Origin of the sequence: Chishuiella changwenlii (assembly GCF_900142565.1) — a bacterium.
Lineage (GTDB): Bacteria > Bacteroidota > Bacteroidia > Flavobacteriales > Weeksellaceae > Empedobacter > Empedobacter changwenlii.
Window position 1 is genome coordinate 57672 of the sequence record NZ_FRBH01000008.1, and the last position, 57671, is coordinate 115342.

54 protein-coding genes, 1 tRNA gene and 1 pseudogene (2 of these 56 cut by a window edge) are annotated in these 57671 nt (G+C 28.2%); 30 read left to right on the plus strand and 26 right to left on the minus strand.

The window, feature by feature from the left end; all coding sequences use genetic code 11:
- A protein-coding gene (locus BUA86_RS10895) for a porin family protein (RefSeq protein WP_072932626.1) crosses the window boundary here: on the plus strand, positions 1-966 show its 3' portion. Its footprint begins 465 nt before the window's first position; the window shows 966 of its 1431 coding nt (coding positions 466-1431); the start codon falls outside the window, past its left edge; it ends in the stop codon at positions 964-966.
- Here BUA86_RS10895 and BUA86_RS10900 read toward each other — a convergent pair.
- A complete protein-coding gene (locus tag BUA86_RS10900; protein WP_229731775.1) occupies positions 963-1403 on the minus strand; it encodes a DUF2141 domain-containing protein in 441 nt (146 codons plus the stop codon). The genes BUA86_RS10895 and BUA86_RS10900 overlap by 4 nt on opposite strands.
- 74 nt (positions 1404-1477) lie before the next feature.
- On the opposite strand from BUA86_RS10900, the gene BUA86_RS10905 reads away from it, so the two are divergent.
- A complete protein-coding gene (locus tag BUA86_RS10905) occupies positions 1478-3442 on the plus strand; it encodes a ComEC/Rec2 family competence protein (RefSeq protein ID WP_072932627.1) in 1965 nt (654 codons plus the stop codon).
- Here the strand turns inward: BUA86_RS10905 and BUA86_RS10910 are convergent.
- The 4 genes from BUA86_RS10910 to BUA86_RS10925 form a co-directional block, all read right to left on the minus strand.
- Positions 3432-3875, minus strand: coding sequence for a thioredoxin family protein (locus tag BUA86_RS10910; RefSeq protein ID WP_072932628.1), 444 nt, complete (start codon positions 3873-3875; stop codon positions 3432-3434). The genes BUA86_RS10905 and BUA86_RS10910 overlap by 11 nt on opposite strands.
- Before the next feature lie 21 nt (positions 3876-3896).
- A complete protein-coding gene (locus BUA86_RS10915) occupies positions 3897-5981 on the minus strand; it encodes a peptide MFS transporter (RefSeq protein WP_072932629.1) in 2085 nt (694 codons plus the stop codon).
- A gap of 25 nt (positions 5982-6006) precedes the next feature.
- A complete protein-coding gene (locus tag BUA86_RS10920; RefSeq protein ID WP_072932631.1) occupies positions 6007-7500 on the minus strand; it encodes a peptide MFS transporter in 1494 nt (497 codons plus the stop codon).
- A 262-nt stretch (positions 7501-7762) separates the two neighbouring features.
- On the minus strand, positions 7763-9922 hold the full coding sequence (locus BUA86_RS10925) for a S9 family peptidase (protein ID WP_072932632.1): 2160 nt from the start codon (positions 9920-9922) through the stop codon (positions 7763-7765).
- A gap of 182 nt (positions 9923-10104) precedes the next feature.
- Between BUA86_RS10925 and BUA86_RS10930 the strand changes: the two genes are divergently transcribed.
- Positions 10105-11457, plus strand: coding sequence for a hydroxymethylglutaryl-CoA reductase (locus BUA86_RS10930; RefSeq protein WP_072932633.1), 1353 nt, complete (start codon positions 10105-10107; stop codon positions 11455-11457).
- Between the two features lie 3 nt (positions 11458-11460).
- Entirely contained in the window at positions 11461-11952 is a 492-nt protein-coding gene (locus tag BUA86_RS10935; protein ID WP_072932634.1) for a YkgJ family cysteine cluster protein, read from the plus strand.
- Positions 11953-11977: 25 nt separating this feature from the next.
- On the opposite strand, the gene BUA86_RS10940 is transcribed toward BUA86_RS10935, so the two are convergent.
- Positions 11978-13639, minus strand: coding sequence for a DUF6377 domain-containing protein (locus BUA86_RS10940; protein ID WP_072932636.1), 1662 nt, complete (start codon positions 13637-13639; stop codon positions 11978-11980).
- A gap of 226 nt (positions 13640-13865) precedes the next feature.
- Here BUA86_RS10940 and BUA86_RS10945 point away from each other — a divergent pair, with 226 nt between their 5' ends.
- From BUA86_RS10945 to BUA86_RS10960, 4 genes are all read left to right on the plus strand, one after another.
- Entirely contained in the window at positions 13866-16685 is a 2820-nt protein-coding gene (locus BUA86_RS10945) for a SusC/RagA family TonB-linked outer membrane protein (RefSeq protein ID WP_143147306.1), read from the plus strand.
- A gap of 16 nt (positions 16686-16701) precedes the next feature.
- On the plus strand, positions 16702-18156 hold the full coding sequence (locus tag BUA86_RS10950) for a RagB/SusD family nutrient uptake outer membrane protein (RefSeq protein WP_072932637.1): 1455 nt from the start codon (positions 16702-16704) through the stop codon (positions 18154-18156).
- Between the two features lie 112 nt (positions 18157-18268).
- Entirely contained in the window at positions 18269-19696 is a 1428-nt protein-coding gene (locus BUA86_RS10955; protein WP_072932638.1) for a glycoside hydrolase family 30 protein, read from the plus strand.
- 57 nt (positions 19697-19753) lie between these two features.
- Positions 19754-20044 carry a hypothetical protein gene (locus BUA86_RS10960; protein WP_072932639.1) on the plus strand — a complete coding sequence of 97 codons (291 nt, stop codon included), beginning with the start codon at positions 19754-19756 and terminating at the stop codon, positions 20042-20044.
- Here the strand turns inward: BUA86_RS10960 and BUA86_RS10965 are convergent.
- The 4 genes from BUA86_RS10965 to BUA86_RS10980 all read right to left on the minus strand — a co-directional run bounded on the left by BUA86_RS10965 (position 20041) and on the right by BUA86_RS10980 (position 22942).
- Positions 20041-20490: a hypothetical protein gene (locus BUA86_RS10965; protein WP_072932641.1), complete on the minus strand. Its 450-nt coding sequence runs from the start codon at positions 20488-20490 to the stop codon at positions 20041-20043. The genes BUA86_RS10960 and BUA86_RS10965 overlap by 4 nt on opposite strands.
- Positions 20491-20639: 149 nt before the next feature.
- Entirely contained in the window at positions 20640-21683 is a 1044-nt protein-coding gene (locus BUA86_RS10970; protein WP_072932642.1) for a porin family protein, read from the minus strand.
- A gap of 28 nt (positions 21684-21711) precedes the next feature.
- Positions 21712-22383, minus strand: a complete 672-nt coding sequence (locus BUA86_RS10975; RefSeq protein ID WP_072932643.1) for a hypothetical protein — start codon at positions 22381-22383, stop codon at positions 21712-21714.
- Positions 22367-22942 (minus strand): RNA polymerase sigma factor, encoded by a 576-nt coding sequence (locus BUA86_RS10980; protein ID WP_072932645.1) that lies wholly within the window; start codon positions 22940-22942, stop codon positions 22367-22369. Before BUA86_RS10980 ends, BUA86_RS10975 begins: the two co-directional genes overlap by 17 nt.
- 126 nt (positions 22943-23068) lie before the next feature.
- Between BUA86_RS10980 and BUA86_RS10985 the strand changes: the two genes are divergently transcribed.
- The gene (locus tag BUA86_RS10985) at positions 23069-24451 is read left to right on the plus strand and encodes a hypothetical protein (protein WP_072932646.1); all 1383 of its coding nucleotides are present in this window, start codon (positions 23069-23071) and stop codon (positions 24449-24451) included.
- Positions 24452-24489: 38 nt separating this feature from the next.
- Here BUA86_RS10985 and BUA86_RS10990 read toward each other — a convergent pair whose 3' ends face one another.
- From BUA86_RS10990 to BUA86_RS11005, 4 genes are all read right to left on the minus strand, one after another.
- Complete coding sequence (locus BUA86_RS10990; protein ID WP_072932648.1) at positions 24490-26019, minus strand: SLC5/6 family protein; 1530 nt, start codon at positions 26017-26019, stop codon at positions 24490-24492.
- Positions 26019-26792 carry a type III pantothenate kinase gene (locus BUA86_RS10995; protein ID WP_072932649.1) on the minus strand — a complete coding sequence of 258 codons (774 nt, stop codon included), beginning with the start codon at positions 26790-26792 and terminating at the stop codon, positions 26019-26021. The genes BUA86_RS10990 and BUA86_RS10995 overlap by 1 nt, the downstream gene beginning before the upstream one ends.
- A complete protein-coding gene (locus BUA86_RS11000) occupies positions 26792-28645 on the minus strand; it encodes a M1 family metallopeptidase (RefSeq protein WP_072932650.1) in 1854 nt (617 codons plus the stop codon). Before BUA86_RS11000 ends, BUA86_RS10995 begins: the two co-directional genes overlap by 1 nt.
- A 334-nt stretch (positions 28646-28979) precedes the next feature.
- Positions 28980-29615 (minus strand): hypothetical protein, encoded by a 636-nt coding sequence (locus BUA86_RS11005; protein WP_143147308.1) that lies wholly within the window; start codon positions 29613-29615, stop codon positions 28980-28982.
- A 113-nt stretch (positions 29616-29728) separates the two neighbouring features.
- Between BUA86_RS11005 and BUA86_RS11010 the strand changes: the two genes are divergently transcribed.
- The 8 genes from BUA86_RS11010 to BUA86_RS11050 all read left to right on the plus strand — a co-directional run bounded on the left by BUA86_RS11010 (position 29729) and on the right by BUA86_RS11050 (position 37221).
- Positions 29729-30772, plus strand: coding sequence for a sensor histidine kinase (locus BUA86_RS11010; RefSeq protein ID WP_072932653.1), 1044 nt, complete (start codon positions 29729-29731; stop codon positions 30770-30772).
- Positions 30765-31463 (plus strand): LytR/AlgR family response regulator transcription factor, encoded by a 699-nt coding sequence (locus tag BUA86_RS11015; protein WP_072932654.1) that lies wholly within the window; start codon positions 30765-30767, stop codon positions 31461-31463. The genes BUA86_RS11010 and BUA86_RS11015 overlap by 8 nt, the downstream gene beginning before the upstream one ends.
- A gap of 832 nt (positions 31464-32295) precedes the next feature.
- Positions 32296-33600, plus strand: coding sequence for a tyrosine-type recombinase/integrase (locus BUA86_RS11025; RefSeq protein ID WP_072932656.1), 1305 nt, complete (start codon positions 32296-32298; stop codon positions 33598-33600).
- 442 nt (positions 33601-34042) lie between these two features.
- Positions 34043-34345: a helix-turn-helix transcriptional regulator gene (locus BUA86_RS11030; protein WP_072932658.1), complete on the plus strand. Its 303-nt coding sequence runs from the start codon at positions 34043-34045 to the stop codon at positions 34343-34345.
- 1 nt (position 34346) lies between these two features.
- Positions 34347-34622, plus strand: a complete 276-nt coding sequence (locus tag BUA86_RS11035; RefSeq protein ID WP_072932660.1) for a helix-turn-helix domain-containing protein — start codon at positions 34347-34349, stop codon at positions 34620-34622.
- A gap of 95 nt (positions 34623-34717) precedes the next feature.
- A complete protein-coding gene (locus tag BUA86_RS11040; RefSeq protein WP_143147309.1) occupies positions 34718-35656 on the plus strand; it encodes a hypothetical protein in 939 nt (312 codons plus the stop codon).
- 206 nt (positions 35657-35862) lie between these two features.
- The gene (locus tag BUA86_RS11045) at positions 35863-36474 is read left to right on the plus strand and encodes an antA/AntB antirepressor family protein (protein WP_143147310.1); all 612 of its coding nucleotides are present in this window, start codon (positions 35863-35865) and stop codon (positions 36472-36474) included.
- A gap of 9 nt (positions 36475-36483) precedes the next feature.
- A complete protein-coding gene (locus tag BUA86_RS11050; RefSeq protein WP_072932663.1) occupies positions 36484-37221 on the plus strand; it encodes a hypothetical protein in 738 nt (245 codons plus the stop codon).
- Between the two features lie 51 nt (positions 37222-37272).
- On the opposite strand, the gene BUA86_RS11055 is transcribed toward BUA86_RS11050, so the two are convergent.
- Positions 37273-37527: a helix-turn-helix domain-containing protein gene (locus BUA86_RS11055; RefSeq protein ID WP_229731771.1), complete on the minus strand. Its 255-nt coding sequence runs from the start codon at positions 37525-37527 to the stop codon at positions 37273-37275.
- Between the two features lie 160 nt (positions 37528-37687).
- On the opposite strand from BUA86_RS11055, the gene BUA86_RS11060 reads away from it, so the two are divergent.
- Positions 37688-38026 (plus strand): hypothetical protein, encoded by a 339-nt coding sequence (locus tag BUA86_RS11060; RefSeq protein WP_072932665.1) that lies wholly within the window; start codon positions 37688-37690, stop codon positions 38024-38026.
- Positions 38027-38031: 5 nt separating this feature from the next.
- Positions 38032-38316: a hypothetical protein gene (locus BUA86_RS11065; protein ID WP_072932666.1), complete on the plus strand. Its 285-nt coding sequence runs from the start codon at positions 38032-38034 to the stop codon at positions 38314-38316.
- A 33-nt stretch (positions 38317-38349) separates the two neighbouring features.
- Here BUA86_RS11065 and BUA86_RS11070 read toward each other — a convergent pair whose 3' ends face one another.
- On the minus strand, positions 38350-39021 hold the full coding sequence (locus BUA86_RS11070; RefSeq protein ID WP_072932667.1) for a hypothetical protein: 672 nt from the start codon (positions 39019-39021) through the stop codon (positions 38350-38352).
- Positions 39022-39031: 10 nt separating this feature from the next.
- Complete coding sequence (locus tag BUA86_RS11075; RefSeq protein WP_072932668.1) at positions 39032-40201, minus strand: AbiH family protein; 1170 nt, start codon at positions 40199-40201, stop codon at positions 39032-39034.
- Between the two features lie 797 nt (positions 40202-40998).
- Here BUA86_RS11075 and BUA86_RS16275 point away from each other — a divergent pair.
- The 7 genes and pseudogenes from BUA86_RS16275 to arsB form a co-directional block, all read left to right on the plus strand.
- Positions 40999-41256 (plus strand): annotated as a pseudogene (locus BUA86_RS16275) (DNA translocase FtsK); the annotation flags it as partial.
- 75 nt (positions 41257-41331) lie between these two features.
- Complete coding sequence (locus BUA86_RS16280; RefSeq protein WP_229731781.1) at positions 41332-41673, plus strand: HNH endonuclease; 342 nt, start codon at positions 41332-41334, stop codon at positions 41671-41673.
- A gap of 130 nt (positions 41674-41803) precedes the next feature.
- Entirely contained in the window at positions 41804-42418 is a 615-nt protein-coding gene (locus tag BUA86_RS11090) for a Type 1 glutamine amidotransferase-like domain-containing protein (protein WP_072932669.1), read from the plus strand.
- Between the two features lie 883 nt (positions 42419-43301).
- Entirely contained in the window at positions 43302-43631 is a 330-nt protein-coding gene (locus BUA86_RS11095; RefSeq protein WP_072932670.1) for an ArsR/SmtB family transcription factor, read from the plus strand.
- 68 nt (positions 43632-43699) lie between these two features.
- The gene (locus tag BUA86_RS11100; RefSeq protein WP_072932671.1) at positions 43700-44161 is read left to right on the plus strand and encodes a DUF6428 family protein; all 462 of its coding nucleotides are present in this window, start codon (positions 43700-43702) and stop codon (positions 44159-44161) included.
- A 19-nt stretch (positions 44162-44180) separates the two neighbouring features.
- Positions 44181-44795, plus strand: coding sequence for an arsenate-mycothiol transferase ArsC (locus tag BUA86_RS11105; RefSeq protein ID WP_072932673.1), 615 nt, complete (start codon positions 44181-44183; stop codon positions 44793-44795).
- A 3-nt stretch (positions 44796-44798) separates the two neighbouring features.
- Positions 44799-45827, plus strand: coding sequence for an ACR3 family arsenite efflux transporter (gene arsB / locus BUA86_RS11110; RefSeq protein ID WP_072932674.1), 1029 nt, complete (start codon positions 44799-44801; stop codon positions 45825-45827).
- Positions 45828-46047: 220 nt separating this feature from the next.
- On the opposite strand, the gene BUA86_RS11115 is transcribed toward arsB, so the two are convergent.
- Together BUA86_RS11115 and BUA86_RS11120 are read right to left on the minus strand one after the other, a co-directional pair.
- Positions 46048-46128 (minus strand) — tRNA-Leu (locus BUA86_RS11115).
- A gap of 63 nt (positions 46129-46191) precedes the next feature.
- Positions 46192-46974 carry an MBL fold metallo-hydrolase gene (locus tag BUA86_RS11120; RefSeq protein WP_083580354.1) on the minus strand — a complete coding sequence of 261 codons (783 nt, stop codon included), beginning with the start codon at positions 46972-46974 and terminating at the stop codon, positions 46192-46194.
- Positions 46975-47016: 42 nt separating this feature from the next.
- Between BUA86_RS11120 and BUA86_RS11125 the strand changes: the two genes are divergently transcribed.
- Positions 47017-48459 (plus strand): nicotinate-nucleotide adenylyltransferase, encoded by a 1443-nt coding sequence (locus BUA86_RS11125; RefSeq protein WP_072932676.1) that lies wholly within the window; start codon positions 47017-47019, stop codon positions 48457-48459.
- A gap of 65 nt (positions 48460-48524) precedes the next feature.
- On the opposite strand, the gene BUA86_RS11130 is transcribed toward BUA86_RS11125, so the two are convergent.
- Together BUA86_RS11130 and BUA86_RS11135 are read right to left on the minus strand one after the other, a co-directional pair.
- The gene (locus tag BUA86_RS11130) at positions 48525-48911 is read right to left on the minus strand and encodes a DUF4296 domain-containing protein (RefSeq protein WP_072932677.1); all 387 of its coding nucleotides are present in this window, start codon (positions 48909-48911) and stop codon (positions 48525-48527) included.
- Positions 48908-49630, minus strand: coding sequence for a polyprenol monophosphomannose synthase (locus tag BUA86_RS11135; RefSeq protein WP_072932678.1), 723 nt, complete (start codon positions 49628-49630; stop codon positions 48908-48910). Before BUA86_RS11135 ends, BUA86_RS11130 begins: the two co-directional genes overlap by 4 nt.
- 66 nt (positions 49631-49696) lie before the next feature.
- Between BUA86_RS11135 and BUA86_RS11140 the strand changes: the two genes are divergently transcribed.
- Genes BUA86_RS11140 through recJ form a run of 3 tightly spaced genes read left to right on the plus strand, consistent with a single transcriptional unit; the run spans position 49697 to position 52879 of the window.
- The gene (locus BUA86_RS11140) at positions 49697-50371 is read left to right on the plus strand and encodes a DUF4271 domain-containing protein (RefSeq protein WP_072932679.1); all 675 of its coding nucleotides are present in this window, start codon (positions 49697-49699) and stop codon (positions 50369-50371) included.
- 7 nt (positions 50372-50378) lie between these two features.
- Positions 50379-51128 (plus strand): uroporphyrinogen-III synthase, encoded by a 750-nt coding sequence (locus BUA86_RS11145; protein ID WP_072932680.1) that lies wholly within the window; start codon positions 50379-50381, stop codon positions 51126-51128.
- Positions 51129-51178: 50 nt separating this feature from the next.
- Positions 51179-52879 (plus strand): single-stranded-DNA-specific exonuclease RecJ, encoded by a 1701-nt coding sequence (recJ, locus tag BUA86_RS11150; RefSeq protein ID WP_072932681.1) that lies wholly within the window; start codon positions 51179-51181, stop codon positions 52877-52879.
- On the opposite strand, the gene rsmI is transcribed toward recJ, so the two are convergent.
- From rsmI to BUA86_RS11175, 5 genes are all read right to left on the minus strand, one after another.
- Positions 52876-53547 carry a 16S rRNA (cytidine(1402)-2'-O)-methyltransferase gene (gene rsmI, locus BUA86_RS11155; protein ID WP_072932682.1) on the minus strand — a complete coding sequence of 224 codons (672 nt, stop codon included), beginning with the start codon at positions 53545-53547 and terminating at the stop codon, positions 52876-52878. The two genes, recJ and rsmI, sit on opposite strands and share 4 nt — an antisense overlap.
- 860 nt (positions 53548-54407) lie before the next feature.
- On the minus strand, positions 54408-54848 hold the full coding sequence (locus BUA86_RS11160) for a hypothetical protein (RefSeq protein WP_143147311.1): 441 nt from the start codon (positions 54846-54848) through the stop codon (positions 54408-54410).
- Positions 54848-55393, minus strand: a complete 546-nt coding sequence (locus BUA86_RS11165) for a hypothetical protein (RefSeq protein WP_072932684.1) — start codon at positions 55391-55393, stop codon at positions 54848-54850. The genes BUA86_RS11160 and BUA86_RS11165 overlap by 1 nt, the downstream gene beginning before the upstream one ends.
- Before the next feature lie 255 nt (positions 55394-55648).
- Entirely contained in the window at positions 55649-57037 is a 1389-nt protein-coding gene (locus tag BUA86_RS11170; protein WP_072932685.1) for an NADH-quinone oxidoreductase subunit N, read from the minus strand.
- Between the two features lie 21 nt (positions 57038-57058).
- A protein-coding gene (locus tag BUA86_RS11175; protein WP_072932687.1) for a complex I subunit 4 family protein crosses the window boundary here: on the minus strand, positions 57059-57671 show its 3' portion. Its footprint extends 806 nt past the window's final position; the window shows 613 of its 1419 coding nt (coding positions 807-1419); its start codon lies off the right edge, out of view; its stop codon occupies positions 57059-57061.

A 57671-nucleotide genomic window follows, 5' to 3' on the forward strand; every position in this document is an offset into this window, starting at 1 on the left:
GTAGTAGAAAAACCTCAAAAATCTTTATTTTTTGATGGTAAAGGTGACGCCTTTGTTATTTTCCCAGAAAAACTATCAGCAGAAAATACAATTATTTCTCAACCTAAATTTGAGCAAAATAATATTGCAAAATCTAAAAAAGATTCAATTACTAAAAAAGAAATTCTAGATCAAATTCTAAATGAGAAACCATTAGAATTAGTGCTTGAAGAAGAGCAAAAAGAGGTTGAAAAAAAGAAAGAAAAAATTAATATTAGCTCACCGAAATTTGTAGTATCATCTTACGTTAATCCTACAAAAATGTTAGACTCTAAGTCTATTTTATCTGATGAATTTAATCAAAACAACATCAATAATAGTTTAACTATTGCATACGGAGCAAAAGTTGCTATTCGTTTAAATGATAAAATGAATATTCGTTCGGGTATTTCTAAGATAGAATTAGAACAACATACTAATAGTGTTGGAACAATGAGTAATAATGCTATGGCTTATTTGGCTAATTCTAATATTAATTTAAATGCTCAGAATAATATAAAATACGACCAAAATTACACAAGAGTTTTGGCAAATAACAATGTTGGGACTATGCTTTCTTCTTCTATGGGAGAAATGGAACAACAAATACATTATGTAGAAATTCCATTAGAACTAGAATACAAGTTAGCTAATTTTAAAAAATTCAATTTATTAGCAACAGCTGGAGGAAGTTATTATTTAGTCACTAAAAATCAAATTTCTTTAAAAGACACTAATTCTAGAAGTGTAAGAATTGGTGAAGCTTCTAATTTAAATGATATGAATTATAGTGCAAATGCTGGATTAAAACTAGAGTACTTACTTTCAGAAAAAACAAGTATTAATCTTGAGCCAAATTACCGCTACATGATTAATACATTGCATAACGTTGAAACAAGAAATCCATCATTATTAGGTCTTAATTTGGGATTCTCGATTAAATTTTAATCTTCTCCTTTATTATTATTTAAACTGATAGAAATTATACTGTTTCCTTCTGTCATTTCTACTTTTGCTTCTTCAAAAGTAGGTTCTCTTAATGTTGGATTTAAGTTTTTAGAGAAACCATAAGGCTCCTTTCTTATCCCTAAAAAACTTTTATCTAATTTTTTATTATTGTTTGTGTCTAAAAAAACTTTAACTGCATAAAAAGTAGGCTCTACATTTTTAAATACTGTTTCGTATTTATCTAAATCTTCAACAGGAATATATAATTTTTTAAATGCATTTTGCCCTTTTGTGTAGTTCTCCATATTTCGATAAAATTCTATTGATAAATTTCCTTTCATCTTTTTTAGATTGTTAATTGACAGTTTTACATCTATTTGTGCAAAACCTATTTGTGCAAAAAATAAAACCAATAGTATTAGAAATTTCTTCATCATTATCTTTTTCTTTTCTATTCAATTACAAATACTTAAAACCTAATCATTTTTAGTATTACTCTTACATTAAACGTATGAAAAAATATATTTTTCTTACGCTAACAATTTGTTTATCAATCGGAATAATTGTTTCCGATTTATTAAATTCTGCTACAAATTTACGAATTATATTTTTGGTGATTATCTGTCTGCTTTTAGCATGTTTAATAAAAAGTAGTTTTCGACAAAATATATACTCATTTTTAATTACATCAATAATTTTAGGATTTTATCTTCATCAACACTATAATTTTAAAGAAAAAAAGGAAATTAATACATCATCCGAAGTTCATCTTTTAAAGATTATTAGTAAAGCAAGCTCATCTATTAAATTCACCAATTACATTGCTGAGGACATTGAAACGAGTCAACAAATCTTCCTTCATTTAAAAGATAAAACGCAACTCTATTTTCCAGAAGATATACTTATTGTAGATGGAAAGATAAAAGATATACAACCAGCTTTAAATCCTTATCAATTTAATTACAAACAATTCTTAAGAAGAAAAAATATTCATTCTCAGTTATTTTCTGATAAAGTAATTACTATTCATAAAAAAGGAAACGGGTTCTACAATTGGGCTTCAAAATCTAAATTATTAGTAAGAGAAAAATTGAAAGAAAATGGGTATTCTACAGAAAGTAGAGCCATAATATCCTCTATGTTATTAGGAAATAAAACCGAATTATCAGAAGAACTTAATCAGAATTACATTACAACTGGAGTTGTACATATTTTAGCTATTTCTGGTCTACATGTTATGATGATTTTTATACTTATTCAGTTTCTACTTAAGCCTATACTTTATCTTAAAAACGGAAGAAAAATAAGAATTATAACAAGTTTAATTGTTATTTGGTTTTTTGCATTTTATGTAGAATTAAAAACACCTGTTTTTCGTTCTGCATTAATGATTTCCATTTATTATATAAGTGATATAATAAATCGACCTAAAAACATTTTCCATACATTATCTTTGGCTGCTTTTATAATTCTAGTTTTTCAGCCAAATGCATTATTTGATGTTGGTTTTCAACTAAGCTTTTCGGCCGTATTTTTTATTGTTTGGCTTCATCCTATTTTCGATAATTTTTGGAAAATAAAGAATAATCTATTACATCAAATAAAAGGAATTATAACAACAAGCATTTCTACACAAATAGGAACTTTACCTGTTTCTATTTTTTATTTTAATCAATTCTCTGGTCTATTTTTATTTGGTAACTTAATATTGATTCCTGCTTCTTTTATAATGATTTGTGGAGGACTAATTAGTATTTTTCTTATTGTTTTTAATATAAAAATCGATGCATTTACGTGGTTATACAATCAATTTGTTCATCTCATAAATAGTTACATTCATTGGCTTGCAGAGTTTAGTTTTATAGCGAAAGATATTTACATTAGTTTCTTTACAGCTTTTCTTATTACGGTAATTTTATTTTGTTTGAAGTCTTTGATTTTAAACAAATCTAAAGTTGCGTTGTTTATAACAATTGGTTGTTTTACCTTAATAGAATTAGATCGTCTTTATGAAGTAATACAATTAAATTCTTCTAATGAATTAATTGTGTACAATCAATACAAAAACAGCATTATTAACATTAGGAATGGCAGAAGTTTAGCTGTTTTTAGTTCACATAAAATTGATGATAAAACATATCAGTATATTCTAAAACCTTATAAAGTAAAACATAGAATAAAACAGATTGATTATTTTTCTTATACAGCAAAGTTTAAACATTCTGCATTTATAAAACATGAAAATTACATCGAAACAAAATCGTTTAACTTTCTGTTAGATAAAACTAAATCAGATTCTCCATTTTATGTTCTAATTCATCAATCAAAACTATATCCTTTTCAAGATAATAATAACTTAAAAAGGGTAATTGCTGATGCCAGCAACTACCCTTCTATTATTTCTGAACTCGAAAATAACTCGAACTCTAGTTTATGGAAAACCTCAGAAAAAGGTTATTTCTCAATTAAATTTTAATATCATTTATAAAATCAAGTGCACTACGATAACCAAGAACAACTTTATTTACGTCTCCTTTACCATTCATTAAAACAGTTGCAGGGTAGCTTAGTTGACCATTTGTAAATGCATATGCCATATAATTGGCTTTAGCTGGTGCAACATACGTATAGTTAATTCCTAAAAAAGTGACCATATCCTTTGTTTCTGCATCAAATTTTACTGGAATGTAATTCTTGTTAACATAACTCGCAACCTTTGCATCTGTAAATGTCTCTCCGTCTAGACGTTTACAAAATCCACACCATGTTGCATAAAAATTAATTAATATAGGTTTCTCCGGATGAGCTTTAACCTCTTTTGTTGCTTCTGCTAATGTTAACCATTTTATTTCTTGTCCAAATAGGAAAGAAGAAAAAATGAATGCGATGATTGCTAAAGTTGATTTCATATTTTTTTAGTTAGATATTTATTATTTTACTCCATGCATCAGTTTCTTCATAATTGGGTTTAATGCAATTACAATTAATCCTGCAACAATAGGAACAATAGTAAAAATTAAGAAGAATGTTGATAATGAATATGTTTTTGTAATATTCTCAATTTGTCCTCCTAAAATAGCTGCTAATTTATTTCCAATTGCAATAGCAAGGTACCACATTCCGAACATAAATGCAATCATTCGAGCCGGAACTAATTTTGACACATATGATAATCCTACTGGAGATAGGCAGAGCTCTCCTAAAGTATGGAATAAATATGCTAAAACTAACCAAATAATTGACACACGAACTCCTGCAGCGATTCCATAAGAACCAAATGCTAAGAAACCAAATCCGATAGCCATAATGATTAATCCTAATCCGTATTTTACAGATGCAGATGGGTTATATTTAGAATCCCAAACACGAGATACTAATGATGCTAATGCAATAATAAAGAACGAATTTAAAGTAGAAAACCAAGAAACCGTAATCTCTACTTGACTATCTTTAATTTCTGCAACTTGTGCAGGTACAATCTTAGAAGGTTTATTTTGTTTAGTATATTCTGTATCTAATTTCGTTAAGCTTTCTCCAGAAACTAAAACAAATTTATCTCCTTCTTGGTGAATATTAATTTTATCTCCTTTTACTAATGAAGTTTGAGATGCTAAATTAATTGTTTCTGTTACAACTTTATCTGTTGGTTTTTGTACATAAGAAGCTGAAATTGGTGTTTTATCGTAAACAGTTTTTCCTTCTTCAGTTAAAACAGGATTTCCTTTATCATCTAATTTTACTGTTTCTACAGCTTGGTAAGAAACATCATAAGAATGAGAAGACCAGTTAAAGTTTAACATCCAAATTGCAGCAGCCCAAATTCCTAAGAAAGTAAATGCTAAAACAACATTCGACCAAAAGGCTTTTTTAATTGTTTGTTTTGCTAATAAAATCAATACATAAGAAATAAATAACAATGGTACTACTGTTAATAAAGTATTGAATATATTAAATGCTAATGCTGCATCTCCAATTAAGTTTCTTTCTGTATTATCTCTGGCGAAAATAACCAATGATGTTGCTCCTTGCTCAAAAGACATCCAGAAGAAAATTACGAAGAATGCGAAGATAATTACGGCAATCATACGATCACGTACAATCTTTGTATAGTTTGCTAATCTGCGTATTACAACAAATAAGAATAAGATTAATGCAACTAAAATCACAACATTTTGTCCTGATAAACCTCCAATTGCAAAATCGAATAAATTGATTCCTCCAATTGCATTTAAAGGGTCGTTAAACGCATAACCTAATCCTAAAAGTGTCATAATAACAATTAGAATTTGATCTAAAACTGTAAATGGATTTGGTTTTTCTCCAGCTTCATATAATGGAGCCTCATCAGCATCAACATCTGTTGAATTAGATTTTTTAGGCACTTCACCTACTCTACCAAATAATGGTTTTGCTAACCAGAATTGTAATGTTCCTAATAACATGAAAACTCCAGCTAAACCGAATCCCCAATGCCATCCTACTTTTTCTGCTAAGAATCCACATAACATCATTCCAAAGAATGCTCCTGCATTAACTCCCATATAGAAAATAGTATAAGCACCATCTTTCTTCTCTGGAAACTTTTTATACATTTCTGATAAGATAGATGTCATATTTGGTTTAAAGAATCCTGTTCCTATAACCAAGCAAGCTAATCCTAAATATAAAAAGATTGGCGTATCGAAAGCCATAAATGCGTGACCAAGTGTCATAATAATTGCACCTATTACAACTGCCCATCTATAACCGATATATTTATCTGCTATAATTCCTCCAAAAATTGGTGTAATGTATAATAACATCGCGTATGTTCCATATAAAGCTGTTGCTTTTTCTATCGACCATTCCCATCCTGGATTTAATCCAATTACTGCGGCTGTTAAAAACTGTATTAGAAGAACGCGCATCCCATAAAAAGAGAAACGTTCCCACATTTCTGTAAAGAAAAGTACAAATAATCCCGATGGATGTCCTAATACCTTTGAATCAAAGAAATTTTCTGATTTTGAACTCATGTTTGTTATTTTATATCGTATAATTTTATTTTACGTCTTGCATTAATTTTCTAATTAATGGAGAAATCACAATGATTATAACACCAGCAACTAACGAATAAATTGCTAATTGTTGATATCCTTGTGTGTAAGACATTAATTTACCAACTAAAGATGTTGTTTGTGTAGGATCTGACATTCCTGCCCCTAAAATCCCTGCTAAGTATTGTCCGTAAGCTGACGCTAAAAACCAAAGTCCCATCATCATTCCGCTTAAATGAGCTGGAGATAATTTTGTTACCATTGATAAACCAATTGGAGAAATACATAATTCTGATAATGTTACCACAAAATAAGCTAACAAAAATACTTCTAAAGATGTCATTCCCATTTCGTCTGCAAAAAATCGTAAAGAATAGAATATGTAGTAAGCAACTGCTAGAATTAAAAATGATAATCCAAATTTAATTACAGTGTTTGGCTCTATTTTCTTTTTTGCCATCCATAACCAAACTAAACCTAATATTGGAGAGAAAATAATTACGTACAATGAATTTGCACTATTATTTACCATTGTAGGAAAACTCTCTATTGTATTTATTCCGAAAAGGCTTGTTTTTAAGTTTGTATTTGCAAATAATGCCAATGATCCTCCTGCTTGTTCGAAGATTGCGAAAAACAGAATAGAAAAAGAAATCATTATAAATGCAGCAATAAATTTACTTTTATCTTTTGATTCTGGAATTTTATATAACTGAAATAAATAGTAAAGTATCGCCAATGGTCCTACTGTGAACATAAACATATCTGTGTACGATGTGTTATGAATCATAATAAAGATTAATGGAATAGCAATAATTGCTCCTACATAAACAGCTCCTTCTTTAATTAATCTTTTCTTTGGTTCTAATTTTGCTAATGGAGAATCTCCAATAGGTCCTAATTCTTTGCGGATAAATAGGAATAAAACAACTCCAATAATCATTACAATACCAGCGGCTAAGAATGCTAAATTCCAACTAACTTGTTTTCCTAAATAAACACAAACTAAACCACCTAATAAAGCTCCAATGTTAATTCCAGAGTAGAATAATCCGAAACCTGCATCGCGTCGAGGATCTCCTTTTTTATATAGCTCTCCTACCATCGAAGAAATATTCGGTTTAAAGAAACCTGTTCCAATGATACTTAAAGTAATTCCGTAATAAAAAAATTGGTGAGGATCTGATGCAATTAAAAGGTTTCCAGCAATCATTACAAGACCACCAAAAACTAACGATTTTTTAAATCCTAAAATTTTATCAGCAAAAATTCCTCCTACAAAAGTAAAAGCATAAACAAAAGCTTGAATAGCTCCGTATTTCAAATTAGATTCTGATTCAGTTAATCCTAACATGTCCACCATGAAAATGGCAAGAACTCCTCTCATTCCGTAAAAGCAAAAACGCTCCCACATTTCTACCATAAACAAATGCCAAAGTTGAATAGGATATTTTCCTTCAAAATTTTGGATTTGCTCTAACGTTAATTTCTGACTCATAATATATTTAACTAAATGCTAATTTTCTTTAATATTTTAAAGCTCAAAACCTATTTAATGTATTGTATATATCTGTTTTATAGCTTATTGTGAAAATAATTATATCACTAATTAATTTTAAGATTTTATTAGCAATCAACGAAAATAAAAAAAACCTCTGACAATGTAGAGGTTTTTTTTATTTAATGATATTTTTTTGTCAATTCATTTATAAATCAGCTCATTTTTGGCGTTTATTAATAAATTAAATTTTGTTTTTTAATTATAAATTCTTTTTGATGAAATTCGTCATTTTACGATAAAGCTGAATTCTCGTGTATCCACCATAAATCCCATGATCTTTATCTGTATAAATAGCCATATCAAAGTCTTTATTAGCTTGTACTAACGCTTCAGATAACTCGAATGTGTTTTGTGGATGAACATTGTCATCTGCAGAACCATGAATTAATAAAAAGTTTCCTTTTAAATCTTTTGCATAATTAATTGGTGAATTATCATCATATCCAGATGCATTTTCTTCTGGTGTACGTAAAAAACGTTCTGTATAAACAGAATCATAATAACGCCAATTAGTTACAGGAGCAACTGCTATTGCGGCCTTAAACACATCATTTCCTTTAAACAAAACATTAGACGACATAAATCCTCCGTAAGACCAACCCCAAATACCAATTCGTGATGCATCAACATAAGGCATTTTACCAATTTCTTTTGCTGCTAAAATCTGATCTTCAACTTCGTATTTTCCTAATTGCAAATACGTTTGTTTTTTAAATTCTTCTCCTTTAAATCCTGTTCCTCTTCCATCTACACAAAAAACGATGTAACCTTCTTGTGCTAACATCATGTGCCAGTAATCATTCGAATTGAAATATGAATTAGTTACCGTCTGAGAACCTGGACCAGAATATTGATACATTAATACTGGGTATTTTTTCGTTGGGTCGAAATCTTTTGGTTTGATAACATACGCATTCAAATCATCACCTTTAGCTGTTTTTAAAACAAATAATTCCTTTGTTCCAATGTTATCAGCAGCTAATTTTGTTTTTAATTGAGTGTTTTCTACAATTACACCTAAATCTTTCCCAGATTTAGACTCTACTAAACTAACTGTTTTTGGAGTTGATATTGACGAATATGTATTGATAAAGTAAGTGAAGTTTTTACTGAATGCAGCAGAATTTGTCCCTGCATTTTTTGTTAACATTCTTGCCTTTTTACCATCTAATCCTATTGCAAAAATTTGTCTTTCTGTAGAAACTCGTTTTCCATCATTTGAATTCGATTGATAGTAAAGTGTTTTATTTGCAGGATTGTAACCATAATAATTTGTTACTTCCCAATCTCCTTTTGTTACTTGGTTTAGTAATTTCCCGTTTGTATTATAATGATAGATATGGTTATTTCCATCTCTTTCTGATGTCCATAAGAATGAGTTATCAGCTAAAAATTCTAATGTTAAATTATCAGTTTCAATCCATGCTTTATTTTTCTCCGTAAAAACTCGGTTCACTTTCTTCGTCGTGATATCATAAACAGAAACATCAACATTATTTTGGTGACGATTAGATGTTACAACAGCTAACAAATTAGTATTCTTAGAAAATTTAATTTTTGGAATGTAATAATTCTCAACTCCAGATAAATCTACATTTGTTGTTGAGTTATTTTTTGTATCAAAAACATGTAAAGAAACAATAGAATTGTCTTGACCAGCTTTTGGGTATTTATATCTTAATTCTTCTGGATAAAGATTATTATAATAAATAGGTAAATAAATTTCTTTTACTTTAGCTTCATCAAAACGAACAAAAGCTAATGAAGTTCCATCTGCATTCCAATCAAAATTTCTTACAAAAGCAAACTCTTCTTCGTAAACCCAATCACTAATACCGTTTATTATTTTATTCTTTTCTCCATCTTTTGTTACTTGAGTAACTTTATTCGTTTTAAGATCTTGTATGTATAAATTATTTTCAAAAGCAAATGCTACTTTTGATGCATCTGGAGAAAATAAAGGTTCCTGAATTTCATTTCCGTTAAAAACTGAAGTCGTTTTTTTCGTCTCTGTATCATACACATTATATTTTGCTGTAAAAGAATGACGGTAAATTGATTTAGTTTCCGTCTGCAATAAAATATAACGTTCATCAGCACTAAATTCATATCCTTCAAATTCACCTGAAAACAATACAACTTCATTAGATTGTCCTTTTTTTAATGTCGATTCATAAGAACGCTTTACTAATCCTTTTTCTGTTATAATTGTATAATTTTCTCCATCGTTTAACGAATTAACACCATACAAGTAATTTTCTCGGTATTTACCACCATAAATTCCTTCTAATGTAATTTGTTGCGCATAAGTATACGCGCTCATTGCTAATACAGCTAAACTTAATATAAATTTTCTCATAATTTTATGCTAAAGGTATAAATTCAATTTACCAAATATAATAAAATCTCTTATTTAGAAATCAGTTTTAAATTCAATAATTATATATAAATACCAATACAACCAAACATTTTAAGTATTTTTATAGATAATAACGATTAAAACAGTTGTAATTTTGCAACAAAATATAAAATATATCCAATATGAAGCATCAAGCAGTAGAAGGTTTTTCGAAATTATCGAAAGAAGGTAAAATTGAATGGGTGATAAATGAATATTTAAATGGTGATACATCTACTATAAAAATATTAAAGCAATATTGGAATGATGATGCAGACTTACAAAAACTGCATGATGAGTTTTCTGAAAACACTGTTTCTAATTTTTATATGCCTTTTGGTTTAGCACCAAATTTTCTAATTAATAATGAATTATACGCCATTCCTATGGCTGTTGAAGAATCTTCTGTTGTTGCAGCAGCTTCTAAAGCCGCAAAGTTTTGGCAAACTAGAGGTGGTTTTAAAACAACTATCTTATCTACAACAAAATTAGGGCATGTACATTTTATGTACGAAGGTGATTTTGAGAAATTAAATACTGCATTCGAAAATACAATTAAAGCAAAGTTAGTTGAAGAAACAAATGATATTACTAAAAATATGCGTGCGCGTAATGGAGGAATATTAAATCTTGAATTAATCAATAAAACTGCTGATTTAGCTAATTATTATCAAATTAAAGGTTCTTTTGAAACAGTTGATTCAATGGGAGCTAACTTCATCAATTCTTGTTTAGAACAATTCGCAAAAACATTGAAAAATGAAATTGATGCTGATGATAATTTTACACAAGAGGAAAAAGATTCATTACAAATCGTAATGTGTATTTTGTCAAACTATACTCCAGATTGTATTGTTAGAGCAGAAGTTTCTTGTCCTATTGAGCAATTAGCAGAAGGAGAAATTACTGCAGAAGAATTTGTAGAAAAATTTTCTCGTGCAGTTCGTATTGCAGAAATAGAGCCTTACCGCGCAACAACACATAATAAAGGAATTATGAACGGAGTAGATTCTGTTGTAATTGCCACAGGAAATGATTTTCGTGCTGTAGAGGCATGTGCACATACTTATGCTGCAAAAGATGGACAATATTCTTCGTTAACTCATTGTGAGGTAAAAGATGGTATTTTCCGTTTTTGGATAGATTTACCAACAGCATTAGGAACTATTGGAGGTTTAACAGCTTTACATCCATTAGTAAAATTAGCTTTAGGAATTTTAGGAAAACCAAATTCAAAAGAGTTAATGGGATTTGCTGCTGTAGCAGGATTAGCACAGAATTTTGCTGCATTACGTTCTTTGGTAACAACAGGAATTCAGAAAGGTCACATGAAAATGCACTTAATGAATATCTTAAATCAATTAGAAGCAACAGAAGAAGAGAAACAATTCTTTGTGAATTATTTTAAAGATAAAACAGTAACTCACCATACTGTAATTGATGAATTCTGTCGTTTACGTGGTGTAACTTCTGTAGAAGAAATCAAAAAGAATTAATCGGTGGATTTAGAAGAATACTTTCAGAAAGCCAAACAAAAACAGAAAGAACATAAATCTTTTTTAGAGAAACTTAAAAAAAGACCTCCGAAAGATTTAGATAAAAAAATGGAAGCAATACATGAGGATGTTTTTGATCGTGTGGATTGCCTTTCTTGTGCTAATTGTTGCAAAACAACTGGTCCTTTATTTACCAATAAAGACATTGAACGTTTAGCGCATGTTTTTCGTTTAAAACCAAGTCAATTTATCGAAAAATATTTACGAATTGATGAAGACAATGATTACGTTCTACAACAAGTACCTTGTCCTTTTTTAGATACTGACAACTATTGTTTAGTGTATGAAGATCGTCCAAAAGCTTGCAGAGAATATCCGCATACAGATCGTAAAAAATTTTATCAGATTAATCATCTAACGATAAAAAACACATTAATTTGTCCCGCAACCTACGAAGTCGTAGAGCAGATGCAAAAAGAAATTACATTAAAATAAATAATCAACCCAAATGGAAAATTTTCTATTTGGGTTTGTTTATTAAAGCACCTATTTTAAGCACTTCATTTTCAAAATTATTTCTATTTCCTTTTGCTTTATTCTTTGTTCTTACTCTATAATTATAAATTGTTGTAACAGAGTATCTTAAAATTTTTGCAATTTTAGTACTATCATTTATCCCTAAACGGACTAAAGCAAATATTCTTAATTCTGTATTTAAAAGTTCATTCTCTTTTAGATATATTTTTTCTTCATCAATTAATAAATTATTAAAATCAGCAATAAAAGTTGGGTATATATTTAAGAAGATACTATCAAAATTATAATAGAATTTATTCAACTCATTATTCAGAAAGTTTTTATTCTTTGTAAACTTCAATAGTTCATCATGCTTTTGAGAAACAATAAGTTTTACTACAGTTTTTCCGTATGTATTTAAACTATCTATATTCTCAGAAATATTTACTAATAAATTTGCGATGTAGTATTCTTTAACTTGGTTTATCTCAGAGATTTCATCATAAGAAATAGATAACATTTCGTTTGTTACAACCAATTTCTGATTCAGTTCGCTAAGTTTCAGATTTAGTACTTCAAGTTTTTTTCTCGCATGAGTTAAATTTCTATTCTGTTTATAGATGTAAAACAATGTGCAAAGCACAACAAAACTTAGAATACTTATAATAATTAAGCTAACTCTTAACTTCTCATTCTTTTTATGAATAGCAGATTCGTAAGCTTTATCTATAATCGGTAAAACATTAGAAATAGATACAAATCTTAGTTTAGAATTAAAGTATGAGGCATCTTCAAATGCAAAATTAATGTAATGATGGGCTCGCTCTAAATCTCCTTCTTTAAAAAGTATTTGAGCCAATTCTGTATTAGCAGCATTATCTTTTACAGAAGCTTTTATATCGGAAAGTGCAGAAAGAGCTAAGAATTTTTTCTCTAATTTTTTATTTCCAATTACTCTATAATTTAAAGCTTGAGAAAAAGCAAACATCGAAAATTCTCTGGTTCCCATTTTGTGCCTTTTCAATAATTCATTGTTAACCTCAATACTTTTATTATAATTATTTTTTTCTCTGTATAATCGCTCAACAACAGATAAGTAATGCGTACTATTATGATCTAATTTATTTAATAATTTAGTCATAAATAATTCATACATCTTATTGTATAAATCTCTAGAATCTGGTAAAGGACTATAAAAATATAATCTGTAGTACACCCACATCGATTCTTCGTAAAAAAGAATTAATGTTTGATCGTCTAAATCATTTTCATCAATAGAATTTAATATATCAACAGATTCTTTATAATTTCCTGTTGACGAGAGAACACCTGCCAAATCGATTCTTACTTTATCGCTATATTTTTTTTCAGGAAAATGCTTAGCTAACGCTATATTCTTATCCATATAGAATAATGTAGAGTCTAACTGATGAGGAATATACTCTTCTATGATTGCATTGATGAGTTTATATTGACTTAAATGATCTTTTGTTTTGCTTAAATCTTTTTTTAATTGGAGTATACGATTCTCTTTTATCAAATCATATTTATCTCTATTAAGAATAGTCTTGTCTAATTCTGTCAATAAAGAATCTTTTATATGTTGTGCATTTGCATTAACAACAATAATAAATAATAGTAAAGAAGTGATTCGTATTTTAGGCATTTCGTTTTAATCTGTTTTTATAACGTATTTCTATCATTTTTAAGTAAATATTAATTAAAAACACTTGTAATTTACCTACTTTTTTTGGATTAAAAAATAATTTATTTAACTGATAAACAATATATTAAATACATATATGATTTATATTTTTAAACTTACTTCTTATTTATTGTATTTTGAACACCAACTAAAGTTAAATTTGTGTTAAACAAAAAATTAGAATAACATGAGGCTAAAATTTTTTATGCTTGGAATTGTAGGAACTTTACTTCTGAGCAAAGCTTATTCTCAAGAGATAAATCCAATTAAAAATAAACAAGACTCTATTCTGATAGAAAAAGAAGATTCATTAGATCTTGGAAATAAAACAACAAATAACCTACAAGAAGTTGTTGTTATTGGATATGGTGCTGTAAAAAAACAGAACTTAACAAGTGCAGTAGGTCAAGTAAAAGCGGAGTCATTCGACGAACGTCCAATTTATAATATAGAACAAGGATTACAAGGAAATGTTGCGGGTGTTAACGTGGTACAACCATCGGGAAAACCTGGTTCGGGCTTAGAAGTTAAAATTAGAGGTATTAACTCTATCAACTCGAGTACAAAACCTTTATATGTTATAGACGGTATACAAACCTATGATATTTCTGGTGTAAACCCTGATGATGTTATAGATATGGTTGTTTTAAAAGACGCGTCATCTACAGCAATCTATGGTGTAAATGGTAGTAGTGGAGTTATTATTGTAACAACTAAAAAAGCTAAATCAAATCAAACAACATTTGGATTTAATGTATACACAGGTTTCTCTAAGGTTGCTAATAATATTGATGTCTTAAATTTAGATCAATATAAAAGTTTAATCAGCGATATTAATCCTGGTTTTCTAGCAACAGCAAATTCAGATAGATATGCTGGTATCAATACAAATTGGAGAGATCAAGTATTTAGAACAGGTGTTGATCAGAATTATAATGTAAATTATGGTTTTGGTGGCGAAGGTTTTAGAATCTACAGTTCGTTTGGATATCAAGGAATAGAAGGAATTATTAACCCTGCTAGAAATAATCGTTTTTCTTCTCGTATTAATTTTGATGCAGATATCACAAAATGGTTAAAAGTTAACGGATCGTTTAGTTATATAAGAACAAACTTATACAACAGTAATGATAACATGAGTGTATCGCGAGGAGGAGTTGTAATGGCAACTTTAAATACGCCTGCATTTTTACCAGTTTATGCTGATCAATTGAAAATTCGTGAGGTAGACTCTACAACGGGAGAATTTTTAGATGGGTATAAAGATGGGCAATTTGCACTTAACCCATATCAATCTTCATGGGAAAATCCTGTTGCTTATCAATCTAGAAAAAATGAATCTGTTACAGATCGTTTCTTAAGTAGTATAAACTTTGAAGTTAGTTTAGCAAAAGGATTAAAATGGAAACCAGCTGTTACATTAGATTATTTAAATTTAGAAAATGAAACTTTCACTGATGCATTCAGAACAAGTTATGGTCGACAAGAAAGAGGTGTTGGATCTTTAGACAACTCTTTGTATCAGAATTATAATATAGAGAATACATTAAACTATACACTGAAAAAAAATGTTCACGATTTTAATTTGATCGTTGGTAACTCTTTTCAGGAAAATAAATACAAAAGACACGGATATTGGGGAAAAGGATTTCCTACAACCTTAATGAGTTTTGATTACGATAAAGCAGAACCTGCAAACAGAACACAATCTCGTGATGCTTCTATTACACGTTATGTTTCTTTCTTTGGACAAGCGAATTACACATTCAACGATAAATATTCTGTAATGGCTGTGTTAAGAGCTTCTGGTGCTTCTTCTTTAGCTCCAGGTAATAAATGGGGATATTTCCCTGGATTATCTGCTGCATGGATTATCTCTAACGAAGACTTTTTAAAAGGAAATAGTACTATAAGTCAATTAAAAGTTAGAGCTGGTTGGGGTATAACAGGTAATGTTTCGGGAATACCAGCATATTCACATTGGGCATTAAGAAAAGAGGCAAATATTGGAAGCGAGCAATTAAATCCTACTCAAACAGAGAATTCTGATTTAACTTGGGAAACGACAGAAGATAAAAATATTGGATTCGATTTTGGATTTTTAAGAAATCGAATTAGAGTTTCTGCCGATTTCTACCACAGAAATACAACAGATTTATTAATGAATCTTTCATTCCCAGGAATTCCAGTTTCTTACCAGTACAATGGTGGAGAAATGACGAATAAAGGAATGGAGTTTACTTTGAGTACTCAGAATATTAATAATGAAACATTTAAATGGAATTCATCATTCAATATATCATTTAACAAAAACAAAGTAAAGAGTATAGATTATATGGAGATTAGAGACATGGCTTATTTTGAGACCGTGGGAGCTAATGCTGTACGCTTAATGCCAGGACATGTAGTTGGTGCTTTTTATGGATATGTTGTCGACAGAGTAGATGCAAATACAGGTGAATTACTTTATAAAGATTTAGATGGAAACGGATCTTTTAATTCTGGTGATAGAACTTTTATTGGTGATCCTAATCCTGATTTTACTTTTGGTTTTACAAACAATTTTAAATATAAAAACTTCTATTTAGACTTTTTAATTACAGGATCTGTAGGAAATGATATTTTTAATGCTTCTCGATTAGATTTAGAGTTAATGAACGATTTCAAAAATCAATCTACAGCAGTATTAAATCGTTGGACAACACCTGGACAAATTACAAATATTCCAAAAGCTGGAAGTTCTTCTGCTTTATTCTTATCTGACCGTTTTATAGAAGATGGTTCTTATGTAAGATTAAAAGCTGTAACGTTGGGTTATAATTTCAAGAAAGCCTTAGGTTTTAATAGCATTAACTTCTATGTAACTGGTCAAAATCTACTTACAATTACAGATTATTCTGGTTTCGATCCAGAGGTTAACTCTAACGGAGGAAGTGTTATGGGAATAGACTATGGTGCCTATCCTCAAGTAAGAACATTTGTTGTTGGTATTAAAGCAAGTTTATAATTAAAAAAGAAATCTGATGAAAAAAAATATTTTAAATAAGAAAAATATCTTTCTACTAGGAATGCTACTGTTCTTTAGTTCTTGCGATGATTATTTAGACACAGAACCTATTGTAGAGATTATTACTGAGCCAGAACAACCTATAAAAAATGCAAGTGAGGCAGAAAGAGCAATGAGTGCTATTTACTCTCAATTAGGTGGTGAATTTTGGCAATTTGATCAATTTATAATTGGAGATGCACAAACAGATGTAGCTTATGCTGGTGCCGATAATGTACAGGTATTTCAGATCGATGAATATAGAATGGTTGCCACAAACACTATTTCTAACAGAGATTGGGGATACATTACAGATATGCTATTTAGATGCAATTTTGTTTTAAATTATATTGATGATGTACAGGATTTAAACAGTCAAAGGAAAGAAGAAATTCGTTCTGAAGCATCTTTCTTTAGAGCATTAACATTTTTTAAAGCGGTACAAATTTGGGGAGATTTTCCAATTATTACAAAGGCTATAACTTCTGTTAATCAAAATAATTTTGAGGAAGTTTACGAACAAACTTATCCATCAAGAAAAACACAAGAAGAGGTTTATGAGCAAATTTTTGCTGACTTACAAGTCGCTATAAAAAGTATACCTGCAAGTAATCAGAAATTTAAAGCTAATAAAGCTGCCGTTTATTCTTTAATGGCAAAAGTAAATGCAACTATTCCTTCGCCAGATTGGAATCAAGTTATCCAAAATTGTGATAATGTAACTGCAGAAGGCTTAACATTACTTCCTGTTTACGATCATTTATTTGATGGAAATCATGAAGGAAATGCAGAATCTATAATGGAAGCTAATGGTGATGGATGGAGTTCTCCAATTGGTGCATGGGGTGCATCTATGTTTTATGGAACAGATTGGAAAAAGTTTAATACACCATCTAATGCTTTAGTTGCAGATTATGATGCTGCTAAAGATGAAGTAAGAAAAAAATCTACAGTACTATTTTCAGCAAATACAGTTCCTTGGTCTGATAATTTTTGGCCATCTAACAAATATCCTTTCGCTAATAAAATGCGTAAGACAGATGGTACTCAAAATTATTACATCTACAGATATTCAGACATTTTATTATTAAAAGCTGAAGCTCTTGCACAAACTGGAGATACAGCTGGCGCAATGGCTCTTGTAAATAGAGTAAGAGAACGTGTGCAATTAGCTCCATTAACAGCTGTTTCTAAAGAAGATGCATTAAGCATTATTCTTCACGAAAGAAAATTAGAATTAGCCTTTGAAGGTGAATATTGGTTCGATTTAAAACGTTATGGAAAAAGTATAGAAATTTTATCTCAACAAAAAGATGGAAATGGGAACATACTTCCTTATGCGAAGAATCTAACAGCATCTAAATTATTATGGCCAGTTCCACAAGAAAAAATAGACGCAAATAAGAATCTAGTTCAGAATACTGGATATTAATAATGGTTATTACTTCTCAATGAATACATGTTTTAATCTTTTTTATCAATTTTATTTAAAACTTGTATTCATTGATTTTCATTTGACTCACACTCAATAAAAAAATAAAAAAATGAATACTATAAAATCACTTTTCATTCTTTCTACAATTGTCCTGACCTCATCTTGTGCAAACAATAAAAACACAACGACTAAAGATAATAATTCAACATCTTCGGAAATTGAATATTGGTTAACAAAGTCCGATCAATCTGTATTATTAGAAAAACAAAAAAATACCATTCATTTCACAACAGAACAATCATCTAAAAATATTGTAGAAGTAGATCCATCTAAAATCTACCAAGACATTGATGGTTTTGGATTTACACTTACTGGCGGAAGTGCAGAATTAATTAATAAGTTAGATCCAACTACAAAGAAAAATTTATTACAAGAGCTTTTTGGTAGAGGTAAAAATTCTATCGGAATGGATGTTTTAAGAATAAGTATTGGCGCATCAGATTTAAATAAATCTTCTTTCACTTACAATGATTTACCTGCTAGACAAACGGATACTAAATTGGAAAAATTCGATATATCTAATGATTTAGATGTAATTAATCTTTTAGTTGAAATACAAAAAATTAATCCAAAAATTAAAATTTTTGCAACACCTTGGTCTGCTCCTGCATGGATGAAAACTAATAATAGTTTAATTGGAGGAAGTTTAAAACCAGAATATTACGAAACTTACGCTCAATATTTTGTAAAATATATTAAGGCATTAAATTCTAAAGGAATAAATATTTTTGCTATAACGCCACAAAATGAGCCTGAGCATCCTGGTAATGAACCAAGCATGTTGATGACAGCAATAGAACAAACTAATTTTATAAAAAATAATATTGGTCCTGCATTCCAAAAAAATAATATAAAAACGAAAATCATTATTTACGATCACAATTGTGATCACCCAGAATATCCTATTACTGTTTTAAATGACGCTGAAGCAAATAAATACATCGACGGTTCTGCCTTCCATTTATACTTAGGAGATATTTCTGCTTTAACTAAAGTACATGAGGCTTTCCCTAAAAAGAATCTTTATTTTACTGAACAATACACTGCTAAAGATTCAGCTTTTGAAAATGATTTTAAATGGCACATGAAAAATGTAATTATTGGTTCGATAAGAAACTGGAGTAAAGCTGCATTTGAATGGAATTTAGCAAACGATCAGAATTTTGCACCACATACACCAAAAGGTTGTACAACTTGTAAAGGAGCAATTACGATTGAAGGAAATAAATTAACACGAAATGTTGGTTATTATATCGTTGCACAAGCTTCTAAATTTGTTCCAGTAAATTCTAAAAGAATTGGATCTACACAATTCGGATCTATTTCTACTGTTGCATTTGTGTTACCAGATAATAAAAAAGCAATGGTTATTTTAAATGACGGTAATGTAAACTCTACATTCGACTTAAAAGTTGGTGATAAGTTTGCTAAAATTGATATTCCTGCTGAAAGTAGCGCAACTTATATTTGGAATTAACCCAAAATACCATTGATTATATTTAAATTTGAAAACAGAAAAAATAAATAAAATCGAATGGAAGTTTCTTTAAAAATAATTGCATTTATCATGTTAATTTTCCCAACAATCTATCAAGCAATAGTTGGGTTTAGAACTAAAGATCAAGCTGTAGTAAAAAAAACAGGTTGGCAAGCAGTGATTATGCAATTAATAGGAACTTTATTAGCTTATTTTATATTTATAAAAATTGGACAAGACAAACAGATTGCCATTTATGTTGGCTTTATGTTTTTCTTGTCTTTAGCTATATTAGTTTTAATACAGAATATCTTAATCTATTTAAGAAATAATAACGATAAGTTTTAAGCTAGTAAATTAACGTATTGTTGGGCTTTTTCGGCCATTTTGTGTTTTACCTCATCATAATTAGAATCAAAAAAACTACGCAATCTAAATCTAGATTTTTTTGTTTGGATAGTTAATATCTGATTACGATATAATCGAAATAAATCTTCTTCTTCGTACAAATAGAAAATTGCACGATAGGGTATTTCGTCTTTTTTAAAAATTGTTCTTATCTCAAATGTTTCATCTTTAAGTGTAAACAAAGTTAAATTAAACGTCAAATCATATAATATTGAAATCGATGCTAATAAAGAAAGCATAAAAAGTCCGATATTAAGAAAAGGCTCTTGAATATAGAATTTTCCTCCAAACCAAAATGTTGTAATAAACGCATAATTCACCATCATTAACATTAGAAATGCTATGATAGGAAAAATTGTTTGCCAACTTAATTTTGATTTGATCATATTAATATTTCGTTTCCTACTAATTTACAATAATTTATCCGATTAAAACATTTTAAATTCAGTGAATAAAAAACCTCAGTAAAAACAACCGAGGTTAATTATATAAATGTCATAAAATGTATTCTCTAAAAACTATTTAGATATGTAAATTACAAACCAATATTTATGCCAAATTGAATCATTTTTCTATTATCAAACGTATTATCTTTAAAATAATTATTAAAGTCTTTACGAACAAATACATCAAAGAAACCTAACCCTACAGTTACCTCTGCTCCATATATAAAATTATTCACATTATAATTTCCTCTTTCCTTGCTACGAACTCCACTTCCTTTTACAATATTATTAGAAGATAAAAGCGTTCCTCCATAAGCATAAGCCGCTATAAAATATTTACCTTGTGGTCTATAAGTAAATTCATCCGTTACTTTTTTAACTTTAGAGAAGTTATACTTTAATCCAACTGGAACCATAAAGTAAGCTGAACGTAATTTTGATTTATCTAATGATTTTTCACTTTGTACTAAACCAACATTTCCATTTCCGTCTCTATTAAACATCATATCATCGTCTAATCTATAAGTTCGCCAAGAGAACATTGCTCCTGTTAAGAAATTTACTGGACTTGTAATAGATAATTGACGCTCGTACATAAGACCAAAAGTTAAATTACTAGAAAACTTTTCGTGCTTATTTAACTCATCATCACTTTTCCCTGTAAAAGCCATATATCCAAAAGATGCATAACCGTTGATTTGATTTGTAATTTTATAACGCTTTTTAACGTCCTCTATCTTCGTTTTTGGATTTACTGGATCTTCACCATTCATAATAGAAAAAGCTACCTGTTGTTTGATGATATCATCTAAATTAAAATTAACTTCTTCTATACGATCATTAATTGAATTTGAATAAACATTGGCAATTGCTTCTTTTTTTGCTGTTGCTTCTGTCGCATTAATTTTACCATCAACTAATTCTTTGTCAACCTCAGTAATCTTTTTCTCCATAGAAGATTTTTCTTCTTGTACAATTTGTCGAATAACCAATGTAAATTCGCTTATTCTATCTCGAACGATTGGACTTATTTTATCGTTATTTTTTTCATTTAAGTCAAACGAGAATTTTTGTGCGTATGTTGATGTAGCCGATAAACATAGTAATCCTGCTACGATAAGTTTTTTTATCATATTAATAATGTGTTTAAAAAAGTAATGTTTATTTGATGTCGATAGAAACCACTCGCGATTGGTTAGATTCTTTTAGATTTTCTTTATTTTCTATAGAATAAAGTAACATATTAGGATCAACAAAGTTTTTCTTCTTTTTAGCTTTCTTAATAGAGTCTAATGTATTGCTTGCAAGCATTGCTTTCTTCTGAATATCCTCTTTTTTTAGCGCTTCTTTTTTGTCCGTTACAGTTTCTTTTTTGTTTGGAATAGATAATTCAAATTGCTGACTTTCTTTATTAACAGCTATTTGTACATTGCCATTCATCACAACTTGTTTTTCGTTATTTTTTGGAGTAACTGTTTGTTGTTTAGTCGTATCTTTTTGCTCATTATTTGCAAAAAGATGCTCTGTATGCCCAGCTTCTAAATTATTTTCTGAATTAATTGTATCTTTTAAATGTTGTACAGTATTCGTTGAAAATTTATTCGAAATCTCTTGCTCATCACTATGATTAATGAAAAGAAAAACGGATGTAGAAACAGTGAACAAAGCAACAACTGCCGCTGATAACCACCATTTAAAATTAGATTTTTCTTGTACAGGTACAGCTACATCCATACGAGCTTGTAATCTATCCCAAGCATCATGTGATGGTGTAAGCTCTTGCTTATCTAATTCACTTTTTATATAGTCTGATATATTACCCTTCTTTTTCATTTCTTCTCTTTTTTTGATTTAAAACAATCTCCTTCAATTTTGCTTTTGCTCTAAATAATTGTGTTTTACTTGTAGAAACCGAAATATTTAACATATTAGCAATTTCCTGATGTGAATAATCTTCTAAAATATGAAGATTAAAAACCAATCTGTATGGCTCCGAAAGTTGATCCAATACATCTTGAACATTAAAATTTAGCCAAGCATCTTCTACATCATCATCTGCTTCATCATAATTAGCAACACGTATGTCATCTACATAAATTAATGTCTTATTTGCGCGTAAAAATGTTAAACATTCATTGACCATAATACGTCTTACCCAACCTTCAAAACTTCCTTTATTCTGAAATTTCTGAATGTGATTAAACACTTTACAAAAACCATTTATCATACAATCTTCTGCATAATGCATATCCTGTATGTAACTTCTACAAACACTCAACATCTTTTTCGAGGAATGTTCATAAAGTTCTTTTTGTGCCAAAGCATCATTCTTTTTTAGTCGTTCGACTAAAATTTCTTCTTTGCTTTTCTTGTTAAGTACAAATAAATTCACGTGTGTTAATTGCTTTCTTATTTAATAGACTCAATGTTTCAAAAAAAGTTACAACATTTTTTGAAAAATATAATTTTTTATTGAAAATAGTGTTTTATAAAAAACATTAGGTGTATGTTGTCAACAATGAAAGGTTATATACTTCTCATATTATTTATCTTACTACTATTAATTATTATTCCTTTTCTTCTTGCAAACGGAGGTGTTGGCGGAGACTTTACAAGTTACCTAAAAATCGCATCGGAATTACCACAATTAAAAGATAATCTTTTTCCAATTGGTTTTCCTTTCATTTTAAAAATATTCTCATTAATCACTGGAGAATATTTTTACAGTTCTATGTTAGTCAAAGTTATTTGTTTTCTCTCTATCATTCTATTTTCATATAGAAAACAATTCTATTTTAAAGAAACGGTTTTTTTAATGTGTATAAAATCTATTATATGGATGTTTACATTACAATCTTCGGAATATGTAGGTTTACCTTTTCTATATCTATACATTTATTACACCCATGAGTTTTTTAAATCAAAAATTTCGACAAAAAAATATATTATCATTGCTAGTTGTCTTGGTATAATACTTTGTACAATTCGTTACGCGAATGCATTACTATTTATAAGTACTTTACCATTTATATTACTCTATTTTAAAAAATTGAAACCTAAAAATAAAGGCTTATTTTTTTCTACAACTTTAATTGGAATTGGATTAATCAGCTATTTATTGATTAATTATATAGTAATAGGATCTTTTACAGGAGAAAATAGAAGAATAAATGATGAAATGGATACATTTTGGTTTGATACTTATGTAGATTTTATCGGCGTAATTAATCTTTCCAATCCAATATTTTATATTAAAACGTTTGATTATTCTTCTAATATAAAATTCCTTTTATCTCTTCTTTTAATTTCAATTGATCTCTTATGGTGGTTTATTTGTTTTAAACTAATTAGAAAGAGTAAGGACGTTTTCACTCATTTTCTTATTTTCATTGCAGTATCTAATGCATTATTAACATTCTTCTCTGCCATGATACAAGGAATTGAGCCATTAGGAATTCGATTACTTTTTAATTCTTCTTATCTTTTTTGGTTTGCATTATTAATAATCATTAGAAAAAATAATATAATTTCTGATAAAACAATCTTTATTATAAGTCTTGTAGCTTTATTCTTAAACAGCTTGATAATCGTTAAAAACCCAATAAATTTCATCTACCATAAAAACAATTTGGAGCAGTTTATAAAATCAAAAAAGAATGATCCTAAATATTATTATGATGATGAGAAAAAGGAAGTAGAATCTATTTATCAAATTCCATTTACTGATAAAAAATTTAAACATGTACATGAAAATAGACAACCAGATTTTATAAATAGAGCTATTTTAAGAGTCATCAATCCTTCCATTATTATTTTAGAAGATCAACCAAAAATTAAAGACAATACCATTATTTATAGTTCTGATATTTCACATTTCGAAGAACAAAAAAACTCTCGCTAATAGCGAGAGTTTTTTTGTTTTATTTTTCAAAAGAATCTTTATTGAGGAAGATATTGAAACACCTTTACTTGATCATAATATGATTGCCAAGTATATAGAGGGTTTTTTGTTACAAAAACTTCTTTGTATTTAGATAAATCAACTTTATGAATTACTTTTTTTTGAAAAGGATCTTTAATTTCAACAATCTGTTTACCATTTTTAATTTCTGTATTGATGGCTAAAAATTTCGTGAATGGATAATTAACTTTAGAATCTGATGGAAAAATAACATAGTCAATTTTTTGATTAATCAAAAAATCTTCAAAAGTATCTTCGTTTAAATCTTTAGAAAATTGTTCATTATTAATTAAACCATCTGCTGGTATTACATCAAAGTTGCTGTAATAAGCAACCTTTCCTGGTATATCATATATATAGATTCGCGAATTAGATGGTAATATCTTTTTTAAATCATCAACAAAATATTCGATATCACTTTTAAATTTCAATTTAGAATTTTGATTAACATTAAAATTAGTTAAAGTAAAACCACTTAATAATTTAGTAACTCCAACTAATAAGCATATTATAAAACATCCTAATAAAGTAAAATTATTTACTCTTTTATTAATATGTTTTTTGCCAAAATAAAAATCAAATAAATCATAAAATAAGAATGCTAAAACCATGAACTGCGCTACAAAGTACCACTGTCCTATTTGTGATTGAAATATCCCATTATAAACCAATTGACTAATTGTTCCTAAAGTAAAAAGTAGCAATAGTAATTGATGATTTCTGTTTTTGAAAATACTTAATAAACCTATTAGGTAAATAACACTTACAACTAATAATATTTTAGCGTAATTATTAAATCCTCCCATTTGAAAATGAGGAAAGAAACTTTTTATTTTTCCACTAACAGGAACAATACTTCCAAACTCTATAAAATTATATGTAAAATACGGAAGTACTAAAATTGAGAACCCTAAACCAACTTTTAGAAAATAAACTATTGAAAAACGTTGTTGAATAAAACAAACATATACGCCTAAAAATAATAATATAAATACATTATCTAATCTTGATAAAAAAATAAGGGAAAATAAAAAGCCTGTATAAATTGGTTTCAATTTTAGTTCATCTACTTTGTTTAAAAAAAATGATAAACAGAAAAAACTTAAAAACGCCTCTGATAAATATATTGTTCCAAGGTTACAAAATAGAATAACCAATAGTGTTAGAGGAACAATACTTAAGAATTGATTGTTCCAATACTTTTTTAAAGATTTTATTCCTAAAAAAAATAATATCAGTTGACTTATCCAAACGAAAAAAATTAAATAATCGTTACTGAAAGGGTTTATATAGGCTATAATAATACAGATTAATTCCCATAGAGGATGGAAACCATTTGTCTCGTATAAAGAATTAAAATGAACACCTTTACCTTCTACTACATTTTTAGCAATCTGTAAATAAAAAAAACCATCATCTGCTGGTAATTTTCCTGAAGAAAATAAGAATAATGATGTTGTTAATAACAACACAATACAACTTAATTCTGTACTGATATACTTACTCATTATTTTTCAAAAGAATCTTTATTCAATTCATAAAGTATCTTAAGACCTTTTATTGTATGCAAGCGGTCGTCTGCATTAATTTTATTGGTTAAAGGTTTGTAAACTCCTCCTACTCCTCCAGTAGAAATTACAAAACACTCTTCTCCAAATTCTTTATTAATACGATCTATCATACCTTCTACCATACTTAGAAAACCGTAAACCATTCCAGATTGCATACATGTTTCTGTATCAGAACCTAATACATTCTTGGGTGCTTTTAGTTCTATTGTAGGTAATTGGGCTGTTTCTCCGACCAATGAATTAAGTGCTGTAATAATTCCTGGCGCAATTACAACTCCACCAACCTTTGCATCTTCATTAATTCCAAGAAAAGTTAAGGCTGTACCAAAATCTATTACAATTTTTTTTCCTTTATAATCTTGATAATGCGCTGCAACAGCATTAGCGTATAAGTCAGTACCCATTTGATTAGAAGAATGCTGAATAGCAGATGGTGTATTACGATCTACAACCATTGGCTTAAATTTATGTATTCGTTGCAAAGCAATCTTAATACTTGTTGTTAATGGTGGTACAACCGAACCGATGACAATATCAGTAATTTCTTCTTTATTAATACCAAAAGGTTTGTACATATTAGAGAATTTCGCAAAAAATTCATATTCTGTACGGTATGGCTTCGAGTTTATTGTCCAAGTAATAATATCCGTTTCGCTCTTAAAAACAGCGAAACGGATATTTGTATTTCCTATATTTACAGCTAATAACATTATTTTTTAAATACGTTATTTTTATCATTTACATCCGCCAAACGTTTTGTTGGATCAATAGTCGCTTTTTTAACTTCTTTAGAAGTTTTTACTTCATAAGTTGGTTTTGTCCAAAACCAATCTTCTAAGATTGTTCTTTTAGCTCCTTTATATTCAACTAAATTTTCTTCTGGCTTTTCTCCACGCATTTCTCTTAATGGAATGTAGAATAATTCTTTTGTTCCATCAGTATATTCAACCAATAAATCTATTGGCATAGCGAAATCAGAGTTATTTACTAATTTAATTGTATTTCCGTTTACACCTTCAATAGCATAATCTATTTTACGTGTTGTATTGATAAACAAATTAAAGTACCATTTTAAATTTATTCCAGAAACTTCTTCTGCAACACGTTTAAAATCATTTCCAGATGGGTGTTTAAATTTCCATTGATCATAAAACTGTAAAAATGTTTTATTTAAATTATCATTCCCGATAATATAACCTAACTGAATTGCTAATACTTGACCTTTATAATATGCCTCTAAAGAATATGCATAATTTGTATTGTAATAATCTGCTAATAAACTAGCTGGTTCTTCTTTACCAGAAAGAGCTAACGCAATATATCCTCTGTAAGCATCTGGATTTGGATTAGATGGCATTACTTTCAACTTCTCTACCACATTAAGATGTGCCATTTGTTCTACATAAGATGTAAAACCTTCGTCAAACCATTCGTTATATGTTTCGTTAATTCCAAATAATTGTTGGTACCAAGAGTGCGCTGCTTCGTGGAAAATAGTTCCAATTAAACTTTCTAAATTTTTACCACCAGCAATAAGTGTTGCTGTTCCGTATTCCATTCCACCGTCTCCACCTTGGATAATAGAATAGTTTTTCCAAGGATATTGACCAAAATGTTCTGAGTTATAATCAAAAAATCCTAAAGCATAAGGCATTGCCTCGCGCCAAGCAGTAGATGAATCATTATCTTGGTAAACTAAATATACATTTACACCATGCTTAGATTTTGCATGTTCTACAATAAATTCTTTATCAGCAGCCCAAACAAAATCGTGAATATTTTCTGCTTTAAAGTTCCAAGAAACTTTACCGTTTTGTTCTTTTATTGTTGGATTCTTTACATATCCTTTTACATTGTTCGGATTTTGTAATTCACCTGATGCTCCAATAACATAATCTTTCCCAATGTTAATTGTTACATCGAAATTACCGAATGGAGCAAAAAACTCACGTCCAATATATTCGTCTAAATGCCAACCTTCTGGATCAAATTCTGCCATTTTTGGATACCATTGCGCCATAGAAAATTCTACACCGTCTTTAGAATTACGTCCCGAACGACGAATTTGTTCTGGAACTTGTGCATTCCAAACCATTTCGAATGTTGAAGTTTTTCCTTCCGCAATTGGTTTTGCTAGTGTAACTTCTAAAATTGTTCCATCAACTTTATAAGAAACAACTTTTCCGTCTTGTTTTAGTGATGTTACTTTCTGGTAACCAATTTGATCTGGTTTTAAAGTAGAAATTCTACTTTCGTATTTTGGATTATCTTTTGTTCCTAAATTTGTTGCCATTCTTTTATCAGGATCAGGAATATTCTGTAAACGATTATCCATCATACTTCCTGGTTGAAAAGCATTAAAATACAAATGAAAATAAACTTTATTTAAACTCTGACCAGAGTTATTTGTGTATTTCAACTGCATTTTTCCATCATATTGATATGCTTTTTCTTTCATATCAATCTCCATTTTATAATCTACTTCTTGTTGCCAATATCCTTTGCGTTGTGCAAATGAAAATTGAACTAAAAAGATGCAAATTAGTAGAGTAAATTTTCTCATTCTTACTTAATTCTAAACTTTAATCTATCAAAAATACAAAAATCGTTAAGCTTAGGTCTGATTTAAGAGAATAATTTTTAGGAAGGTCTTATAATTAGAAGAATATGTTACTTTAATTAACACAATAGTTAGTATCTATGTTTGATTATTAAAATAAAGTTAGCTATTTCGATTTAACCAAAATGATACCTTTTGTAAATAGTTATTATTTTAATGGTTTAAGGATAAGTCTTTTAACGAATACTATTATTCAAATTATTTTTTTGCACATCTTTGAAATACTTACACAAAAGAAATTACCCCCAATTTCGATAATACGACGTTATTAAAAATATTAAAATGTAATTTTAGCAAAAAGTCCATAATTTGACCTTGAATCCAAGTTACTTCCCCATTGGTCGAAATCAGCAAAAAAACCGAAATACTTTCTTTTGTATCCCATACCAATTCTAGGTTGTTGAAAATTTCGGGCGTGTGTATTAAAATTATCATAAGCTATCATTCCAAAAGCTTTTACATAGACATTCCAATTATTAGCAATCTCTTTTTCATATAAGATATCAACAACCATTTCTGTAGTTGTAGTGCTTTTGTTAATAGCAAAAGCAGGAGCTACCAAAATAAAAAAATCACCTGCTTTTTTAGTGTAATTCATTACCAAACGTTGTTGTAAACCAAAAGTACTGTTCGCATATAACCCCAAACCTAGTTTGAAATCTTTTGTGAAAGAATAAAAAACACCAGTTTGCAATCCTGTTTCATTATACAACTTGTCTTGATCTCTATGGTAGAAATTATAAAACCCCATTCCAATAAAATTAAACTTTCCTTTTTCATCTATTGGAATAATTGCATTACTTGTAAAAGCTGTTTTATTTAATCCGCTATAAAGCTCTGCTGCACCAATTTGCGCATATAAATTATTATGAAAACAAAACGTTGTAATTAATAGAAAGCCAATATATTTCATTTTTTTATGCAAGAATAAGTAAGGTTTTTCTGCTTCTAAAATTATAAATGACCAATTCAATTCATCATTTATAATTATCAGAATACACTATTATATTACTTAAATTTGTGCTTATGGAAATAGAAAACCTAGAAAGTAAAAAAAGTATAAATTCATATTTAGCTACTATTTTTGAGTTAGGGATATTTGTTTTATTCTTTATACTTTACACATTTAGCGAATGGAATGTTTTCAATTCTTATCAAACCTTTTCTGCTACTGCTACTTACTTTGTAGTTTTGTATGTCCAAGCTAGGTTACAGCGATTTCAAGTTTTGAAATTTTTAAAAACTAAAAAAATTATATGGATATTAGGCATTCTGCTCGTATTATTTATAAATGCTTGTCTGGTTTTATTGGTCAAGAAAACACTATTTCATTACTGTAATATGGTTACTGATCTTAGTTATCAGCAAACATATATTTTCAGTCTTGCTTCGTCACTTGTTTCAGCATTATTAATCAATATACCGTTCTTTTTTCAACAACTCTTCCGTAGTAAAAAAAAAGAAATGGATCAACAGTTATTAATGAAAGACATTGAGCTTTATTCTTTACGTTCAAAACTCAATCCTCATTTTATTTTTAATGCGTTTAACAATCTATATGGAACCAGTTTACATGAACCAGAAAAGGTACCCGAAATGTTGATGAACATTTCAGAATTAATGAGATATCAATTGGATCATCTTTCTAATGAAAAAGTATTTTTAAATGATGAAATCCGTTTTATAGAGACTTATCTTTCACTAGAAGAAGAAAGACTTAATGAACGATGTGTAGTAGATTACAATTATGAAAGAACAGATAAAAGTAAAAAATATAAAATTGCACCTCTTATTTTGATGCCTTTTGTTGAGAATGCTTTTAAACATGGCACTAATACAATTGAAAAATCTTTTGTAAATGTTTGGATAACCGAAAATGAAAATGGAGTGAATTTAGTAGTAGAAAATTCAATTCCAAATACTAAAAACCAAACTAAATCTACAAAATTAGGTTTAAAAAATATTCAACAAAGGTTAGATATTTTATATCCAGAAAAGTACAAATTAGTATCTGATGTAAATGAAAAAATATTTAAAATAGAACTCTCTATTAATCTTAGCGATGGATAAAAAACTCAAATGTCTAATTATTGATGATGAAATTGCAGCACATTATGTACTTGTCGATTACATTGCAAAATTACCTTATCTTGAACTTTCTGGTGAGTGCTTTAATGCGATAGATGCAATTGTATTTTTACATCAAAATCCAATTGATCTTATTTTTCTAGATATTAATATGCCTGATTTAAGTGGATTAGAATTTCTAAAAACACTTCAAAATCCCCCGAAAGTCATACTCACAACAGCTTATAAAGATTATGCTATTGAAGGTTTTGAACTTGGTGTGTCAGATTATCTCTTAAAACCAATAGCTTTTCAACGTTTTGCAAAGGCTACAGAAAGAGTTTATAATGTTGTATATTCAGCTTTAAACATTGTAAAAAATAGTGAATCACAATACATTTTTATAAAGGTAGAACGTGACAATATAAAAATTATGGTAGAAGATATATTTTACATCCAAAGTGAGGGAAATTTTTCTAAAATTTTTTTAAAGGATAAATTTTTATTAACCAGCACTACTACATCTGAGCTTGAAAACAAACTTCCTCATCATTTGTTTATGAGAATTCATAAATCATATATTGTAGGATTGAAAAAGATAGAACGTTTTGATACAAAATCTGTAACGGTTAATAATGTATACATTCCTATTGGGATAACCTATCGAAGAGAATTTGCTGAAAGAGTAGAATAAAAAAAGGAAATATAAAAGCTTGTTGCAACAAAAAAAGGAGAAATGCAAACTTCTCCTTTTAACCTGTTATTTAGCTAAGCTCTTGTTAGGGGATGCATTTATAATCTATGATAATGCATCATAAAATCTGAAAATACATTTACTAAAATGTATAATAACAAAATAATTGATATTGCTATAAATAAATTAAGAAATCCTGCCCATATTTTTTTTGATAACTGAATTATACTAGCTAACAATAAAAAAATAAGCCCAACTAAGAAAAGTAATATAGATAAAATATTACCTAAATTAAAAAGCGAAATTAACAGAAGAAGAACTATAAATACTACTGTCGAAAACCAAGGTTTTTCAATTATATATATTTTTATAAGATTTTTCATTATAACATTGCTTTTTTATGAAGTAAATTATATTATAGTTTCGTAAAAAATTCTATATATCTGTATTTCGTATAATTAAAAAGTTAATTATTTCTTTTAAATCTCTTGATTTTCCTCATTTTAAAATTATGGGTAGCGAAACTTTATGAATCTACTTCCTCATTCGCCACAAAAAAACAAATCCCTTAAGTATAATTACTTAAGGGATTTTTAAGTACTCGGAGTGGGAATCGAACCCACACTCACACCCATTAATCCAAGTAATTCATAAAACAATCAATAAACAAGGCTAAACCCCTTTAAATAGACACTTATTGTTGTTTTAAATCTTCTTCACAAATATAATAAAGTATAATGAAATACAATAATATTTAAAAACGGTTGTCAAACGGTTGTCATAAATAGCAAAATGACATATATTTGAATTGTTCAATTTAAGTATTAAAGGTATGGCTACACTAAAATTTGTTTTGTTAAACAAAACAGACAATGCACAGATATATTTAAGATTTTCAGTAAACCGACAAATCAACTTAAGAAGAAAAGTAGGTTTATCAATAAATGCGAAAGACTGGAGTACTACAACTAATCTTCCTAAAACAAATAACGAAACGAATAAACTTTTAAAAAATAAACTCGAAAGACTTTCATTGTTTGTAAATGAACAATTCAATGAAGATAGCACGAAGGGTACTGTAATAAATAATGATTGGTTAACCTCTATTATCGATAAGTGTTTTAATAGAGTTGAAAAAACGGATCTTTCGATATTCGTAAACTATATTCAGTACATTATAGATAATGCATCAACAAGAGAGCAGCGTAACGGTAAAATTGGAATATCAGTAGGTACTGTAAAAAATTACAGAATGTTTAAAAACATTATTGCTGAATATGAAAAGACAATCAAAAAAACAATTCTGTTTAGTGATTTAGAAAAGTCATTTACTGATCGTTTTAAAGTATGGTTATTGAATGAAAAAAAATACACTATCAATTATACTGGTAAGCAATTTGAACACATTAAGAGTGTTTGCGTTTCAGCCTCAAAGGATAATATAACAGTAACTAATAATTCAATTACTTTAAAAGGTTTTAGACAGAATGATAAAGAAAGATATATCCATACTTTATCATTTGATGATTTAGATAAAATTTACAATACTGAAATGCCTACACCTCATCTGAAAGAGGTTAAAAAGTGGTTGTTAATAGGTTGTTATATTGGTCAACGTGGCGGCGATTTATTAAACCTAACATCAAACAATATTCGAATAAAAGATAATGCAGTCTATTTTGATTTAATTCAACAAAAAACCGAAAAATTCGTAACTATTCCAGTATTGAAAGATTATGTAATTGATATTATATTAAATGACTTCCCTAAAAAAATATCTTTAAATAAAATCAATACTCATATTCAAAAAGTTTGTGAATTAGCCAAAATTGATGAGATTGTAAAAGGCTATGTCATAGATGAAAATAATAGAAAAAAACTTCTGACTTCATTATCGAAATATAAATTCATTACTTCTCATTCTTTTAGAAGGTCCTTTGCAACTAATTTTTATCGAAAAATGCCTACACCTGTATTAATTGGAATTACTGGACATAGCGAGGAGAAAATGTTTTTGAAGTATATTAATCAAAAGGCAGATAAAGACGCGAATGCAGATGCCTTTGCTATGTATTACGCTCAAATGATGAAAAAAGAAGAACCAGTATTAAGATTAATTAAATCAAATAATCATTAATACTTACGAGAGTTAAAATAAAGTTAAAAAACGATTCCATGAGTTACTAAAATTACTTCAAATTACCTCGAATTACTTCAAATGAAAATTGGAAAAATTGGTAAAAAATGTAATTAATTGTTGAAAAGTGTTAGGTTTTAAGTTTTGTTTAACATTTATAAAATATGACAAAACTCAATTTTTTTTTTAACAAGAAAGTGTGCATACATTTGAACAAGAAATAAATAATAAAAGAAAATACTTTTAAAAATAAATATAAAAAGGCAACAAATTAGAAATTCATTGCCCGTGTTGTAATAATATTTGGATTGTTTGGCGACGTACAAATATTATTTATAAACAAAACTAAGTATATGTATACTATTTCCAAAACATTTAGGTGTATTTGTGAATATTTTAGTTTTTTAACACTTCTAATATTGTTGCTCATAAAATCTTAATTATGAGTGCAGAATCTAAACAAATTCAATTTATCGGAATTGATCCAACAGAATTAATCCAACAGCTAAAAACTTCTTTAATAGCTGAAATTATTCCTCATTTAGAAATTAAAAAACCTAACAATGATTTGGGTTTATTATCAAGAAATGAAGTAATGAATTTGCTAAATATAAGTTCATCAACTTTATCAAGGTGGCAAAAAGACAATGTTATCCCTTTTATAAAAATTGGAGAAGGTGAAAGTTGTAAAGTTTTCTTTAAACGTTCTGAAATAGAAACAATGTTAAACATTAAATCTAATTAATATGAGACAAGAGTTTTTCATTTTAACTAAAGAACAATTGCAAGAAGAAATCCAAGACGGATTAAAAGCACAATTAATTGAGTTTGCAAAGAACTTTCAACCGAAAGAGCCAAACGAGTATTTAACTCGTCAAGAGGTTGTTGATATGCTACAAATTACATTCGGTACATTAAATAACTGGTGCAAGAATGGTAAACTAAAACCATTAGGAATCGGATCTCGTATCTACTTCTTACGTTCTGAGGTTGAGAAAAGTTTAAAACCAATAACACTTTGATTTATAAACAAAAAAAGAGGCTCGATAAAACGCGCCTCAATTGTTCAATTTTAAATATTACTGGTAACGTAATATTTTAGTCAAAGTTAATGATTATGGTTGACTTACTAAAACTAAGAACCTCGAATAATCTAATAATCAATAAGCTATTAATACACCCCGATTTTTTAGAATGTAAACCAATTAACAATTATTACACATCACTCAAACAAAAGGACGGTTTTAAAATTGGTCTACACTTTAGAAAAGCGATCGAGAAAGGTTTTACAATTGGGTATGGTTATGTAGATGTTTTAGTTAGTCCACATTATCACAAAAATAATTACCAACATAACGGAGATGATTTTACTCCTTTGGAGTGTATTAAATCGATTAATGAAATATTAGATTATCTAGAAATTGAAAAGGAGGCAAGAAAAGAGTTACAAGTCGTAAATATTGAATTCGGTTTAAATATTATTCCTAACTCAGATGCTCAATTAATCTTTGACGGTTTACTTCTTTACAAGCGTTCTAAATTCAGTATTAAGTATGATGATATTGAAACGTTTAAAATATCCGAAGCAACTAAATACAAAGAGATTAAGGCATACTTAAAAGGTTTACAATTCTTAGATTATCCAGCTTACAACATTGATAAAAATACATTAAGGTTTGAAGTAAGAAGTAAAGAATCTAAAAAAATAAAATCTCTAGGAATATACTCTATTTATGATCTACTGAAAATTGAAATTTACGAAATGTTGTTTAAAGAATTATTGAGCGAATGGGATTTAGTATTGCTTGTAAACTTACAAATTGATAAATCTCAAATTAAGGAAAAGGATATTGCTTTTTTGGATGATTGTAATAGTCTTGAATATTGGGAAGATTTAATGAATTCAAAGCATAGAAATACTTATTTAATTAACAAGAAAAAGTATTTCAAAATCTTATTAATTAAAAACAATTTTCATACTGAGATTAAAGCCAAAATGACGGAAAAAATAAATATTTTTTTTAATGTGCAAATTCCACACAGAGAACCTGCATAAAAAGGCGATTTATAAAAATGCTCCACTGATAAACGTGGAATTTGCACATTTTTTCAATTAAAAAAAGAAAAAAATAACGCTAAAAATGAAAAAAGTAGTGTTAAAAATGAGAAGTTAGAAGAGTATAAAATAGTATCCGAAAAATAAGTTTTGATGATAGAATGAAAGAGCAATTAAAATCAATCAATTTTTTAATTAAAATAATCATGGAAGAAAATACAACAAAAAGATTTGAGTTAATAAAAATCAATCAATCAGAAAAAGGAAACAAAACAGTATCAGCAAGAGAATTGCACGAATTTCTGAAAAGTAAACAAGATTTTTCAACATGGATCAAGAAGCGTATTAAAGCTTACGGATTTATCGAGGGTAGAGATTTTACGCTCCATAGATTGATGGAACGTAAAGTTTGGAAGCATGAATATGTAATCAGTATAAACATGGCTAAAGAATTGGCTATGGTAGAAAAAACAGAAGCAGGAAGAAGTATCCGAAATTATTTTATTGAAGTTGAGAAACATTACCAGGAAATTGCAACACCTAAGCAAATAACAGAATTAAGTAACCGACTTAAAAAAGTAGAAGAAAAGCAAATCAACTTTATCAATGATTGGTCGGTTGATAGATTTCTGAGAACAAACGGAGTATTTAAAAAACTTACAGTTACAGAAAGGCAACAGCTTGGTAAATTATGCACTAAGGAGTATAAAAAAATAACTGGTAATCTACCGAAGAAAGTACAGCACCCCTCTTATGTAAACGGTCAAAATGTTTACCCTTATGAGTTGATTAGTAAAATGTATTCATCAAAATTTTAATCCTGCACTATGACAAAGCGAGAGATTAAACAATACTTTTTAAGTTTAGAAGAAGAATCAAAGCAAGATTTTTACAATTCAATAGTTTGTCGATTTGGATCTAGTGATGATATGATCCATTTAAACAATTCAGAATTTTTCGAAACTCAGTTTTTAAATTTATCAGATATCGAACAATCGAAAAGCGATAACAGTTACATCGACAAGGATAAGTATATTAAGATGATTGAATACAAAAAACTTGAAACCTCAACCAATATCATGAAGTTAATTGATTTAAAAATTCTAATTGACGTTACTAGAGAAAATATTGCTGAGGTCTTACAAATGGGATTAATTCAAAATAATGTTAATAAATCAAAAATTAGCGACTTTAATTCAAAATCCATACATACACACCAACAAGATGGAGAAAGTTCAAAAAATGTCAATAAGGTTAGGTTAAAAAGACAATTCGATGGACGAGGAGAAGTAAAAGGATTTAGATTTAATCAAATTGCACGAAATGACTTTGCAGTGATTTATGAAAAAGTTTATGGAAGTTATATTAAAAAAACTTTTGAAGTATTTGAAATAAAAGTAAATACTAAGTTCAACATCGAGAGTTATCCCAAATCTAAATCATTTGGTTACTGGGCATGGGAAATTGACACTCTGGAAAATGCAGTACACAAATTTCATGAAATTACTAAGAGAGTAAAGGAGAGAAAAAGGGAGCGTCCGACCAGTACGCACACACACGTGTAGGCGTTATATAGGTCGATAAAAAATAAACCCTACATAATAGTAGGGCTTGTTTTACTTCTTGATTTTTCCAATAGGAATATAAGATCCATCTTTGAAAATATACAAGGTTTCAAGTTCTTCCGGTTCTTTAGTCGAATTAAATAAGTCTTTGATATCAACATCAAGAACTTCGGCAATTTGGATTAATAAATCAAACCTTGGTTGTGTTCTACCTGTAGACATAAAACTGATAGTGTTTTCTGTAACATTAACTTTTTCAGCTAATTCTTTACCAGTCAATCCTTTTTCTTTTAGAACTTCTTTCAATCTTAAAATTTCCATAAGTAAAGTTTTAACAAATATACTAAAATCTAAACGTTATTATGATTATTTTGAAAAAATGTAAATAATATTTGTATTTAATGTAAATAACTTTTAGATTTGTCGTATTAAAATACAAATAACTTTTAGATTACATTAATAACACATGAATACAGCAATAACTTTAATACAAACAGCAGAACAATCTAATCAACTAGATGAGGTTCTTTACTTAAATCCCAAAAATAAAAAGTGGTTAATTGATTCACTTAGCAACAATAGAAAGTTTGAATTTTTAATGTTCAACCTTTGGAAAACAAGAGGAATTATTTATAATATTCTCCAGGATAATTACGATAAAAAAACTGGGACATATTTAAATAATGTTGAAAAGAATTTTGGAAATCAATTTCATGCAATCAATAATTTAATAGGTATTTTATTAGATGGTACTGATTGGAATCAATCGCTATTCGTAAACAATGAACCCACTGAAAAACTTTAAAAATAATGAGTGAAAATATAAGTGATTGGGAGGTAATCCAAGGAATGGAACAACGTAATAAAGATTTATTTATTGATGATATAGCTAGATTAAATCAAAACAATCATTTGATTGATTACTCAAAAGGAGGGTTTGCAGAAATATTTGGTGTTTATGTTAGGAGTGAAGAGTTTAAAAGACTAGATGAGGAAAGGAAACTCGAAATATTAGAGACTCAATTTGCAATATATGATTTATTCAAATATATTGATGACTTTACTGAGAATTATGGAATTGGAAAGTATAGCTAATAATAAAACCTCATCTAATTGATGAGGTTTTATTTAATTCACTAACAATTCAGTTACATTCCCAAATATATCTTCACATTCAAAAGTTAATTCAACTGATTTCATATTTTTTATAAATTCATTTAAATCCTTTTTTCCTGTTCCGCTTAAATTTTTCAAACCTGGTTCATATTTACGATTGAAACCTACTTCTAAAATAACATAGTTACTATTAGAACCTACAAAAAATTTATCTTTTTCAATACTTTTTAACAACTGACTTGATTGCATAATTAAAGCTATCTTATTATAAAAAAATTCAAAATTTTCATAAAGAATTTCATCATACTTTATGGAATAATTTTTTACTACCAAAGGACCTAAACCAAAATTATTAATAACAACTTTATAACATAAATTCTTATAATCAACTTCATAATTTATAATCCCTAAAGGTTTAACAGAATCAATTTTATTTTTATTATTTCTATCTTCATCAATTTGACTTAGCTTATAACTTATTTTTATAAGAAAATATAAATTAGCTGCTCCAAAAATAAGAGTTGCATAACCTCCAATAAAACTTCCAAAATCAGACCAATTGGTGTTTTTAAGAGATAAACCATTTAATCCAAATACAAAAAGATATATAATTAATGGAAGGGCTGTTCCAATTAAAATCCATAAAGAGTATTTATTTAACTCTTTTTTAAATTTCTTTTTCATATTAAATAATCTATTTGATTAACTGTTCACATCTACTTAAATCAACAACACGATCCCTTAGTTTATTTTTATCAGTAAAATTCCTTGCAATATTGGATACTACTTCAATATAATTATTCGAGTATTTTTCAGTCTTTTCATCGAACCATTGATAATAAAATGGTTTAATACTGGCACAATTATTATGTTCAAAAATATGATTTAACAATGTTCTATCTGTTAAACCACATGAATGCCCCCAAGTAAATACCTGAAAATTATACAGCTCTAAAAAATTTAATACAGATCGATAATTTGATGTTCTTAAGTAGTTGATTGATTTGATATATTCTAAAACACCTGTAAGTCTTGATTTTTCAATTTTTAAATAATTTTCATCCAATTCATCTCCAAAACCAAATATAATTGGATTCAATTGATCATTTAAAGTTCCATGTATATTAATGTATTCAATTTTATTCATTATTACACCATTAGTACTATTAGCAAAATATTTACTTATTGTTTTTGTATAATTGAAATCTAAAATCAATATTTTATCTAAAGCCAATTGTTTTTCTATTCCACGTATTCTAGTTTCTTTACTATTTTTAAATTCTATTGACATGTCATTTTGACTCACTGGATTATTAGTTAAAAGTGATAATATTCTATTTTCTATATCTTCTTCAATTAAATTATTAGATTTTACAACAATCAATAGATATTCTTCCAACAAGTTTATTATTCTTTGAAAATCTGAATTAAATTTCTTTATTTCTTTATCAGTTGTTTTTTCATCATTTAATAATCGATTAAGTTCATCATAAAACATAGTTTCTATGTCTGCCCAGCCTTTTATATATCTTGATTGAATTATCAATTTTAAAAAACTATTTTTATAATTAACACTTCCATAACTAAATGACTGATCATTAACATATGAAGTATCTCCAGCAAATAATGGCATAAAAAAGGTGTCATTTGAAGTACTAAAGACTTCTTTAACTTTTTCAAGAGGTATATTTATGTTATTATATTTACCTGGAGAATAACTTATATCATTATCTTCATATCTATATCGATTTTCTTCAAGGTATTTATGTTTACTTTCAACAATCCAATCTATAAAATCATTATAAGAAGTTTTTAAACCATGTGCTAAATCAAAACCATTTCCAATAAGTATAATTCTATTCATATTTTTGTTTAAGGGTATTTGTATTTATTCAAATGTAATCAAATTAACAAAACAATACCTCATCCAAAAGATTAGGTATTTCTTATTATAGTGGAACAATTTCTATAGTTATTGGAGTCCACAAGCGCGAACGCACGCGTATTTTATAGTTCGTTAATTTTAAATTTGGCACTAAATGGCAATTTGTTGCACTAATTTTAAATAATTTTGTCTGTCCATAAAAAACGGAAATATTCTGAATTTTCCGAGTCCAGAAAAGGAAAGAATAATATTCGTTCTCGGAGTCCTAAAAAAGAAAGAATAAATAAAAAGATACCTCAACTTTGACTAAAGGTTTTTCCGTTGTCATTACACACGCGCACAAGAAATGAATTTCCCGAGTTTTGCGACTCCATAAAAAAGGAAAAAGATTTTTTTGAGGTCATTACGCAGGCGTGAGGAAAGTTTATTTGATGGCTATTTGATAATATGATTATTAAGAAAATATTTTAATTCAAAATATCTTATTAATAAAATTAAAAGACAAATTATATTTTTGTTTAAATTACGTGTAGATTACTAAAATTTAAAAAAATAAAATGCTTAAAAAGATACTAAATATTTTTAATGATAAGAATAGAATTAAAACTAAAAAAATAGATGAAAATTCTAAAGTAGAAACTAATTTAAATGAAGATTCAATTAATGAGGAATCTAAGATAAATACTAATTATGAATCTGTTGAGAAACAAATAATATTAACAGATGTAGAAATTGAATTATATATTTCCAAGGAAGTAAACAAAAGAATCGGTACAGAAAATAAATCATTAGCATTAGATATAGATTTATCTGATAGAGATATGCTTTTTGAAGATGCTGCTAGATTAATTGTTTTGAATCAACAAGGTTCTGCTTCTTTATTACAACGTAAGTTAAAATTAGGATATAATAGAGCTGGACGATTAATGGACCAATTAGAAGTAGCAGGAATAGTAGGTCCTTTTCAAGGTTCAAATGCTAGGAAAGTTTTAATTAGTGATGAAATCGAATTAGAATATTTATTTAAAAGTGAATTTTATTTTAATACTAAGTTATTAAGTTCTTATGAAGATGAAATTAATAGTAGGATAAATAAATATTATTCAGAATTGAAAATTAAAGAAGAAAATAATCTTAAAGAGCAGATAAAGTTTGAAATTTTAGAAAAAAAGAGAAAAGAAGAATTAAGAAAGGAAGTTTTACAAGAACTTCAAGAAGAAGGATTTATATTTAATGATTATTTTGATAATAATAAAAGAGAATCTATTTCCCAAGAAACTCAAGATAGAGTTTGGAATAGAGACGGAGGAAGGTGTGTAAAATGTGGAAATAATGAAAAATTAGAATTTGATCATATTATACCATTTTCAAAAGGAGGATCTAATACCTATAGAAATTTACAATTGCTTTGTGAAAAATGTAATAGAACAAAATCTAATAAAATAGGTTAATAAAGATCCCAAACGAATTAATTTTAAAATAAACAAAGTCATTGAAGAGAGTCAATACAGCTTTTTGTATTGACTTTTTTTATATTTAATGAGTACTTTTATTTAAGATTAAAAATAGAAAGACATAGCAATGAAAAAACTATTCATAACATCTTCTTTTTATGATGTGGCACAATACTTTGAAAATTTTTGTGGAGAAAATATTTGGGGCAAAACGGTAACTTTTATTCCAACAGCTAGTGTTGTTGAAGATTATACACAATATGTTGATGACGATAGAAATGCACTCATTAAACTTGGACTTATTGTGGAAGATCTAAATATTTCTAATAAGAATGAGAAAGAAATTGCTCAAACCTTATCAAAAAATGATTTTATTTATGTTTCTGGCGGTAATACTTTTTATTTACTTCAAGAATTAAGAAAATCAAAAGCAGATAAATTGATTTCTGAACAAATAAAAAATGGAAAAATTTATATTGGAACATCTGCAGGAAGTGTGATACTATCTAAAAACATTGAATATTTGGAAAAAGTTGACGATAAAAACAAAGCACAAAACCTTAAAGATTATTCAGGATTGGGTTGTGTAGACTTTTATCCTTTGCCACATTACAAAAGTGAGCCTTTTACCGAAATAATAGAAGAAGTTTTTAACACTTACAAAGATCAAATTAATTTAATTCCAATAAGTAACGAACAAGTTATAGAAGTAAATGGATCAGAAATAAAAATTATTGGTTAAGAATTGGAGTAATGTTTTAAAATATATTTTACATCATTATCAATAGTTTGTCAAAAATAACAAGTACCTCATCACTTAGATGAGGTATTTGTTATTATAAATGAACAATTTCCATAATTATTTCAGGCCATATGCACACTGGCCTAAGTATTTTTTATAGTTCAATAAGTTTATATTTGGCACTAAATGGCAAATTGTGCCACTAATTTTTAAATAATTTTTTGAATCCATAAAAAGGGTAAGGATTCGGAATTTTGTATATACCTAAAAGAAAGATTTACCTAGCTTCTCGGAGTCCTTAAAAAGAGAAAATATCCTGAATTTTCCGAGTCCATACGTGCAGGTAAAGAATTAGGTATAAAACTTTCCGTATTGAGACAATTAAAAATAGTTTAAATTGATTGTTTTGCCTTTTTTGTCCATAATTGGACAAATAAAAACCTCATCGCTTAGATTTACAAGATAAATAAGAAGTTTTAAAAAGGTCTATTCTGATTAAAGATTTTTCCGTTGTCATTACACAGGCGTAAAGTAGTATAGGTTTTTAAAAAGTAAATATTATGCTAAGATCATTCATACATATAATAATATTTCATGACCAAATATAATACAGAATCACAAATATTTATAACTCAATTATAACGCAACGTTTAAACAGTTTATTAGATAATAAATAGTTTAATAAATTTGAGCTGTTTGAGTAAGATTGCTATAAGAGGGTTGCGGAGGAGTTGATTATGTGTTTTTATTCATCTGTTTCGAAAATACTTTTAAATTACCTACATAAAAAAGAAAGATTATAATAAAATTTATGTTAAATATTAAAAAATATTTTTATTGTTTGATGTTACCATCGTAATATTGCAATAATAAATATTTAGATATGGGTATTACTAAAACAGAATTCTTTACAGATCAACAAAATAAATTTGCTGTTTTGTTTAAAGCTTTAGGTCATCCTGCTAGGATTGCAATTATACAGCATATAATTAATCAAAAAGCATGTATATGTAATGATTTAGTAGATGAACTAGGATTGGCTCAAGCTACTATTTCTCAACATTTAAAAGAGTTAAAAAGTATAGGAATTATTCAAGGAACTATAGAGGGTAAATCAGTATGTTATTGTATTGATGAAAATATTTGGAATGAAATTAAAAATGAATTAATTTCTTTTTTCAATCAAGATATAAATATAAATCAATGCTGTTAAAAGCATTTTTTTTATTGATAAACATCGTAATATTACGATGTAATTTAAATAATAAAATATAAATAATTATGAAATTATCAGAAATTAAAGAGATACTACCAAAATTAGAAAACGTAGAATTTCAATTAGAAGATGGAACATTTGTACCAGAACACTTTCATGTAACAGAAGTTGGACAAATTACTAAAAACTTCATTGATTGTGGTGGAACGATTCGAAACGAAAAAGTTGTTAATTTTCAATTATGGAATGCAGATGACTATGAGCATAGATTGAAGCCTAATAAGTTATTACACATTATAGAGTTGTCAGAAAACAAATTAGGTATTGAAAACGGAGAAATAGAAGTTGAATATCAAGCTGGAACGATAGGTAAGTATGACTTAGATTTCAATGGTAAAAACTTTGTTTTAAAAAATAAATTAACTGCTTGTTTAGCAGAAGATGCTTGTGGTATTCCACTTGTAACAGAAAACAAATTTAAAGTAAATAAATCTTCTTATTGTACACCAAACTCAGGTTGTTGTTAAGTCTAAAAATAAATTTTATATGTATTTAAAATTATCTAAAGAAATTACTAGAATACAAAATTTCGATATAATATCTATTGAAAGAAAGGCAGTTTTACAGCCTTTTATAGATTATATTCAAAATAAAGTAGATGCTAAACAATCTGTAAATATCAACTTTATTTGTACGCATAACTCTCGAAGAAGTCAGCTTTCACAAATTTGGGCACAGGTAGCTGCTGTGTATTTTAATATACCTAATGTACAATGTTATTCGGGAGGAACAGAAGCAACAGCTTTATTCCCTAAAATTGTGAAAACGTTGATAAATCAAGGTTTTAATATTCAAATCATAGCAGATAATTCTAATCCTATTTATACAATTAAATACGATGAGAATCAACATCCAATCATTGGTTTTTCTAAAAAATATGATGATAAATTTAATCCTATATCACAATTTGTAGCAATTATGACATGTTCGCAAGCTGATGGAGATTGTCCTTTTATTCCTGGTACAGAAAAAAGAATATCTATACCTTTTGAAGATCCAAAAATCTCAGATGGAACTCCACAACAAAATCAAGTTTACGAACAAATAAGTAATGAAATAGCAACAGAAATGATGTATGTTTTTTCGCAGATAACAAAATAAATTATGCAACCAAAATTAAAATTTTTAGATAGATATCTTACACTTTGGATCTTTCTTGCAATGGTAATAGGTGTAAGTTTAGGTTATCTCTTTCCAACTATTTCAACCCTTACAGATTCATTAAGCGTTGGGACCACAAATATTCCCTTAGCAATAGGTTTGATACTAATGATGTACCCACCATTAGCAAAAGTAGATTATACTTTGTTACCAGAAGCTTTTAAGAATAAAAAGGTTATCGGAATTTCATTATTCCTTAATTGGTTTATAGGTACATTTTTAATGTTTGGCTTAGCCGTATTGTTTCTAAGAAATGAACCTAATTATATGACAGGTTTAATATTAATTGGCTTAGCAAGATGTATTGCAATGGTGATTGTTTGGAGCGATTTAGCTAAAGCAAACCGAGAATACACTGCAATGTTAGTTGCCTTAAATAGCATCTTTCAAATACTTTCTTATAGCTTTTTGGTTTGGTTATTCATTAATGTACTACCAAATAAATTAGGATTAGCTAATTTCAATGTATCAGTATCAATGAAAGATGTAACAAAAAGTGTATTGATATACTTAGGTGTACCTTTTTTAGCAGGTTTTATAAGTCGATATACTTTAATCAAAACAAAAGGTTTAGAGTGGTATAATAGAAAATTTATTCCTAAAATATCTCCAATCACTTTATATGCTTTGTTATTTACCATTGTTTTAATGTTCAGCTTAAAAGGAGATAAGATTTTGGATTTACCTATGGACGTTGTGAAAATAGCGATACCATTAATCATCTATTTTGTACTAATGTTTTTTGTAAGCTTTTTTATTAATAAATCTCTAAAAGTTCCTTACGATAAAAATGCTTCTATTGCATTTACTGCTGCAGGAAACAATTTTGAATTAGCTATTGCTGTATCAATCGCAATTTTCGGATTGCATTCTCCACAAGCATTTGTAGGAGTTATCGGTCCATTAGTCGAAGTTCCTGTTTTGATTTTATTAGTAAAGACAAGTTTATGGTTGAAGAAAAAATATTATTAAACCTATAACAGATTTTATGTTAAACAAAGTAAAAATCTTAGTAATATATAAAAACCACGAACTATTTTAACCATAATTTTTATATACTTTATATAATTTATGTAATGTAGTTTTTAAGTAATGAGGTATTGAGAAAATTAACTTTTTTACAAATCGTTGTCAATCGGTTGTCAAATAAAAAATAAAAAAACCTCAACTAATTGTAGTTGAGGTTTTTTAGTACTCGGAGTGGGAATCGAACCCACACTCCAAAGGAACACGAGTTTGAGTCGTGCGCGTCTACCAATTCCGCCATCCGAGCCTTTTATGGATTGCAAATATAAGATTAGTTGAAGAACATATCCAAATGTTTTTTATAAAACATTTATAGAATAATTTCTAACATATCAAAAGCCAAATGTTTATCTTTTGGTAAAGTTTTTTCTACTTCATCATGAAAACCTAAATAATGAGAAATATGTGTAAAATATGTTTTTTTCGCTCCAATTATATCTGAATAACGAATAGCTTCATCTAATAAAATATGAGAAAAATGTTCATGCTCTGTACGTAAAGCACTAATAATTAAAACTTCAATTCCTTTTAATTTTTCTAACGATTCTTCTGGAATTATTTTAACGTCTGTTAAATAAGCAATTTTATCGTCAATGATATAACCTAAAATTGGTAAATCTCCATGTAATATTCTAATTGGTTGAATAGAAAATCCCGCAATTTCAAATTTATCCTCACCTATTACATTTTCTATAACAGTTGGTACTCCAGGATATTTTTCCTCCACAAACATATAAGGAAATCGATTATGTAATTCTTTTAAAACTCTTTCCAAGCCAAAAACATTTAAATCTTCACCAGATTTAAACACCAATGGTCGAATATCGTCCAATCCCATTACATGATCATTATGTTCGTGCGTATAAATAATTCCATCTAATCTTTTTGCATTGTAGCGCAACATTTGTTGACGGAAATCTGGACCACTATCAATAGTTATTACTTTACCATTCTTTTCCAATAACAAAGACGACCTTAACCGTTTATCCTTTGGGTTAGAAGACAGACAAACAGGGTGATCACTTCCTATAATAGGAATTCCTTGCGATGTTCCCGTTCCTAAAAAATGTAGTATTATATTTGATTTAGCCATAATGATTTGGTAAATTTACCACAAACTATTTGAAATTTAGATATGGCATTAAAACAAGTTCTTACTCCAAAACAAAAAGCATTAGAAATTAATCTTAATCCGAAGATTTATGGTTCTTTTGCCGAAATTGGAGCAGGGCAGGAAACCGTTCGTTTTTTTTATCGCGCAGGTGCAGCTTCTGGTACAGTTGCAAAAGCAATGAGTGCTTATGATAAAGAAATGTCAGACTCAATTTATGGCGTTGAAGAAAACAGACGCTATGTAACTCAGGCTCGTTTAAAGAAAATGTTAGACCATGAAATGGAACTAATGAAAGAGCGATTAGTGGATGACCTATATAAAGAGAAAGCTTTTTTTACATACGCTAATACAGTTACTACAATTGATTATTCTAAAAAGAATGAGGGACAAGGTTGGATTGGACTTCGTTTTAAATTAAATGCTGAAGAAGAAAAAGCAAACGAAATTATTTTTCATGTAAAATTCAAAGAGAATTCAGCACAATTGCAACAAGAAACACTTGGGGTTTTAGGTGTTAATTTAATTTATGGTGCTTACTACTACTACGATAATCCTAGATTATTAATTAAGTCTTTATACGATACATTAGATAAAGATCAATTAGAAATTGATATGATTAATTTTCGCGGTCCTCAATTCAAATATGTTGATAATCGCTTAATGTCTCTTCAATTAGTTAAAAACGGAATGACTGACGTTGCTGTTTTTAATCCTCAAGGAAAAAATATATTACCAGCAGATTTATTATATAAGAAAAACATTTTTGCTATAAGAGGTTCGTTTCGTCCTTTTATGAATGTTAATATGGATATGTTTGAAGGTGGATTGGATATCTTTAAACAAGAAGATGCTGTAAATAAAGAAAATACTGAAATCCTTTTTGAGATTACACTTTCTAATTTAATTGCTTCTGGTTTTGAAGGAGAATTAAACGAACGTGATTTCTTAGATAGAGCAGATGTTATTGGAAGTTTAGGATACAATGTTATTATTTCTAACTTTTCTGAATATTATAAATTAGTTGATTACTTTTCTAAATTCACTCGAAACCAAACGAAGATTGGTTTAACAATGGGTGTTAACAATTTAGTAGAAATTTTCAACGAGCAATATTATGCTGATTTACCTGGTGGAATTATGGAAGCCTTTGGTAAATTATTCAAGAAAAATGTAAAAGTTTATTTATATCCATATCTTGATAAAGAGAAAAACATTTTACTAACATCTAAAAATTTATTGGTTAGTGATAGTGTACACGAATTATACAAGTACTTCTTATACAACGGAAGAATTAAGGATATTTTAAATTACAATGATGATTATTTACATTCTTATTCGCGCCGAATTTTAGAAAAAATAGAAAATGCTGAAGACGGATGGGAATCTGAATGTCCAGAAGGTGTTGCAGATATGATTAAAGATAGAGGGATGTTTGGTTACAAACACAATTATATTTTAGAATAAATGAAATCAAACTTGATATAACAATCAAATTATACATATAAAAAATAGGAGATTCAATGAATCTCCTATTTTGTTTTTAATAAATCTTGTTGTTGATTTTTTAAACGTTCTTTTTCTTCCTTAGATAATTTATCTTCTAAATTCTTTTTTACATCATTCAGCATCTCATTAAAACTTTCTGGATGCATGGTGTAATATTTATAACTTTCAGAAAAATCATGATAAGTTACGTTATGTTTTTTCATGATATGAACAGCATTTTTTGCTAAATTTAAATTCATATCCTCGTTTGGATTCGGAAAAAACTGGATTCCTTGCTGACCGATATATAACTCTGTCAAAATCTCGGTCATATCAGATTTACCAATTAAATTTTTGGGTTCATCATAATTTTTAGGAGCACAATTAAATAATCCCAAAAATAGAATACTAAATAAAATTAAATGTTTCATAATTTTCCGAATATGTTTCTTAAACGTAAAGATATAACTCCAAAAACTGCTTCTCCAATAATATCAGAACTTATTTTAGATTCACCTAATGTTCTATCCGTAAAAATAATAGGCACCTCTTTAAGTTTAAATTTCTTAATCCATGTTTTGTATTTCATTTCAATCTGAAATCCATAACCTTTAAATTTTATCTTATCCAAATCTAAAGATTTCAAAACACTCGCACGATAACCTACAAAACCAGCTGTAGCATCATGTACAGGGAGATTTGTAATAATACGAACATATTTAGAAGCAAAGTAAGACAATAATACTCTGTTCATTGGCCAGTTTACAACATTTACACCATTACAATAACGAGAACCAATTGCTAAATCGGCACCATCTACTAATGCTTGATGTAAGCGAGGTAAATCATTTGGATTATGAGAGAAATCTGCATCCATCTCAAAAATGTATTCATAATTATTAGCTAAAGCCCATTTAAAACCGTGTACATAAGCTCGTCCCAATCCGTCTTTTTCTGTACGAATCTCTAAATGCAATCTACCATTATATGCTGGTATTAATCGTTTTACGATTTCATTTGTTCCATCTGGAGAACTATCGTCAACAATTAATACATCAAACATTTTTTCTGCCGACAATGCGGCATGAATAATGGCTTCTATGTTTTCCTTTTCGTTATAAGTCGGGATAATGACTAATTTGTCCGACATAAATATAATTTTGTGGGCATAAAGATAGTTATAAGATAATTAGTCTTTTGTATTTTTGAAAAAATTATGAAAACAAACGAATTAATTTCTATAGGGAAAAATACGATTGGTAACGACACCGTACTTATCGTAGTAGTTGTATGTTTATTATTTGTTTGCGCATCGAAATATTTGTTCGCAAAGAATTTCAAAACATTAAACAATAAAACCGAATATATGAGTTTTACCGATGACAATACAACATTGTTTAGTTTTATTGTAAACGGTATAACCGTTTTATTACTTAGTTTGTTAATGGTTTCGTATTATAACATTAGTTATAATTACTTTGGTAATTTTAAATTTTACTATTTATCTAGTGTTGCAATTACATTTGGAATTATAAGTGTAATCATGCTTTTTAAGCTATTAATTGAGGTTACTTTTTACCGTGTTTTTTATGAATCTAGTTCGGTTTCATTCTTTATGAAAAGTTCGAGTTTTGTAAATGCAAAGAATGTTTTATTACTTTTAATCATTTGTTTTTTATTTTTTTACACAAGCATTACAAAAGAATATTTAATGATGATTGGCTTCATTTTACTGTTTATCAACAGATTAATCGAAGTATATTATATTTATTCAAAACAAATAAACAATAATAAATCAATTTGGTATTATAATATTTTGTACCTTTGCACCCTAGAAATTTTACCAATTATGGTTTTAGCAAAACTATTAACAATAGGTAAAGTAATCTAAAATTACTATGAAAGTTAAATCAATATTAGTATCACAACCTAAGCCACAGGCAGAGAACTCGCCTTACTACGAGATTGAGAAAAAGAATAAAATCAAGATTGATTTTAGACCATTTATTCAAGTTGTTGGAATTGACGCAAAAGAAGTTAGACAGCAAAAGTTAGATTTTAATAAAGCTACAGCTGTTATTTTTACAAGTCGTAATGCAATAGACCATTTTTTCCGCTTAGCAGAGGAAATGCGTTTTACTGTTCCAGACTCAATGAAATACTTCTGCGAATCGGAAGCAATTGCTTTCTATTTACAGAAATACATTGTCTACAGAAAACGTAAAATCTATATTGGAGAAAAAGTTTTTTCTGATTTATTACCCTTGTTTAAGAAACATAAAGACGAAAAATTCATATTACCAGCTTCTGATGTATTAAAACCAGATGTTCCAAATTTATTGGACAGCTTGAAATTGGATTGGCAAAAAGCTACATTGTTTAGAACAGTATCTAGCGATTTATCTGATCTATCTGACGTTAAATACGATATTTTAGTATTTTTTACACCTTCGGGAATTAAATCATTATTTGAAAACTTCCCAAGTTTTGTTCAAAATGAAACTAGAATAGCTGTTTTTGGAAAATCAACAGCCGCTCAAGCAAAAGAGATGGGATTACGTGTAGATATTGAGGTGCCATCACCACAGACGCCATCTATGACAATGGCTTTAGAAAAATACATTAAAGAAGCGAATAAATCAAAATAATTTTACGCTTTATCCCCACTCTATAATTAAAATTTATGTAAATTACAGAGATGGAAAAAAAATGGGAAATAAAACAAAAACCCTCAACAGAAATAGTTAAGAATTTACAAGATTCACTTAACATTTCAGAGGCACTTTCTATTTTATTAGCCCAAAGAGGGATAACTGATTACGATCAAGCTAAATCCTATTTTAATCCTTCTTTAGAAGAATTACATGACCCATTTTTAATGAAAGGAATGGCAGATGCTGTTTCTCGTATTAAAAATGCTATAGACGATCAAGAGAATATCTTAATATTTGGAGACTACGATGTAGATGGAACGACAGCCGTAACACTTTTTTACGAGTTTTTGTCTTCTATCTACTCGAAAGTCTTTTTTTATATCCCAGACCGAAATAACGAAGGTTATGGAATCTCTTTACAAAGTATAAATTTTGCAGTAGAAAACAATATTTCGCTTGTTATAGCATTAGATTGTGGTATTAAAGCACACGAGCAAATACTTTATGCTCAGAAAAAAGGAATAGATTATATTATCTGTGATCATCATTTACCCGATAAATCTGTTCCCAAAGCTTATGCTGTACTTGATCCTAAACAGAAAGGCTGTCGATATCCTTACAAAGATTTAAGTGGTTGTGGTGTTGGCTTTAAATTAGTACAGGCTTATGTAGAAAAATTTAATCTTCCAAAAGAAAACCTTTTACCATTTTTAGATTTAGTTGCTGTTAGTATTGCTGCTGATATTGTTCCTATTACAGGAGAAAATCGTATTCTAGCTTTTGCTGGTTTAGAAAGATTAAATACTCAGCCTCGTTTGGCTTTTCAACATTTAATTCCAATTAATATTCGAAATAACGTCAACATTTCAAATGTTGTTTTTTCCATTGCTCCAAAAATAAATGCTGCAGGTAGAATAAAACACGGATCAGAAGCTGTTCGCTTTATGTTGAGTACAAACGAAGAAGATTGTAAGAAATATTCACAAGAAATTAATTCATTAAATAACGAGCGAAAAATGCTTGATGTTGATATCACAAATGGTGCGCTTGCACAATTAAGTGGAATTGATACATCAGGGAAATATTCTACAATTGTTTATGATCCGAGTTGGAATAAAGGAGTTATTGGAATTGTTGCTTCTCGTTTAGTTGATTTATACTATAAACCAACAATTGTATTTACAAAAAATACTGAAGGAGAAATTGTAGGCTCAGCCCGTTCTATACAAGAATTTGACATTTATTCTGCTATTGAAAAAAATGCTGATCTGCTAACTCAATTTGGAGGACATATGGCTGCAGCAGGTTTATCTATAAAAGAGGAAAATTTCGAAGAGTTTAAACTGAAATTTGATGAAACTGTAAAAGAATTTTCGAATGGAAAATTATATTCTCCATCTATTTTAATTGACAAAGAAATTTCTTTTAATGATATGACACGTTCTTTTTTAGAATCTGTAATGAGAATGTCACCTTTTGGACCAGATAATATGAATCCTGTTTTCATTGCAAAAGACTTGTTGGCAACAGATTTTCGATTGGTTGGTAAAGAGCATGCTCGTTTATATGTACATCAGAAAGATACGCGCGTTACATTTCCATCAATTGGTTTTAAACTTGGGAAATTCGCTCCACAATTAGAGAAAGGAAAATCATTTGATATGGTTTTCACTATCGGCATGAATTACTGGCAAGGTAAAGGAACTTGGCAATTAAATATAAAAGATATTCGTTTTAGAGATTAAACTCCTTCTACAACCAAAACCATTTCCCCTTTTAGGTTTCTTTTCTCAGCAATTTCAGCTAACTCTGTTAAAGATCCTCTCAACGTTTCTTCAAACTTCTTTGAGATTTCTCTAGATAAACTAGCCTTTCTTTCAGCTCCAAAAGCTTCTGCTAAATCTTTTAATGTTTTTCCAATTTTATGTGGAGATTCGTAAAAAACCATTGTTCTTTTTTCTTCTAATAAAGAATCTAATTTTGTTTTTCTTCCTTTTTTCACTGGTAAAAACCCAACAAAAGTAAACTCATTATTTGGTAAACCAGATACAACAAGTGCAGGCACAAAAGCAGTAGCTCCTGGTAAACATTCTATTGTAATATTATTTGCTACACATTCTTTGGCTAATAAATAACCTGGATCAGAAATTCCTGGAGTTCCAGCATCTGTAATAATAGAAATAATTTGTCCTTCTTTTAATTGACGAATAATATCTTCCGTAGCCTGATGTTCATTGTGCATATGGTAACTACGCATTGGAGTAGATATTTCGTAATGTTTTAAAAGAATACCACTATTTCGAGTATCTTCTGCTAATACAACGTCAGATTCTTTTAATATTTCAACTGCTCGAAAAGTCATGTCTTTTAAATTTCCAATTGGTGTAGGAACCAAATATAATTTTCCACTCATGTGGCAAATTTACAAAGTAATTTGTAAGAAAATACGATGATTAAAAACAAAATATATAATCGTATTATGCTTTGTTCTAAAAAAACATTAATAAGAAAAGAGACTAGTAAAAACTAGTCTCTTATGGTAATTATTTTAAAGGAATTTTTATTTCTAAACAAGATTTATCAGATCTTATTATTATAGAATCAATACTATTTAATAATGTATCATTATAAATTGGAATAAAAAAACCATCATGATTTCTTGCTATAGATTTTCTAGAATTCAAAGAGTCATTACTAAAATATCTATAAGCTTTATGATCATATCTATATACATCTACTTTAGATTCATCTACTTTTATTAGTAAAGAGTATTCACTAGAATATACAAATTTTGAAGAAAATAAATTTTTCTTTCGATGATATTTTTCAATCCAAATCTCTTTTATAATATCCTTATCTATACAATCTACAGAATAGTTTTCAATCTTTTTTACTCAACTTTTATGTTGTTCAGCTTCTATAGATGAACTTGATGTATAAAAACTATTTTTATTTTTTAAATGAAGAAGAATAAAAAATAAAAAAATTAGAACAATTAAGATTGAACTTATTGATATTAATATTTTTTTTACCATTTGTTAGATATTCTTGTTTCATATTTAAGACTAGGCCAATAGAAAAATTTTAAAGCTTTAAACTTTGCATTAGGACCTAATCCATTTCCACAGAATTGATTTTTAAAAGGACCTTGCTAAGTTTTATTTTTTAAACGACTAATTATAAATTACAAAAGTCTTTATTTTCCACTAAAGAGCTTCTATAATAAGTATTTAAATAAAAAAGAGAATAGTTTTTACTAGTCTCTTATGGTAATTATTTATATTTAACAAGAATACTATCTACAACTGAAATAATTTTTATTGCTCTCTTATTATTTTCATTATTAGAGTAATATTCTGTATTCAAACTCTCCAAGAAAAGCGTATTAGTGTTTTTCTCTGAATTTATTTTTAGAAAATACCCTTCTCCAGATACTAGGCCGATTGAATTTTTAATAGAAGGATTCTTTATACTAAAGAAATCAGTATTTATAATTGTATTGTTTATAAAATCTAAATCCGACTGACTAACACTTATCTGGTATTTCACCTTTTTATTTGGTAAATTCTCAATTCGATAATTTTTAGGAATATAATATTCCTCTCCTCCAATTTTATACTCTATTTTGTATGATTTCTTTTCTTTCAAATTAAAATAAGAACAAGAAAATAAAATCCCTGAAATGATGCATAAAATAAAAATACCGTTTCTCATTACGATTTAGAATCAATATACTTATGTTTTAGAGTCCATTTTTTATTCTTATCCAAGGAGAAAACATAAATATCTCCACCTCCATGAAGTGGACCTACGTAATATTCATTATAAATAATTACTTCATTTCTCTTGTTGATATATGGCTTGGAAAATGATATATATGTAATAATTAAATGGCTTAACTTTATAGAATCTGTAACTTCTGATTTAAAAATAAAAGGCTTTCTAAATTTAATCTCACTTATGTCAAAATTTGATTTTATCTCCTTTATATCTCTTAAAGATTGATAATTTTTATATTTCTGAGTTTCTTTTATTATTGAATCATAATACTTATTAGATATGAAGTTTTCATTTATAACAACTAAACCTGTTGTTATATTCTCAAGAATTAAATTACCAATAACATCCATGTCTACATCAGCAGAATTTATCTCATTTTTATTATATCGATTAACACAAGCTGAGCATAACACCACTAAAAGCAAAATAACTATTATATTCTGATTACTTTTTAAAAAAATATTTATAAAATTTTTCATAAACAACTAATTATAAATCACAAAAGTCTTTATTTTTCACAAGAGAATTTCTATAATAAGTATTTAAATTAAGTTAGATGATAAGTTAAACTTTCGATAATTACTTTTAATTTGTAAATGTAGACATTAACCCTAATCACAACTTTCGAAGTTATAATCTCCTAAACATAGGATATAAAAAAAGCTCGTGATAAAAATATCACGAGCTTTTTTAAATAATAAATAATAAAAAACTATATCAATGTCATTATGCAATTACCACATTGGTGTTTGCAAAAATGACGATAATATTCCTGGAAAAATTCCCATTACAATTAGGATAATCATTCCTAAAACTAAAAGAAAATTAGTTAATCCATCTTGTGTTTTAACTTTATTTTTTCCTCTTTTAAAGTAAATATAATTAATCACTTTAAAATAGTAGTACATACTTAATACTGCCATTACTAAAGCAACTACAATTAAAAATAAATTTTTATCATTTGTCCCTCCTATACTCAATGCCATAAACTTTGCAAAGAAACCTCCTGTTAATGGAATTCCAGCTAATGAGATTAATGAAATAGTAAGTGCAGCAGATAAAATTGGATTTGCTTTTCCTAAGCCTGCAAAACTATCAAATTTTGGACTTTTGAATTGATTAATTGCATAGAAAATAATAAAGTTAGCAATAGAATATGCGATTGTATAAAACATTAATGCTTCTTTTGAAGCTGAATTAATTGTAAATAATACAAACAACATAAATCCTGCTTGTGCAATTGATGAATAAGCCATTAATCGTTTTACAGATTTTTGAGATATTGCACCAAAGTTTCCAATAAACAATGTTAAGATGATGATTGCGGCAAATAATAATCTGTAATATTCAGCATATTCAGCGTTTGTTGGAAATGATTTTAAAACTAAAATAAATCCTAAAAATGATCCTCCTTTTATAATTGTTGACATGAATGATGTAAACACTGTTGGCGTCCCATCATAAACATCTGGTGTCCATGCATGAAATGGTGCTGCTGAAACTTTAAAACAGAAAGAAAAGATAATTAAACACCAACCTGCGAAATAAATATTCTCAAAAGCTGGATTATAATTAACTAATTGATCTACCATAAATGTTCCTGTAGCTCCATATAAAAATGTAACTCCAAGCATTAAAATCCCTGTAGAAAAAGCTCCCATTAAGAAGTATTTTACAGAGGCTTCTGTACTTTTTAAACTTTCTTTATTTGTTCCTGCAATAATATACATTGGAATTGACATTAATTCGATCCCTAAAAACATTATTACTAAGTTATGAAAGTGTGCTAATACTGCAATACCAGTAAAAGAAAAGAAAATCAATGCATAATATTCTGCAGTATGTTTTCCTACTTTACCAAAAGCGTCTTTATTTAATAATAAGTAAAAAATTGCCAAAGCTGCTAATGCGATAAAGAAAGAAACACCGTAAAGTGATTCTCCAATCATATTATCGAATTTTCCTGCAAACATTGAACAACCTTTCAATTCGAAAATTCCTCCTATAATCATTCCGAAAAATAAGACAACAGAAAGAATATTTAATGCACGATTATTTTTGATGTAGAATCCACTAAACATCAAAATAATTCCTGAAAGTGCTGATAAAATAATAGTATTCATATTCTATTTATTCAAAATGATTTAATGAGCTAATAAATTAAAAATTGGTGTTGGATAAACTCCAATTACAATAATGATTATGGCGATAACTGCTAAAACAGCAATAGATCCAAAACTTCCTTTTTTTGCATCTTTTTGTTTGATGTTTTTTACTTCTCCAAACAAAATTTCGCTTGATAATCTTAGTGTATATACTGCCGAAAGAATTACTCCTAAACAAGCAACAACACATAAAACTGGATTATGAGTAAACAATGCAGAAAGCATCATAAATTCTCCAATAAAAGAACTTGTTAATGGTAAGGCTACATTCGCTAAACCAAATACCATAAATAAGATTGATAATGTTGGGTCTACTTTTGCTAATCCTCCTATAGATTTAATATCTGTAAGATGATATTTCTTCTCCATAATATCTATACATAACCATAGACCTAAAACAACTAATCCATGAGAAAACATTTGGAAGTATGCTCCTGAAACTCCATTTTCTAATTCAGAAAATACAGAAACAAAGATTAGTGCTAAGTGAGCAATCGAACTATAAGCAATAATTTTCTTCACATTTTTTGCACTCAATGCAATTAGAGAAGCGTAAACTAATCCGAAAATTGCAATGTATGTAATGTATTTA

Coding starts and splice junctions, on each gene's coding strand:
- BUA86_RS10900 (WP_229731775.1), bottom strand. CDS start 1,403: ATGATGAAGAAATTTCTAATACTATTGGTTTTATTTTTTGCACAAATA.
- BUA86_RS10905 (WP_072932627.1), top strand. CDS start 1,478: ATGAAAAAATATATTTTTCTTACGCTAACAATTTGTTTATCAATCGGA.
- BUA86_RS10910 (WP_072932628.1), bottom strand. CDS start 3,875: ATGAAATCAACTTTAGCAATCATCGCATTCATTTTTTCTTCTTTCCTA.
- BUA86_RS10915 (WP_072932629.1), bottom strand. CDS start 5,981: ATGAGTTCAAAATCAGAAAATTTCTTTGATTCAAAGGTATTAGGACAT.
- BUA86_RS10920 (WP_072932631.1), bottom strand. CDS start 7,500: ATGAGTCAGAAATTAACGTTAGAGCAAATCCAAAATTTTGAAGGAAAA.
- BUA86_RS10925 (WP_072932632.1), bottom strand. CDS start 9,922: ATGAGAAAATTTATATTAAGTTTAGCTGTATTAGCAATGAGCGCGTAT.
- BUA86_RS10930 (WP_072932633.1), top strand. CDS start 10,105: ATGAAGCATCAAGCAGTAGAAGGTTTTTCGAAATTATCGAAAGAAGGT.
- BUA86_RS10940 (WP_072932636.1), bottom strand. CDS start 13,639: ATGCCTAAAATACGAATCACTTCTTTACTATTATTTATTATTGTTGTT.
- BUA86_RS10945 (WP_143147306.1), top strand. CDS start 13,866: ATGAGGCTAAAATTTTTTATGCTTGGAATTGTAGGAACTTTACTTCTG.
- BUA86_RS10950 (WP_072932637.1), top strand. CDS start 16,702: ATGAAAAAAAATATTTTAAATAAGAAAAATATCTTTCTACTAGGAATG.
- BUA86_RS10955 (WP_072932638.1), top strand. CDS start 18,269: ATGAATACTATAAAATCACTTTTCATTCTTTCTACAATTGTCCTGACC.
- BUA86_RS10960 (WP_072932639.1), top strand. CDS start 19,754: ATGGAAGTTTCTTTAAAAATAATTGCATTTATCATGTTAATTTTCCCA.
- BUA86_RS10965 (WP_072932641.1), bottom strand. CDS start 20,490: ATGATCAAATCAAAATTAAGTTGGCAAACAATTTTTCCTATCATAGCA.
- BUA86_RS10970 (WP_072932642.1), bottom strand. CDS start 21,683: ATGATAAAAAAACTTATCGTAGCAGGATTACTATGTTTATCGGCTACA.
- BUA86_RS10975 (WP_072932643.1), bottom strand. CDS start 22,383: ATGAAAAAGAAGGGTAATATATCAGACTATATAAAAAGTGAATTAGAT.
- BUA86_RS10985 (WP_072932646.1), top strand. CDS start 23,069: ATGAAAGGTTATATACTTCTCATATTATTTATCTTACTACTATTAATT.
- BUA86_RS10990 (WP_072932648.1), bottom strand. CDS start 26,019: ATGAGTAAGTATATCAGTACAGAATTAAGTTGTATTGTGTTGTTATTA.
- BUA86_RS10995 (WP_072932649.1), bottom strand. CDS start 26,792: ATGTTATTAGCTGTAAATATAGGAAATACAAATATCCGTTTCGCTGTT.
- BUA86_RS11000 (WP_072932650.1), bottom strand. CDS start 28,645: ATGAGAAAATTTACTCTACTAATTTGCATCTTTTTAGTTCAATTTTCA.
- BUA86_RS11005 (WP_143147308.1), bottom strand. CDS start 29,615: ATGAAATATATTGGCTTTCTATTAATTACAACGTTTTGTTTTCATAAT.
- BUA86_RS11010 (WP_072932653.1), top strand. CDS start 29,729: ATGGAAATAGAAAACCTAGAAAGTAAAAAAAGTATAAATTCATATTTA.
- BUA86_RS11015 (WP_072932654.1), top strand. CDS start 30,765: ATGGATAAAAAACTCAAATGTCTAATTATTGATGATGAAATTGCAGCA.
- BUA86_RS11025 (WP_072932656.1), top strand. CDS start 32,296: ATGGCTACACTAAAATTTGTTTTGTTAAACAAAACAGACAATGCACAG.
- BUA86_RS11030 (WP_072932658.1), top strand. CDS start 34,043: ATGAGTGCAGAATCTAAACAAATTCAATTTATCGGAATTGATCCAACA.
- BUA86_RS11035 (WP_072932660.1), top strand. CDS start 34,347: ATGAGACAAGAGTTTTTCATTTTAACTAAAGAACAATTGCAAGAAGAA.
- BUA86_RS11040 (WP_143147309.1), top strand. CDS start 34,718: ATGGTTGACTTACTAAAACTAAGAACCTCGAATAATCTAATAATCAAT.
- BUA86_RS11045 (WP_143147310.1), top strand. CDS start 35,863: ATGGAAGAAAATACAACAAAAAGATTTGAGTTAATAAAAATCAATCAA.
- BUA86_RS11050 (WP_072932663.1), top strand. CDS start 36,484: ATGACAAAGCGAGAGATTAAACAATACTTTTTAAGTTTAGAAGAAGAA.
- BUA86_RS11060 (WP_072932665.1), top strand. CDS start 37,688: ATGAATACAGCAATAACTTTAATACAAACAGCAGAACAATCTAATCAA.
- BUA86_RS11065 (WP_072932666.1), top strand. CDS start 38,032: ATGAGTGAAAATATAAGTGATTGGGAGGTAATCCAAGGAATGGAACAA.
- BUA86_RS11070 (WP_072932667.1), bottom strand. CDS start 39,021: ATGAAAAAGAAATTTAAAAAAGAGTTAAATAAATACTCTTTATGGATT.
- BUA86_RS11075 (WP_072932668.1), bottom strand. CDS start 40,201: ATGAATAGAATTATACTTATTGGAAATGGTTTTGATTTAGCACATGGT.
- BUA86_RS11090 (WP_072932669.1), top strand. CDS start 41,804: ATGAAAAAACTATTCATAACATCTTCTTTTTATGATGTGGCACAATAC.
- BUA86_RS11095 (WP_072932670.1), top strand. CDS start 43,302: ATGGGTATTACTAAAACAGAATTCTTTACAGATCAACAAAATAAATTT.
- BUA86_RS11100 (WP_072932671.1), top strand. CDS start 43,700: ATGAAATTATCAGAAATTAAAGAGATACTACCAAAATTAGAAAACGTA.
- BUA86_RS11105 (WP_072932673.1), top strand. CDS start 44,181: ATGTATTTAAAATTATCTAAAGAAATTACTAGAATACAAAATTTCGAT.
- arsB (WP_072932674.1), top strand. CDS start 44,799: ATGCAACCAAAATTAAAATTTTTAGATAGATATCTTACACTTTGGATC.
- BUA86_RS11120 (WP_083580354.1), bottom strand. CDS start 46,974: ATGGCTAAATCAAATATAATACTACATTTTTTAGGAACGGGAACATCG.
- BUA86_RS11125 (WP_072932676.1), top strand. CDS start 47,017: ATGGCATTAAAACAAGTTCTTACTCCAAAACAAAAAGCATTAGAAATT.
- BUA86_RS11130 (WP_072932677.1), bottom strand. CDS start 48,911: ATGAAACATTTAATTTTATTTAGTATTCTATTTTTGGGATTATTTAAT.
- BUA86_RS11135 (WP_072932678.1), bottom strand. CDS start 49,630: ATGTCGGACAAATTAGTCATTATCCCGACTTATAACGAAAAGGAAAAC.
- BUA86_RS11140 (WP_072932679.1), top strand. CDS start 49,697: ATGAAAACAAACGAATTAATTTCTATAGGGAAAAATACGATTGGTAAC.
- BUA86_RS11145 (WP_072932680.1), top strand. CDS start 50,379: ATGAAAGTTAAATCAATATTAGTATCACAACCTAAGCCACAGGCAGAG.
- recJ (WP_072932681.1), top strand. CDS start 51,179: ATGGAAAAAAAATGGGAAATAAAACAAAAACCCTCAACAGAAATAGTT.
- rsmI (WP_072932682.1), bottom strand. CDS start 53,547: ATGAGTGGAAAATTATATTTGGTTCCTACACCAATTGGAAATTTAAAA.
- BUA86_RS11160 (WP_143147311.1), bottom strand. CDS start 54,848: ATGAGAAACGGTATTTTTATTTTATGCATCATTTCAGGGATTTTATTT.
- BUA86_RS11165 (WP_072932684.1), bottom strand. CDS start 55,393: ATGAAAAATTTTATAAATATTTTTTTAAAAAGTAATCAGAATATAATA.
- BUA86_RS11170 (WP_072932685.1), bottom strand. CDS start 57,037: ATGAATACTATTATTTTATCAGCACTTTCAGGAATTATTTTGATGTTT.